The organism is Embleya sp. NPDC005971, from assembly GCF_040629175.1.
In the GTDB taxonomy this organism is placed as follows: Bacteria; Actinomycetota; Actinomycetes; order Streptomycetales; family Streptomycetaceae; genus Embleya.
On the sequence record NZ_JBEXUX010000005.1, the window covers coordinates 71,081 to 127,121 of the forward strand.

Sequence of the window (56,041 nt, forward strand, 5' to 3'; positions counted from 1 at the left end):
GGCGGGGCTGGGTGGCCTCAAGCGCCGGCCGGGCTGGTTCGCCTCAAGCGCCGGCGGGGCTGGATGGCCTCAAACGCCGGTCGGGCTGATTCGGCTAAGCGTCGGCGAGGTTGGGTGGCCCACGCGTCGGGCCGGCTGGGTTCGCCTCATGTGCCGGCGGGGGCGAGTGGCCCCAAGCGCCGGCCGGGTCGTGAGGTACCGGGGCCGGCCGGGCTTGGGGGTTGCTTCAGGGGTGGGTTGGTGGGGGGAGGAGGGAGGTGAGGTGGGGGGGGGTGTCGATGGTCAGGCCGGCTTCTTTGGCGGCTTCGAGGGTCAGGTCCGGGGGGAAGCCGTGGGTGGTGTAGAGGGTGACGACGGTTTCGGTGGGGAGGTCGGGGTGGCCGGCTTCCAGGCGGCGGCGGATCGCCTTGTCGAGGAGGCGGGTGCCCTTGTGGAGGGTGCGGGCGAAGGATTCTTCCTCCCGGGCGGTCAGGGATTCGATGAGGGACGCGCTTCGGGTGAGTTCCGGCCAGGCGGGGGAGAGCGTCGTGACGATGCTTGCGGTGAGGGGTGGCAGGACGGGGCCCCGGATGCCGAGGCGACGGCCGTGTCGGAGCGCCCTTCGGATCAGTCGACGCAGGACGTATTCGGTGCCCTCCTTGCCCGGACGGATGCCGTCCGCGAGCAGGAACGCGATCGCCCGCGCGTGGTCGGTGAGGACTTCGAAGGACACCCGATCGGGGTTGTCGCGGTCGGTGGGGGAGTAGGCCCGGCCCGCCAGTTCCTCGACCGTCGCCAACGTGGGGCGCAGCAGGTCGGTTTGTACGGTGCTGTCCACGCCCTGGAGCACCGTCGCGAGCCGATCCAGGCCCAGGCCCGTGTCGATGCCGGTGCGTGGTAGGTCGCCGAGTACCGGGAAACCGCCGCCGGGTTCGCTCTCGCCGCGCACGCTGCGCATGAAGACCAGGCTCCACAACTCGACGAAGCGTTCGGGGTCGACCGAGGGTCCCCCGTCGCGCCCGTACTCCGGTCCCCGGTCGTAGGTGACGTCCGAGCACGGACCGCACGGCCCCGGTACGCCCATCGACCAGAAGTTGTCCGCCGCGCCCAGGCGTTGGATCCGCTCCGAGGGCATGCCGACCGAGCGCCAGATGCGCGCCGACTCGTCGTCGTCCTCGTAGACGGTGACCCACAGGCGGTCGGGGGAGAGGCCGAAGTGTTCGGTCAGCACCTCGTACGCGAACCCGATCGCCTCCGACTTGAAGTAGTCGCCGAAGGAGAAGTTGCCGAGCATCTCGAAGAAGGTGGAGTGCCGGCGGGTGTGTCCGATGTTGTCGATGTCCACGGTGCGTACGCACTTTTGCACCGAGGTCGCGCGGGGCACTTCGGGTTCGACGTCGCCCAGGAACCAGGGCTTGAACTGGTTCATCCCCGCGTTGGCCACGAGCAGGCTCGAATCGGGCGGCAGCAGCGAACCGGACGGCACGAGGCGATGTCCGCGCGCGGTGAAGAAGTCGAGGAAGGTGGAACGGATCTGTGGCGAGAGCATGGCGAATCGGCCTTCGCGAGAGCAGCGGGCGGTGGGAGTACACACACGCCGAGCCGGGCCGAGCGGCGCTATCGCGCTCGGTTCGCCGGCCCGACGCCGGTAGCTCGCTGCCCGTTGATCCACATGTTTCGACGATAACCGACACCGGGTTGTCGGCGACGGGATTTTCGGGCCGCGAACCGGTGCCCGGTCGCCCGGATGGCCTACCGTGACGGGCATGAGTGACCTGCCGAGCAGCGAAGCGCCGTACGGCCGGGGGGCGGACCTGCAGCCGGACATGGCCGACCGGCTGCGTTCCTACTGGGGCTTCTCCGCGCAGCGCGAACGCCAGGCGGCGATCGGCCGGGCCGCGCCGCGCAAGCGGCGACACGTCGAGGTGCAGTGCGGCAAGTGCGGCTCGACCAAGGTGAGCACCGACATCGTCGGCGACTACGTCTGCGGTTCGTGCGCCGCGCGCTGGCGTCCGCCGACCGCCGCGGACGGTCCCACGTGTCCCGAGTGCGGCTCGGGCAAGGTGTCCTCGATGCCGTACGGGGACCGCAAGTGTCGGGACTGCGATCACCAGTGGCGCCCCAGCTGACCTGCGGCTTCGTCGCGCTTTCGGCGGGAGGCCCTTGTTTTGTAGGGCTGTTGCGGATACCCACGAAGGCAAAACGATCAACGTGGGAGGCAACACCATGGCAGGACGTCTTCAGGACCACGTCGCGGTGATCACCGGCTCCGGGGCGGGCATCGGGCGCGGGATCGCCCGGCGGTTCGCGGCCGAGGGATGTCGGATCCTGGTCAACGACATCGGGGCCGAGTCGGCGGATCGGGTCGCCGCCGAGATCGCCGAGGTGTTCGGCGTCGACACGCTCGCGGTGGTCGCCGACGTCACGGTCAAGGCGGAGGCGGTCGGCCTGGTCGAGGCCGCGCTGGACCGGTGGGGCCGGTTGGACACGTTGGTGAACAACGCGTGGGGCGGCGGGCGGATCAACCGCCTGGAGAACAAGACCGACGAGATGTTGCAGCACGGTCTGGACATGGCCCTGTGGGCCGGATGGTGGACGATGCGCGCGGCGTTCGAGCCGATGCGGGACGCGGGTGGCGGCAGCGTGATCAACATCGCCAGCCTGAACGGCGTCAACGCGCATCGGTTCACCGCCGAGTACAACGTCGGCAAGGAGGCGCTGCGGGCGCTGACCCGCTCGGCGGCGCGGGAGTGGGCGCCGCATCAGATCCGGGCCAACGTGATCTGTCCCGGGGCCAGGACCGACGCGTTCGCGGCCTACGCCAAGGTGAACCCGGAGGCCGCCGCGCTCGCGGAGTCGGCCAATCCGATGGGCCGGATGGGCGACCCGGAGACCGACATCGGCGGCGCTGCCCTGTTCCTGGCCAGTGACGACTCGCGCTATGTCACGGGGAACACGCTCTTCGTCGGCGGCGGCACGCACATCAACGGTTCGACCTGGGCGCCGACGCCGGAGGAGGACCGGGTCGGGTAGCGAGATGGTGGATATTGTCCGGATATCGAGGCTTGAGTGGGCGAATTACCGTGATGCGCACCACTCTTGCGAGTAATCGTCAAACTGACGAGTAATCGTGTTATGCTGACGACATGGACACCGCAACCACGGCATTGCTCACGGATCACTACGAGCTGACGATGCTCGAAGCCGCACTTCGCAGCGGCGCGGCGCATCGCCGTTCGGTGTTCGAGGTCTTCGCCCGCCGACTGCCGGACGGTCGGCGCTACGGCGTGACCGCCGGCACCGGGCGGCTGCTCGACGCCATCGAGAACTTCCGCTTCGACGAGGAGACGCTGCGCTTCCTCGGCGAGGCCGGGGTGGTCGGTCCGGCGACGCTGGACTGGCTGGCGGGCTACCGGTTCACCGGCAACATCTGGGGCTACGCCGAGGGCGAGTGCTGGTTCCCGGGTTCGCCGCTGGTGGTGGTCGAGGGCAGCTTCGCCGAGGCGGTGGTGCTGGAGACGTTGATCCTGTCGATCCTCAACCACGACGCCGCCGTCGCCGCCGCCGCATCCCGGATGACGTCGGCCGCGGCCGGGCGTCCGTGCATCGAGATGGGCTCGCGCCGCACCCACGAGGAGGCGGCGGTGGCCGCCGCGCGGGCCGCGTACATCTGCGGTTTCGCGAGCACCTCGAACCTGCGTGCCGGGCAGCGGTACGGGATCCCGACTCGGGGCACCAGCGCGCACGCGTTCACGCTGCTGCATGACGACGAGCGCGAGGCGTTCGCGGCGCAGGTGGCCGCGCTCGGCGCGGACACCACGCTGCTCGTGGACACCTACGACGTGGCGAGTGCGGTGCGCACGGCGGTGGAGGTGGCCGGGCACGAACTCGGCGCGGTTCGGCTCGACTCGGGTGATCTGCTGTTGCTCGCGCACCGGGTACGGGCGCAGCTCGACGAGCTCGGGGCGGTCAAGACCCGGATCGTGGTCACCAGCGACCTCGACGAGTACGCGATCGCCTCGCTGCGGGCGGCTCCCGTGGACGCCTACGGGGTAGGCACCCAATTGGTCACCGGCTCGGGGCAGCCGACCGCGTCGCTGGTGTACAAACTGGTCGCGCGGGCGATGAGCGATGCGCCGGACGCGCCGCTGGTGCCGGTGGCCAAGAAGTCGCCGGGCAAGCCGAGCCACGGCGGTCGCAAGAGCGCGGTGCGGCGGTACGACGCGGACGGGGTGGCCGAGGCCGAGGTGCTGCGGCCCTTTCGCGCCGATGCGGAAGCCGTGCCGGGCGAGCGGGAATTGCTGGTCCCGCTGGTCGTGGACGGAGAGATCGTCGGGCGCGAGCCGCTGTCGGCGGCGCGCACGCGACACGCGCGTTCGCGTGAGGAACTGCCGCTTTCGGCTACACAGCTCTCGCGCGGGGAACCGGTACTTCCGACGATCTACGAGTAGGCGCGGAACGGGCTCGTCGGACTCGACGGGGCCGGGCCGGTCACGAGGAGGCACGAAGCGATGACCCGGGCATTGATCGTGGTCGACGTACAGAACGACTTCTGTGAGGGCGGCAGCCTCGCGGTCGAGGGCGGGGCGGCGGTCGCCGAGGCGATCCGGCACCACGTCGCGGCCAATGCGGCCGAGCAGCCGCCGGATCCGGTGCACACGGAGACGCCGGCGTATGCGCACATCGTGGCGACGCGGGATCACCATGTGGATCCCGGGGCGCACTTTTCGGCGACGCCGGATTATGCGGGGACCTGGCCGGTGCACTGTGTGGCCGGGACCGAGGGGGCGCGGTTCCATCCGGCGTTCGCGCCGGTGGTCGAGTCGGGGCGGGTCGAGGAGGTCTTCTCCAAGGGGGCGTACGCGGCCGCCTACAGCGGGTTCGAGGGGGCGGCCGGGGACGGGACGTCGTTGGCGGACTGGTTGCGGGCGCGGGGGGTTACGCAGGTGGACGTGGTGGGGATTGCCACGGATCACTGCGTGCGGGCGACTGCGTTGGATGCGGTGCGGGAGGGGTTTTCGACGCGGGTGTTGGTGGGGTTGACGGCGGGGGTGGGGCGGGAGAGTACGGCCGTCGCGCTTGCCGAGCTTCGGGGGGCGGGGGCGGAGGTCGTGGGGGAGCGGGTCTTGCCCTGAGGGCGGTGGGGGTTCGGCTTGTTCGCCTCAAGCGCCGGCGGGGCTGCTTGGCCTCATGTGCCGGCCGGGCTGGTTGCCCTCATGCGCCGGGCAGGCTGGGTTCGCCTCACCCGGTCGGGAGCCGGACCCCGGCCCGCCCGACGTGTTCGGGCGATCGCCGAACTCGACCAGGATCACGAACACCCGCGCCTGGGCGGGCGGACGGATCTCCGCCGCGCCCGTCTCGCCCGCCGGCACGGTGCGCGCCGTGAGCCCGGGGTCCTCGGTGATCGCCTGCACCGCCGCGTCGCGCCGCTGCCCGCGCCGCTCGGTGAACGGATGCGCAAGATCGTCGTCGCGTTCGACGAAGGGGCCGGAGTCCGCGGTGCGCCCCGCCGGGGGATCGGCCGCCGGGCCCGGCGCGGCAGGCGCGGTGGCCGGCAGGAGCAGTGCGCACAGCGTGGCGACGACGGCAGGGGCGAGGTGCCTCGGGTTCACCTGCGTTCTCCGGGTCTCGGACATTCCTGAGCCGAAGATCACCGCTCCGACCGGTCGCGGGAGGGTGCCCGCAGCCCGGACCGATAAATCCCGATCGCAATCGAATGGTTACATTGCGCGGCCCGCGCAGTAGCGTGAGAGACGGGGGGCGTGCACATAGGGGTGCAGGGGAGGTGGTGCGTCGTGGCAAGAGGAGATTTCTTCCGTCTCGGCTACGGCGTATTCGTCACGATCGTCTTGACGGTCTCACTATTGGCGGCCTGGGAGCCGCGCACCGTGGCGGGAGCTGCCGTCGCCATGGGCATCGGGGTCGCGCTGGGCACGACGACGGCAGTGCTCGGCATTCGCGCACGGCATCACCCGTCCCGGGTCACGACCCGCGGATGACGGTGGTCCGGGCGGCCTTGTCGTGCAGACACTGGTGCCACGGCTGATCCCAGAATTGCCACAACACGTTGACCAGCCAGAAGAGCGTGCCCAGGCAGGGCACGGCCAGGGGCAACGTGTACACGCCGGCGCGGGTCCATGCGATCGACCCAGCGATGGGCCCGCCGTCGGCCACCCGAACCACCCGGATGCGCACCACTCGTTTGCCGAGCGTGCGGCCGAACCGGTCGAGCTGGAAGCCCTCGTAGACGAAATAGACCAACGAGAAGATCAGGCCCGAGGCGAACTGCGAGCCGAAGGTCACGTCGTCGTAGTCGTAGTCGGTGACCGGCCACGAGATCAGCCCCGCGATCACGCCGACGATGATGCTGTCGACGATCCGCGCGAGCAGTCGCCGCGCCGGACCGCCGAGGGTGGGGCCCGCGCCGTGACCGCCGCCGCCGGCGCCGTAGGAGGGGTCCTGGCCGTAGGGACCGCCCGGCCCGTACGAGCCGCCCTGACCGTAGGGATACTGCCCGGTGGGGTCCTGGCCGTACGGCGGTTGCCCGGACGGGTCCTGGCCGTACGGGGGTTGCTGCTGCCCGGTCGGGTCCTGGCCGTAGGGCGGCTGCCCGCCGGGCGGTTGCTGCTGCCCGTAGGGCGGTTGTCCGTAAGGCGGCTGTCCGTACGGCGGTTGGCCGGGCGGGGGTTGTCGGCCGGGCGGAGGTGGTGGTCCGGACGGGTTGCGACCCGAGGGGTCGTCGCCGTACGGGTCGGGCGGTGGAGGCGGCGCACTACCTGTCATGAAGCCGAGTAAAGCGGACAAAAGCTGACGTAAGTGTGACGTCTCGGGCCAATTCGGGCGTGTCGCGCCTGGATGGGTCAGTGGTGGGGGCGGGGCGAGCCGACCCGGACCGATCCCTTGCGGACCGACTCGTTCCGGACCGGCCCGCTCAGTCCCGCGCCACGAACGTGCGTGCCGCCTTGTCGTGCAGACCCTGACGCCACGGCCGGTCGAACAGCCCCCACAGGGCGCCGAACAGGCCGATCACCAACACGCCCGGGACGTAGAGCACCGCCCACCGCCGCACCGACTGCCACAACGACGGCGTGTCGTGGCTGTCCAGGTCGGCGACGCGCAGGCCGAACAGCGTCTTGCCGAGCGAGCGGCCCCACTTCCAGGTGGGCAGCGCCTCGTACAGCAGTGCGGCCACGAGCACGGTGCCGAGCACCGCGGCGAGCGCCGTGCCGGTCGTGCCGTCGATCAGCCAGACGGTGGTGTCGCGGCCCTCGTAGCGGGCCCGGTCGATCTTGTCCCGGATGTGGTCGACCGCGTCCGGGACGAGCGGGATGCCGACCGCGACACCGGCCGCGAGCGGCACCAGCGCGTCGGCGATCCGGGCGAGCAGGCGCCGACCCGGGTTCGCCGGGCGCCGCTCGTTGCTGCCGAAGATGTCGGCCTGGACCGGTCGCCACGGCCCCGGCTCCTCGGCGGCGCGCTGCGGCGGCACCTCGGCGCCCGGCGTCGCGCCGCGCCTCGGGCCGGTGGGGGCGGTGGGACCGGTCGGGCCGGAGCGCGCCGCACCGGCGTCGGCCGGGCCGGCGGATTCGGGTGTGCCGGTCGGCGGTGCGTACATGCCCGTCGAGGACATGTCGTACAACCCGCCGGCCCGCGCGGACAGCACCTCGCCCCGGATCACCCGACCGCCCTGTTCGAGCGCCTCGGGGCCGCCCGATTGCGCGGCCTGGTCCGGTTGTTCGGCGGCGGACCGGCCGGGTTCCTCGGCCGGCCGACTGCTGTCCGGCACCCAGGCACCGCCGTCCCAGTAACGGATGTGGCCGGTGATCTCCGGATCCGGGTACCAACCCGGTGCGGGTGCAGAGGACATGGGCGGGATTTTGCCGTACGGGAGGGGTGACGGGTACGCCCCGGGTCACATCCGGGCCCGATCGCTCTCGTCGAGCCGGTTCGCCCGGGCCCAGCCCGGATGGCAGCATGGGACCCATGAGTGTCGCTCCCATCGAGGTCGAGAAGCACAAGCCCGACGAGGACGTCCGGGCGGAGACCCCTTGGGTGTGCATCGTCTGGAACGACCCGATCAACTTGATGTCGTACGTGACCTACGTCTTCCAGTCCTACTTCGGCTATCCGAAGAAGAAGGCCGAGAAGCTGATGCACGACGTGCACAACAAGGGGCGGGCCGTGGTTTCGTCGGGGACGCGCGAGGAGATGGAGCGCGACACCACCGCGATGCACGGCTTCGGCCTGTGGGCCACCATCCAGCACGACAAGTGACACCCGGGCGGTTCGCCCGTTCGGCCCGCCGACCACTTCGGTTCCCGCCCCACCTTCTCCGGGAGTTGCACAGCCTGTGAACGGCCTCTTCATGCGCGGACGCTCGGGTCGACCCGAGATCGTCCTGGAGGACATGCACGTGCGGGTGCTGGCCGATCTGTGCGGTCAACTGGTGGAGATGGTCTCGCCCGACGACGACGCGACCGATCCGCTGGCCGCCGAGCTGGGCCTGACCGGGCTCGGCTCGTCCGAGGTGCCGGTCACCCCGGACGACCCCGCGCTGGCCCGCCTGCTGCCGGACGCGTATGCCGAGGACGCCGAGGCGGCGGCCGAGTTCCGTCGCTACACCGAGACCGACCTGCGGCTGCGCAAGCGGGACAACGCGCGGATCGTGCTGGCCGACCTGGCCGAGTTGGTCGACCTGACCGAACCGGCGGACGCCGAGGAGCTGCGCACCCAGGGCGGCGAACACCGCGTGGTGCTCGACGCGGCCGGCGTTCAGGCCTGGCTGGGCACGCTCAACGACCTGCGGCTGGTGATCGGCACCCGGCTCGAAGTCACCGAGGATATGGAGGAGTTCGAAGCCAAGCTGGCCGACGACGATCCGCGGCGCTGGTTGTTCGCGGTCTTCCACTGGCTGGGCGGCCTGCAGGACTCGTTGCTCGGGGCGCTGTAGCGACCGGTGGGTCGAGGGCACGCCGCGCGGCGTGCCCATGGCAAAGGCGCGTTCCTTGTACATGGCGTATCCGTTGAAAAAGGGACACGCCGGATCGATCGGCATCCGGGTTTCCGCCCCGGTTCGTTGGTAATACGGCCTCCGTACCGACGAACGGGAGCGATCATGATGGACACCGAGGCCGGATCGAGCGCGAACGCGGCCGAACCGAGTGTCGACGCCGAAGGGTACGAACGGGGACTCAACAGCCGTCAGATCCAGATGATCGCGATCGGCGGCGCGATCGGTACCGGCCTCTTCCTGGGCGCGGGCGGTGCGATCGAGAAGGCCGGGCCGTCGTTGATCGCGGCCTACGCGGTGGCCGGCGTAGTGATCTTCTTCGTGATGCGCGCGCTGGGTGAACTGCTGATGTATCGCCCCGTGGCGGGCAGTTTCGCCGAGTACGCCCGGGAGTTCTTCGGGCCGTTCGCCGGCTTCGTGACCGGCTGGACGTACTGGGTGATGTGGGTGGTCACCGGGATGGCCGAGATCACCGCGGCGGGCGTCTACGTGCAGTACTGGTGGCCCTCGGTGCCGCAGTGGGTCACCGCGCTGGTGGTGCTGTCGGTGCTGTTCGCCGCCAACCTGATCTCGGTCAAGCTGTTCGGCGAGTTCGAGTTCTGGTTCTCGATGATCAAGGTGACCGCGATCATCGGGATGATCCTGGTCGGCATCGGGGTGCTGATCTTCGGCTTCGGCGAGGCCGGCGACCAGGCGTCGGTCACCCACCTGTGGTCGGACGGCGGGTTCGCGCCCAACGGCGTCGGCGAGACGTTGCTGGTGCTCCAGATCGTGATGTTCGCCTTCCTGGGTGTCGAACTGGTCGGGGTCACCGCCGGCGAGGCGCAGGATCCGGAGAAGGTGCTGCCGCGCGCGATCAACACCATCCCGTTCCGGATCGGGCTGTTCTACATCGGCGCCCTGCTGATCATCCTCTCGCTGGCGCCGTGGACCGATTTCCACGCCCAGGAGAGCCCGTTCGTGCTGGTCTTCGACCGGGTGGGCATCCCGGCCGCGGCCGCGATCATCAACTTCGTGGTGCTCACCGCCGCGCTGTCCTCGTGCAACTCGGGCCTGTACTCGACCGGCCGGATGTTGCGCACGCTCGCGGTCGAGGGACAGGCGCCGCCGGGGGTGAGCGGGCTGAGCGCGCATCGGGTGCCCGCGGCGGCGATCACCGTGTCGGCGATCGTGATGGGTCTGGGCGTACTGATCAACGCGCTGGTGCCGGACAAGGCGTTCATGTACATCACCTCGGTGGCCACCGTGGGCGCGCTGTGGACGTGGGGCATGATCGTCGCCTGCCAGATGCGCTACCGGCGGGCGGTGGACCGGGGCCGGCTGGCCGGGCACGGGTTCCGGATGCCGGGTGCGCCGTACACGGGCTGGGCGGTGCTGACCTTCCTGGTGATGGTGGTGGTCCTGCTCGGGTTCTCCGCGGACACCAGGATCGCGTTGTACGTGGTGCCGATCTGGGTGGCGTTCCTGGTGGCGGCGTACATCCCGGCGCGGCACGCGAAGCCGATGAAGGTCTGATCGGCGGGTCGGCGGCGGGCGGTGGGCCTCGCGCGGGGTCGGGAGGTGCTCAGTACGCTCGGGGCATGCTCACCATCACCGCAGATCTGCGCGATCGGATCGTCGCCCACGCCCGTGCCGACCACCCCGACGAGGCGTGCGGCGTCGTCGCCGGGCCCGAGGGCACCGACCGCCCCGAGCGGTTCATCCCGATGCTCAACGCCGCGCGGTCGCCCACGTTCTACGAGTTCGACTCGGCCGACCTGTTCAAGCTCTACCGGGAGATGGACGATCGCGACGAGGAGCCGGTGATCGTCTACCACTCGCACACCGCGACCGAGGCGTATCCGTCGCGTACCGACGTGTCGTACGCGTCCGAGCCCAACGCGCACTACGTGCTGGTGTCGACGCGGGACGAGGAGACGTACGAGTTCCGGTCGTACCGGATCGTCGACGGGGTGATCACCGAGGAGGAGGTCAGTGTGGTGGACACCTATTGATGCCTGTCGATGCAGGGGTGATCGATGTCGGATTGTTGCCGGTTGATTCCCTTGCCGGACCCGCTGCGTCTCACCTGTCGATATGGGGTGTTCCGCCATGCGAGATCACATCGGAGCGGGCCGGGGGAATGGCTAGCATGACCATATGCGTTATGCGGGCGTGAATACGACGGAAGCGGTGCCGGGCGGTGCCCCGGGCGCGTTTCTCGTCGCACGCCTGCACGTCGATCTGTGCCGACTCTCCAGCGCCCTCTGTCGCGCTGCGCGCGTGGGCTGATCCGCTTCCCGGATCGGCTCACCAGGCACCCCAGGCAGCAGGCAAGTCCCGCAGCACCGGCGCATGCGAACGACCCCCGCCCCGCGGTCTCCATCGGCCCCGTCGGAGCGTTTGGGGTGCGGCCCGCGTCCGGACTGCGTTCTCTCCGTTCGAGTCAACACCAGAGGAGCGCATCCATGGCCATCGAGGTCCGCATCCCGACCATCCTCCGCACCTACACCGACGGCGCCAAGGCCGTACCCGGGTCCGGCGCCACGCTCGCCGACCTGCTGGTCGACCTGGAGGCCCGGCACCCGGGCGTGCGTGCTCGCCTGGTGGAGGAGAACGGCGAACTGCGCCGCTTCGTCAACGTCTACCTCAACGACGAGGACGTGCGGTTCACCGGCGGGCTCACCACCAAGCTGGGCGACGGCGACACGGTCACCATTCTTCCGGCGGTCGCCGGCGGCTCGATCTGATGCGCTACGAATCGTTGCTCGACTCGGTGGGCCGCACCCCGTTGGTCGGCCTGCCGAGTCTGTCGCCGTCGCCGACCGTGCGGGTGTGGGCCAAGCTGGAGGACCGCAACCCGACCGGTTCGATCAAGGACCGTCCGGCGCTGCACATGATCGAGGCGGCCGAGCGGGACGGGCTGCTCACCCCCGGCTGCACGATCCTGGAGCCGACCTCGGGCAACACCGGCATCGCGCTGGCGATGGCGGCCAAGCTCAAGGGTTACCGGATCGTCTGCGTGATGCCGGAGAACACCTCCGAGGAACGCCGCGAGTTGTTGCGCATGTGGGGCGCCCGGATCATCGGGTCGCCGGCGGCGGGCGGCTCCAACACGGCGGTACGGGTGGCCAAGGAGCTCGCGGCCGAGAATCCCGACTGGGTGATGTTGTATCAGTACGGCAATCCGGCCAATCCGGACGCGCACTACGCCACGACCGGGCCCGAGTTGCTGGAGGATCTGCCGACGATCACCCACTTCGTGGCCGGGCTGGGCACCACCGGCACGTTGATGGGCGTCGGTCGTTACCTGCGGGAGAAGGTTCCGGGCGTGACGATCGTCGCGGCCGAGCCGCGCTACGACGACGTGGTGTACGGCCTGCGCAACCTCGACGAGGGCTTCGTGCCGGAGTTGTACGACGCCGAGGTGTTGACCACGCGCTACTCGGTGGGTTCCGCCGACGCGGTTCGGCGTACCCGGGAACTGCTGGAGAAGGAAGGCATCTTCGCGGGCATCTCGACCGGCGCGGTGCTGCACGCGGCGCTCGGGATCGCGCGGAAGGCGGTCAAGGCGGGCGAGGACGCGGACATCGCGTTCGTGATCGCGGACGCAGGGTGGAAGTACCTGTCCACCGGGATCTATACGGCCGAGAGCACCGAGGCCGCGGTCGAGGGGTTGCAGGGTCAGTTGTGGGCGTGAGGTTTGCGTGGGTCGGCGTCGGGGGTTGAGCGCGGGCTTGGTCGAGTCGGCCCTCGGCGGCTTCGGCCGGCTTTCGGGGCCGAGGTCGGTTTTGTGTGCGTCGGCCTTCGGGTCCGAGTTTCGAGTGGGTTCCCTCCCGCGCTGATTGCCGGGTTTTCGTCGCCCCCGAGTGCCTTTTCGGCACCGGGGGCGATCGGCTTTTCGGCCGCGGAAGGCGCCGCGCCCGGTTGTCAGCCGCCTTGTGTCGGGGCGTGCAGCAGGGCGCGGGCCAGGACGCGGAGGGCGGCTGCGAGGCGTTCGGCTTCGCCCTGTTCGAGCAGGAGCAGGGTCGACCGGCTCTGTAGGCCGGCCAGCAGGATGTGTGCCTGCAACTCGGCGTCCAGGTCCGGGCGCTCGGCGGCGAGCAGGTCGGCGATGTGTCCGTGCCAGAAGCCGTACACCGGGTGCGCGGTGCGCGGGTCCTCGTCCGACTTGGCGGCGACGGTCGTGTCGGCGTGGCCGAGCGCGGCCAACAGCCCCTTGTTGCGGGCGATCACGTCGACGACGGCGTCGAGGAAGGCGACCAGTCGTTCGGCCGCCGGTGCGCCCGGGCCCAGCGGCGGCGGCCCGGTGGAGACGGCCTCGGTCAGGGCGAGTGCGCGCTCCGCCATCAGCGCGTGCATCAGGCCCATCCGGCTGCCGAAGCGGTGGAACACCGTGCCCTTGCCGACGCCCGCCGCTGTGGCGACCTGCTCCATCGAGATCTGCTCGGGGCGGTATCGGGCCAGGAGTTCCTCGGTGGCCAGCAGGATCGCGCGCCGATTGCGGGCCGCGTCGGCGCGTTCGGGGCGGTCTTGCGTCATCGCGTTCCTCGTCGGTCGGGGTGGGTTGCCGTGGGGTCGGCGTGGGGTCGAAGGGGTCGGTGGGAGTTGCCGGGGTCGATGGACAACTGGACTGGCGGTCCAGTACGTTCGGATTAAGTTGACCGATGGTCCAGTTTGGCGTCGGTCGGGTTCACCCATGATCCCAGTGCCCAGGAGGATCGGATGCGACGAGTCCGCTATCACGAGTACGGCGGCCCGGAGGTACTGACCGTGGAGGAGGTCGACCGCCCCGAACCCGGGCCGGGGCAGGTGCTCGTCCGGGTCGAGGTGATCGGTGCCAACTTCGTGGACACCAGGTTTCGGCTCGGGCCGGCCGCGGGGCCGTTGTTCCAGAGGCCGTTGCCGGGTGTGCTCACGGGGGACGTGGTGGGTGTGATCGAGGGCGTCGGCCCGGATGTGACGCGGTGGCAGGTCGGCCGCCGGGTCGCCGGCCTGGCGGAGGACGCGTTCGCCGACTTCGTGGTCGCGGACGCCGAGTGGCTCGTCGAGGTGCCCGAGGGGCTCGACGCCGGTGCGGCGAGCGCGTTGCCGATGGCGGGGCCGGTTGCGCTGCGGGCGTTGCGTACCGGGCGGGTCGCGGCCGGCGAGACGGTGTTGGTGCATGCCGCGGCCGGCGGGATCGGGCATGTGGTGGTGCAACTGGCCGGACTGTTGGGGGCCGGTACGGTCGTCGCCACGGTCGGGTCGGCGGACAAGTTCGCCTTTGTCGAGGAGTACGGCGCCGACTTCGTCGTCGATTACGCCGACCTCGATTGGCCGGCGCGGGTGCGCGAGGTGGCGCCGGGTGGGGTCGATGTCGTGCTCGACTCGGTGGGCGGCGCGATTCTGCGGCAGAGCTTCGACCTGTTGGCTCCGTTCGGTCGGATCGCGGTGTACGGCGCGGCGAGTGGCGAGTTGCCGGCGATTTCGGTCACGGACCTGTTCGCGTTGCGGTCGGTGGCCGGGTTCTCGCTGCTCGCCTGGCAGGCGGCGAATCCGGCGGCGGCGCGGCGGGAGACGGCCGAGGTGGCCGACCACCTGGCCTCGGGTCGGTTGCGGGTCGCGGTGCATGCGCGGCTGCCGCTGACCGAGGCGGCCGAGGCGCATCGGGTGCTGGAGGGGCGGGGGCAGTCGGGGCGGGTGCTGTTGGTGCCGTAGTCGGGGTGGGTCGGGGTGTGCTCGTGGCCTGTTCGCGGTGTGTTCGTGGTGCTTTCGCGGTGTGGGCCTTGACCTCAAGTGCGGTTGAATTCCTAGCGTGTTGGCTCCTGTACGACTACGTCGCCGGGGCCGGCGTGGGTGCCGGTCGCGGCATCTCGGGAGGGGCCGCGATCATGACCACCACCACCTTTGCCTCCGATGGCAGCGATGCGCGTACGGCGGTGACCGTGCTCGGGTTGGGGGAGATGGGCTCGGCGTTGGCGGGTGCGTTCGTCGCCGGGGGCCGATCGACCATGGTGTGGAACCGGACGCCGGGGCGGGACGAGGCTTTGGTCGCGCTGGGGGCGCGGTCGGCGGGCGATGTTCGGGAGGCGGTCGCGGCGGGGTCGCTGGTGATCGTCAACGTGAAGGGCAACGACGCGGCTCGGGAGATCTTGGCGGCGGCCGGGGACGCGCTCGTGGGTCGCGCGGTGGTCAATCTGACGGACGGGACGTCGGGGGAGGCCAGGGCGATGGCGGAGTGGGCGGCGGGGCGGGGCGCGGCCTATCTGCACGGGCAGATCATGACGATCGCGCCGGCCGTCGGGGATCCGGACGCGGTGGTGTTCTACGGCGGGTCCGGGGAGGTCTTCGCCCGGTATGGCGCGGAGCTGGCGCTCATCGGCGGGCGGGGGAGCTTGCTCGGCGAGGACGCGGGGATTCCGGGCCTGTACGGGATGGCCGTGCACGGCACGATGTGGGGCACACTCAACGGTTTTCTGCACGCGGCGGCGTTGTTGTCCGCCGAGGGCATCGAGGTGGGACATTTCCTGGAGCAGGCCGGCCCCTCGGTGTCGGCGCTGTTCTCGATCCTGCCGTCGATCGCGGCCGAGGTCGACCGAGGCGAGTACGCGGCCGACTTCGGCGCGCTCAAGCACCACCTGCCGTCGTTGGCGGACCTGGTCGGGGAGAGCAGGGCGCGTGGGATCGACGTCGAATTCCCGGAGTACACAAGGGCGTTGGTGGCCGGTGCGGTCGAGCGTGGGCACGGCGACGACAGCTACTCCCGGTTGGTGGAGCACTTCGGGAAGCGGTGAATCCCCGGGGCGGTTCCGGGGACGGGCCAGGAGACGCCGGTGGGCGAGTCGTGCCGGACGGACTGGGTGCCGTCGGCGTCGACGGTGAGCCGGAACCGGTCGAGGCCGGGGCGGCCTGCCGAAGCCCACCAGGCGTGCGCGGCCGATATCTGGTCCCACAGTCGGCGCGGGCCGAACTGCCGTACGGCGAGGTGGGTGAGCCGCGTTCCGTCGTAGTCGACGCAGGCCCATGAGGTGCCTGCTTCGTCGGCCGCCCAGAACCGGGTGTGTACGGAATCGGCGGGGGGTTGTGGCTCCCAGAGGTGCCACACGCCGGGTACGGCGACGCCGATCGCGAAGTCGGCGTCGCCGGTCACCTCCCACGGAGAGACCGCGGTGCGGCCGAGGTCCGGAACGTGCTCGGGGCGGACGACGGTGTCCAGGTCGTCGATCCGGTCGGCGCGATGGGCGCGCATCCGCATGAAGGCGCCGCCCGGGGCGAAGCGACCTGTGGCGGAGCCGTCTTGACGTGTCGTCAGGATCGCCGAACCGGCTGCGGTCCAGGACGTGGCCCAGGGCGTGACGATCCGGCCGCCGGGTCGGGTGCGGGCGAGCCACGACATCGGCACCCGTTCGACGGCACACGTACAGAGCAACCGGTCGTAGGCGTCACCGGTCGGCCCTGCCGCCGCGCCGTCGGCGGTGACCACCTCGGGGGCGGCCGGTCCGAGCGCGGCCAGTCGCCGGCGGGCCCGGGTGGCGAGGGCGGCGTCGACCTCGACGGTGACGACACGATCGGCGCCGACCCGATGCGCGAGCAGCGCGGCGCTCCACCCCGACCCGGTACCCACCTCCAGGATCCGCTGCCCGTCGTGGACGTCGAGGTCGAGCACATCCTTGCCACCACGCTCGGTTGCGACGCGGCCGAGGACGGCCAGTCGGGGCCGCCATCGGCGTCGCCCTCGGCGCCGTCGTTGACCTGCACGATCACCGACACGTCCTGATAGGCGAGTTCGAACCACGCCTCGGGAGCCATCCGCCGATCGACCCGCACCGGCGCGCGCCCACCGGCCCGCCGCACCCAGACCACATCCGGCAGGAAGCGATGCCTGGGCACGGCTCGAAGGGCATCCCGCCATGGCCCCAGGGACCCGACACGCGCCTCGACCAGGCGAAGCAACTCCTCGCCGGCCCGGGCCTTTTCCCGCTTGCCGACGCTCACGGGCGCCCCTCTTCCACGGTTGGTCGTCGTTACTTCTGCGGCGGCGGATCCGGCGGCAGCTCCGGCGGAATCGGCCGATCCCGCTGCGAGTCGTCGACCTGTTTGGGCTTGAGGCCGTGAGTCTGGACGGCCTCGGCGAAGCGCTCGGTGGCGATGGCGCCGGGGGTGCTCGTCAGCGGGCGAGTTGGGCCGACCCGGCGTTGCCCTGGCACCGGGCAGCTTCCCTGGCCCACCCGACCGCGACGTCGACTCGGTCCACCGCTTCGGCGCGTCAGCGCCAACGACTTGATCGTCGACCAGTGATCGACGAGCGGCAGCGAGGAGAGCGGCGGAGCCGCTGCCGGTCCGAAGGGCCGATGTCCCGTGACGTCGGTCACCCCCGTGCCCGTTGTGCACCGGGACGTACCCCTCTACTGCGTACTCTCGGGGAGTGGCATTCGCATCCAACGACGCGCCGATCGGAATCTTCGACTCCAGCTTCGGTGGTCTCACCGTGGCCAGGGCCGTGCTCGACCAACTTCCGAACGAATCGATCCGCTATCTCGGCGATACCGCGCGGCAGCCCTACGGGCCGAGGCCGATCGCGGAGGTGCGCCGCTATGCGCTGGAGTGCCTGGATCGGCTCGTGGACGAGGGCGTCAAGGTCCTTGTCATAGCGTGCAACAGCGCGTCCGCCGCGATGTTGCGGGACGCGCGCGAGCGGTACGCCGTTCCGGTGGTCGAAGTGATCAAGCCCGCCACCCGGCGGGCCGCGGCGGCCACCCGCAACGGGCGGGTCGGGGTGATCTCGACGCAGGCGACCAAGACCTCGATGGCCTACGAGGACGCGTTCGCCGCAGCGCCGCACATTCGGCTCACCACGCAGGCGTGCCCGCGCTTCGTCGAGTTCGTCGAGCGGGGTGTGACCGGGGGCGACGAACTGCTCAAGGTCGCCCGCGGCTACCTCGACCCGGTGGTGTCCGAGGGCGTGGACACGTTGATCCTCGGCTGTACGCACTACCCGTTGCTCACCGGCGTCATCTCCTACGTCATGGGCGAGCAGGTCACGCTCATCTCCAGCGCGGAGGAGACCGCCAAGGACGTCTATCGCGCACTCGTGGCCGGCGGCCTGATGCGCGACGTCGGCCGGCCCGCACCCGACCACCGATTCCTCACCACGGGCGATCCCGCCCAGTTCCGCGACGTAGGTCGCCGGTTCCTCGGCCCCGAACTCGCGCACGTCGACGCGCTCGGAGCCCTCACGTGAAACTCACCGTCGTCGGCTGCTCCGGCAGCTTCCCCGGGCCGGACAGCCCCTGCTCGTGTTACCTCCTGGAGGCCGACGGGGTCCGGATCCTGATCGATCTCGGCAACGGCGCCCTGGGCGCCCTGCAACGGCACGCCACGCTCGCCTCGGTCGACGCGGTGCTGCTCAGCCACCTGCACGCCGACCACTGCCTCGACCTCGCCTGCTACTTCGTGGCCCGCAAGTACTGTCCGGCCGGGGAACTGCCCCGGCTGCCGGTGTACGGCCCGGTCGACACGCACGAGCGGATCGCGCGCGCCTACGACGTCGAGGGTGCGATCGACAACGGGCGGATGGCCGACGTGTTCGACTTCCGCACCGTGGTCACCGGCACCTTCGAGGTCGGCCCGTTCCGGATCACCGCGGACCGCATGCCGCACCCGGTCGAGTCGTACGCCTACCGGATCGAGGTCGGCGGCCGATCGCTCGTCTACTCCGGCGACACCGGGGTCAGCGACGACCTGGTGCGGATCTCGCGCGGCGCCGACCTGCTGCTGTGCGAGGCGTCCTTCGAGTACGGCCGGGAAGACCTGCCGCATGTGCACCTGAACGGCCGACAGGCCGGTGAGCATGCCGAACGGGCAGGCGTGGGAAGGCTGTTGCTCACCCATATCCCGCCGTGGACGAGCCGCGGGCGCAACCTCGACGATGCCCGCAAGACCTTCAGCGGCGCCGTCGAGCTGGCTCTGCCGGACGCCACGCACACGGTCTGAGGCACGCCGGGCGTCCGGTCCGAAAGCGTGCGCGGCACCGCTTAGGCTGGGTCCATGTCACGAGTAGACGGCCGTACCCCCGACCAGCTCCGACCGGTCACGTTCCAGCGCAAGTGGCTCGACCACGCCGAGGGCTCGGTCCTCGTCGAGTTCGGCCGTACGCGTGTCCTGGTCGCCGCGAGCGTCACCGAAGGTGTGCCGCGCTGGCGCAAGGGCAGCGGGGAGGGCTGGGTCACCGCCGAGTACTCGATGTTGCCGCGCGCCACCCACACGCGTGGCGACCGCGAGTCGGTCAAGGGCCGGATCGGCGGGCGCACGCACGAGATCTCGCGGTTGATCGGTCGTTCGCTGCGTGCGGTGATCGACACCAAGGCGCTCGGCGAGACCACGATCCACCTCGACTGCGACGTGCTCCAGGCCGACGGCGGCACCCGGACCGCGGCGATCACCGGCGCCTATGTCGCGCTCGCCGACGCGGTGACCTGGGCGCGCGAGCACAAGCTCACCCGCAAGGGCGCCAACCCGCTGATCGGTTCGGTGGCGGCGGTCAGCGTCGGCATCATCGACGGCGTGCCGATGCTCGATCTCCCGTACGAGGAGGACGTCCGCGCCGAGACCGACATGAACATCGTCTGCACCGGCGACGGACGCTTCGTCGAGGTGCAGGGCACCGCGGAGAAGGAGCCGTTCGACCGCGCGCTGCTGAACAACCTGCTTGACCTCGGTACGCACGGCTGCGAGGAACTGACGGTGCTTCAGCAGCTCGCTCTGGAGTCCTGAGAGCGCTGCGTCCCCCAGGCGCGCTTTCCCGGCATACCGCCGCAAGTGGTGGTCACGTGCCGGTTGCGAGTGTCACGTACGCGCAACCGGCACGCATCGGGTGTGCCACCGACGGCCCGTCGCGTGGTCGGACGCGAGTACGGTCGGGGCACCTGGTCATCCCGATCAGCAGCAGCCACGACCGGGCCGATCAGCCCGTCCCTGACGAGGAGCTCCATGTTCCGCGCCACGTACCGTTCCCGCCGGGTCCTGCGCACCACGATCGCGGCCACCGTCATGGCGGGCGCGTTGTTCGCCACCGCCGCGTGCGAGCAGGCGCAGCAGGCCATCTCGTGTGCCGAACTGGCCACCAACCTCACCAACGACATCTCCACGCTAGGCAACGTGCTGAACGACCCGGACGCCGCCCGCAAGGCGCTCGACAACCTGCAGAAGACCTTGGACGACAAGACCAAGGACTTGGACTCGAACGACGCGAAGAACGCCGCGAACGGCCTCGGCGACGTGATCACCCAGCTCAGCACCCGGCTCGCCAACGGCGGCAACCTGAGCGCGAGCGACGTGCAGCCGCTGATCAACGGTGCGAAGAACCTGACCACGATCTGTGTGAAGTAGCGGACCCGGGCGGCGGTCGGTGTCGATCCGCCGCCGGGAATCCGGCCACACCCGGCGAGGCTAGGCTGGCCGCATGAGCCGTCTCGTACTCGCCACGCGCAACGCCAACAAGGTCGTCGAGCTTCAGCAGATCCTCAAGGATGCCGGGCTCGATGTGGAACTCGTCGGCATGGACGCCTATCCGGAGGTCCCCGACGTGCCCGAGACGGGCCTCACCTTCGCGGCCAACGCCCTGCTCAAGGCGCATGCCATCGCGCAGGCCACCGGACTTGCGGCGATCGCCGACGACTCCGGCCTGTGCGTGGCCGCGCTCAACGGCATGCCCGGCATCTTCTCCGCGCGGTGGGCCGGCACGCACGGCGACGACGCGGCCAACCTGCGGCTGCTGCTCGCGCAGTTGTCCGACATCGGCGACGAGCACCGCGCCGCGTGGTTCGCCTGCGCGGCGGCGCTGGCCCTGCCGGACGGCACCGAGCGGGTGGTCGAGGGCCGGTTCGAGGGCACGCTGACCCGCGAGCCGCGTGGCACCGGCGGTTTCGGCTACGACCCGATCCTCCGGGTCGCCGACGACACCCGGACCGCGGCCGAGCTCAGCCCCGCCGAGAAGAACGCGATCAGCCACCGGGGCAAGGCGTTTCGGGCTCTGGCGCCGATCGTCTCCGAACTGGTGGGCTGACCCGGCCCGGTCGCTCGCCGCCCGCGTTCAGCGGCGGTCCGGCCGGCGTGCCGCGCCGATCCCCATCGCCACCGCGAGCAGTACCACCGCCACGGCCGCGACCGCGAACCACGGCGGTCCGGCCGGTTCGCCCTGGCGGCGGATCGCGCCCATGAAGTCCAGTCCGGTGATGTTGTTCAGGATGCCCCACCACAGCGGCAGATAGAGCGCCTGGAAGAGCCGGTGGGTGCGACCGGCCAGTCCGGTGCACAGGGCGAAGGACGGGATCAGCAGCGCGCCGGCGGCCCACGCGGCCAGTCCCGGGGTGTCTCCCGCGACCACCATCCGGACGGCCGGGGCGAGTCCGATCAGCACGGTCAGCAGCAGGCCGGCCGTCCACTCGGCGAACAGCCGTCGACGCGGCGTCGGATAGGCGCCGAGCAGGCCGGCCAGGTCGTGTTCGGTGCGCTGGGTGCCCAGCCGCGACCACACCATGAGCGGCCAGATCCACAACGCGGGCAGCACCGCCGAGGTCACCACGTTCCCGGTCGCGGCCAGGCCGAACGCGGACAACGACGCGGCCACCACCCACCAACGTCGGGACACGCCTTGGACCAGGATGCGCAGCTCGCCCGCGAGCAGACGCGGGAAGGTGAAGCCGACGCGGGCCGGAGTGCGCGGCAGCGCGGGCGGTGTGTCCGGGCGAACCGGCTGGGTCGACGGCTCGTCCCCGACGGCGGCGCGCGTGCCGGCCCGGGCCGGGTCGAAACGGGCGAACCACAGCGCGGGCAGCACCGCGACGGCGACCGCGAGGAGCACCAGGGCCAGCCGTTGGAGCAGGAAGACGCCGCCGGGAGTGAAGCCGGCCCAGTCGAAGGTGCGCAGCGGCTCGTCCCGCCAGGTCAGCCCGAGACTGAACTCCTGACCGGCCAATTCGCCGTTCTGCGCGACGAGTTCGTCACGCATCGAGGCGACTGCGGCATGCACGCCGAGGCCGCCCAGGGGCGCCGACCCGGACTGCCCGCCCAGTGCCGCGGTGAGCGAGACGAAGAACCACACGGCGGTGCCCAGGGTGCCACGCAGCCGGGGAATCGTCTCGAACAGCAGCGCCATCGCGGCCGTGACCACCACCATCGGCAGCGTGATGGTGGCGAACGGCAGGAGCAGCGCGACCGGTTCGATCCGCCGATCCTCACCACGCAGCAACTGCATGCCGGCCGCGGTCAGCGCGAGCACGCCCACCATCGAGGCGAGCACCAGCACGTTGCCGAGGAACTTGGCCGCGAGGTAGGCCCACGTACGCAGTGGTGTCGCCGCCAGCAACCGGCCGACCCGGGTGCGCTCGTCCCGGCCGATCGCGTCGCGCACCACGTGGAAGCCGCCCAGGGTCAACCACAGCGCGCCCGCCAGCGCGGTGGCTGTGCCCACGTACGCGCTGTCGTACCGGCCCCGGTAGTCGCCGATGTTCATCACGGTCCAGTGCGCGTCGGGGCCGGGGATGGCCACATAGGCGAGCGCGACCGCCGCGGCCAGGGTGACCAGGTAGGCCGGACGGCGGACCCGATCGCGGAAGTCGGCACCGGCCAGGCGCACCACGATGCCCGCGGTCACGGCCGCACCGCCTGGGCGCTGTCGGCGAGCAGGCCGGAGACGATCGCGAGGTAGGCGTCCTCCAGGTCGGGCACGACCGGGACGGCGGAATCGGCTGGTTGCCGCGGCGCGAGTACGCGCAGCCGTACGCCCGCCGCGGTGCGCACCATCCGGCTCACCACCCAGCGGCCCCGGGCGGCCGACACCTGGTCCTGAGGCACCGTCATCTCCCAGACCACGTCGCGTACTTCGTGCAGCAACTGCTCCGGGCTCGCGCGACGGAGCAGGGTTCCGGCGGCGAGCACCGCGATGTCGGAGGCGACCGACTCGACGTCCGAGACGATGTGCGTGGACAACAGCACCACCCGGTCCACCGCGAGTTCGGCCAGCAGGTGGCGGAAGCGGACCCGCTCCTCGGGGTCCAGGCCGGCGGTCGGCTCGTCCACGACCAGCACGCGCGGGTCGGCCAGCAGCGCCTGGGCGATGCCCACTCGGCGCAGCATGCCCCCGGAGAATTTGCCCAGCGGGCGTTTGCCGACGTCGGCGAGGTTGACCGCTTCGAGCAGCTCCTCGATCCGGGCCCGGGCGGAGCGCGCGCTCAGGCCCTTCGCGGCGGCGAGGTAGCCCAGGAACTCGCGGGCGCCCAGGTTCGGATAGACCCCGAAGTCCTGCGGGAGGTAGCCCAGCGAACGGCGCAACGCGTCCGGGTCGGCGAGCACGTCGACGTCGTCGAAGCGGATGCGCCCGGAGGTGGGCCGGGTCACCGTGGCGATGATGCGCATCAGCGAGGACTTGCCCGCGCCGTTGGGACCCAACAGCCCGAGCAGGCCCGGTTCCAGGCGCAGTGTGACGCCGGCGACGGCGCGTTTGCCGCCGGGGTATTCCTTGGTGACGTCGATCAGTTCGAGCATGTCGGTCGACCCTCCGCGATGACGCGCCGGGACGGGTCGCCCGACGCCGCGCCGCGTGATGTGGCGGCACCGGACCAGCCTGGGCGTTCGCGAGAGCGGGGACATCTGCCGTTCGGCAGATATCCGGTGGGGTCGGGGCGCTCGTGCGCCGGTGCTATCGCGGGTTCGGCAGCAGCCCGACCACGCGCCAGCCGCCCTGGTGGGGACCGGCCGACAAGGTGCCGCCCAGTGCTTCCAGGCGGGTTCGGAGGGCGGCCAACCCGGTGCCGCCGCCGTCCCGTTCGGTCGATGCGGGACGGGCGCCGCCGCCGAGGTCGGTCACCGATATCTCGACCCCTGGGCCGCGGGCGGGGCCGACCGCGACCGTGACGCCGGCCGTGTCCGGGGCGTGCCGGCGCACGTTGGTGAGTGCCTCCAGGACGACGAAGTAGGCCGCCTCGTCCAGTGGTCCGGGCGGTACGGCGGCCAGGTCCGGGGCCAGGTCGAGTTCGGCGCGCACCCGGCCCGAGCCGGTGAAGCGCTCGACCAGGAGCGGGAGATCGGCGATTCCGTACACCCGGGTCGGCGGCTCGGGCAACTGAGTCGCGTCGCCCTCCCCCGCGCTCTCGCGCAGGGTCCGTACCGTGCGGTCCATCGAGTCCAGGGCGCGCAGTCCGGCCTGTTCGATCCGGGCGAGCAACGCGTGGGTGTGCTCGGTGTCCGGCCCGGTCGGCTCGTCGAGCTGCCCCGCCTGGGCCTCCAAGACGATGCCGGTGACCTCGTGTGCGACGAAGTCGTGCAGGTCGCGGGCCACTTCCAGGCGCTGGAGCCGGCGGGCGAGGGCGACCGCGCGGGTGCGGCGGTCGTCGAGCGAGCGCAGGTAGAGGCCGACGCCGGCGGTGGCCGCCGCGGGCAGCAGCGCCACCGCGCACATCGCCACCGACGCCTCCCAGGTCGCCTCCGGGGCGCGCAACGTGAAGCGCAGCGGAAGCACCGCGACGGCCAGGCCGAGCGCCGAACCCAGCCGTGCGGCGGTGCGGGCCGGCAGCCGGCGGACCACCCGCTCGACCGTCAGCCACAGGCCGACGAATTCGAACGGCAGCCAAAAGCCCGCGAGTTGATGCGGGCCCGGATAGCAGAGGTCGAGCAGCAACGAGGTCGCCACGACCATCCACGCGGCGCCCGCCAGGGTCACCCGCCCGATCGGCCAGCGGGGCAGCGCGACACCGACGGCGAGTGCGGCCGGCAGCGCGGCGAGGATCCCCACGGGCGGGGCGAGCAAAAGCGGCAGCAGGACCAGGGCCACGGCCGCGACGGCCCAGCCGATCCGGCGACGTTGCCGAACGGGGGTCATCGCGGCCCGGCCGGGGCGTAGCCCATCTCCCAGGCGTGCATCGCGATGCCGACCCGGTTGCGCACGCCCAGTTTGCGTCCGATGGCGGCCACGTGCGTCTTGACCGTGCCGGGCGAGATGAACAGCTCGCTCGCGATGTCGGCGTTGGTCTTGCCCTCCGCGACCTGGCCGGCGATCTCCACCTCGCGCTCGGTCAGCGCCTCGATCGGCGCGGGCCGGCCGCGTGCCGGCCTCGGTCGGGTGACGTGTTCGAGCAGGCGCACGGTGATCGAGGGACTGATCAGGGTGTCGCCGACCACCGCCGCCCGGATCGCCTCGACCAGCAGGGTCGGGCCGGCCCGCTTGAGCAGGAAGCCCGACGCGCCGTCGTGCAACGCCGGGTAGACGTACTCGTCCAGGTCGAACGTGGTCACCACGACCACCTTGACCGGCACCTCGGCGTGCGGCCCGGCCAGGAGTCGGGTCAGTTCGAGCCCGTCCATCCGGGGCATCCGGATGTCCACCAGCGCCACATCCGGCCGCAATCGCCGTGCCGCCTCCAGCGCGGCCACACCGTCGCCGGCCTCGCCGACCACCTCGATGTCGGCCTGCCGCTCCAGAATGCGCCGCATCCCTCGCCGCACCATTTCCTGGTCGTCCGCCAGCAATACCGAGATCGTCACAACCCTCGATTCTGCCGGCGCCCTTCGGTGCCGCGTCCTGCCAGGGCCGGGTGTTGCGCCGCGCGCCCGGTCGCTGCCGGGAATCGGCAATGTTGGTAGCGTTTCGGTCTCGGGAATTCGGCAACGGGGTGGGGCTTCGGGGGGACCGGACGTGGAGAGCGACGACGGGATGCCGGTCGAGTTCGCGGACGGCTGGCCGGAGGTGCTCGGGGAGGTCTCCGAGACCGGGCGGCTGTTGCGGCGGGCGGAGTTGCAGGCGTTGGCGGAGTCGGGCGAGCGGGCGGCGGAGGCCGGGTACGATTGGCGCCCCCTGGTCGGGCTGTACCTGGGCGAGACCCGGCGGGCGTGGGCCACGTTGCCGGGCATCGGGCGCGCGGCGAGTGTGAGCGACGCGGCTCGGAGCGGGGACGCGGTGCTGGCCGCGCTCGATGCGGCGATCGCCGCCCTCGGCGCGGGGCACGAGCGCGCCCGGCGGCTCGCGGTGCGCCAGGAGGAGGCCGCGCGCCGCGAGTTCATCGACGATCTGCTCTACGGCCGCAGCGACCCGGGACGGTTGGCCGAGCGCGCCGAGCGGTTCGGGCTGCGCCTGGCCCGGGCGCACACGGTCGCGGTGGCCGTGGGCCCGAGCGACTACGACGAGGTGCATCCGCTGGCCCGCCGGGTCGAGCGCGAGTTGATCGGCCGGTTCGGCGAGCGCGACGTGTTGTTGACCACCAAGGACGGCCGGCTCGTGTGCATCGCGGCGGCGAACGAGCAGTCGGTACTGACGGCGTTCGCCAAGCACGCGACCCGGACCGACGCCGGCCACGAGGGCGCGCACCGGGTCGCGACGGGCCGACCGCACGCCGGGGCGAGCGGCGTGGTGTTGTCCTACGAGGAGGCGTTGGGCGCGCTCGACCTGGCCGTGCGGCTGGAGTTGCCCGGCACCGTGCTGGACGCGGGCGATCTGCTGGTCTTCCCGGTGCTGATGCGCGACCGGGCGGCGATGGCGGACCTGGTCCGCACCGCGCTGGGTCCGCTTGTGCACGCGCGCGGCGGCGCGGGCCCGCTGTTGGAGACGATCACCGCGTGTGCGGCGGCCGGTTACGTCAATGCCGAGGCCGCCCGCCGGTTGCGGATCAGCGTACGCACGCTGTCCTACCGGCTGGAGCGCATTCGCACGCTGACCGGATACGACCCGGGCGACGCGCTCCAGCGCTACACCCTGGAGACGGCCGCCCTGGGTGCCCGGCTCTTGGGCTGGCCCGGTACCCCGCTTTAATCGCGCTTTCCCTCGGGCCCGGTACCGGACGCCAAACAGGTGTCAACACTGCCGGCTTCCGGCAATGCGCCGGCCGGGCGGCCGGTGCCACGATGTCGGCGCACAGCGAGCCGAGGGGGTGGAACGGTGGGGGATTTCGTGCGGGCGGCACTGGCGTTTCCCGCCGTCCTGTTCAGCTTCGCGCTCGTCGTGGTGGCGGCCTACTGGCTGCTGGTGCTGCTCGGCGGTGTCGTCGTGGGTCATGGCGGCCACGGGGACCATGGGGGTGCACATCATGGGGGGCCCTGGGCCCACGGGGGCCATGATGCTCACGGTGGTCATCCGGGTCATGGGGACCACGACCCTCGCGACACCGCCGGCGTGCCGATCACCGTGACCCTTTCGTTCGCGATCGTGGTGACCTGGTTCGTCTGTCTGGTCGGCACCGCGCTGACCGACCGATGGTGGCTGCGCGCCGCGGCGCTCCCCGCGGCGCTCGGTCTCGGCCTGCTCGCCGCACGCCTGGTGCGAGCCCTGGGCCGGCGCTTCCTGCCGGCCGAACGGCCCTCTGTTCGCGCCGACTTCGTCGGCCGTACCTGTCGGGTCCGGACCGGCCGGGTGGGCCCCGACTTCGGCCAGGCCGAGGTCCGCGCCGAGGACGGCTCGACCGCGATCCTCCAGGTGCGCACCGACGAGAGCGGGCTGGTCTCCGGCAGCACCGCGTTGATCTTCGACTACGACGTGGCGGGCGAGTTCTTCCGGGTCACCCGCTTCGACAGTGCGCTGGACCCGGATCGCACGGTGCGCTGATCGGGTCGGGCCGCGCCCGCCCCTCGTGCTCGTCCCCACCCCGCTCGCGGCGCCGTGCGTCGCGGCCGCGGGATCGCCTGCGCCGAAACCGCCTTCCTGCCAACCAACGTCCCGTTCGACCAAGGGATTTCACTGATGGATGCCATCACCGTGGGCATCGGTGTGCTCGTCGCCGTCGTCCTGCTCGTCCTGTTCGTCGTGCTGCTCGCCGTGGCCCGGCTGTACCGCAAGGTGTCGCAGGGCCAGGCCCTGATCATCTCCAAGGCGGACACGGTCGACGTCACCTTCACCGGTGCCGTGGTGCTGCCCGTGCTGCACCGGGCCGAGACCATGGACATCTCGGTGAAGACCATCGAGATCCGCCGGACCGGCCGCGAGGGCCTGATCTGTCGGGACAACATCCGTGCCGACATCCACATCTACTTCTTCGTCCGGGTCAACAAGACCGTCGAGGACGTGATCAAGGTCGCCCAGGCGATCGGCGCGGACCGGGCCAGCGATCGGGCCGCGATCCAGGACTTCTTCGCCGCCAAGTTTGCCGAGGCGCTCAAGACGGTCGGCAAGCAACTCGACTTCGTCGACCTGTACACCAAGCGCGAGGAGTTCCGGGACCGCATCCTCGCGGTGATCGGCACCGACCTCAACGGCTACCACCTCGACGACGCCGCGATCGATTTCCTCGAACAGACCCCGATGAGCCAGCTCGACGGTGCGAACATCCTGGACGCCCAGGGCATTCGCAAGATCACCGAGCTGACCGCGATCGAACACGTGCGCACCAACGAGTACCAGCGCACCGAGGAGAAGGAGATGACCCGGCAGAACGTCGAGGCCCGGGAGACCGTGCTCGAACTGGAGCGCCGGCAGGCCGACGCGGAGATCAAGCAGCGCCGGGAGATCGAGATCAGCCGGGCCCGCGAGGAGGCCGAGACCGCCCGGGTGCAGGCCGAGGAGCGGCTGCGCGCGCAGAGCGCCCACATGAAGACGGAGGAGGCGCTCGGGATCCAGAACGAGAACCGCGAGCGTGAGGTGGCCGTCGCGCAGAAGAACCGCGAGCGGGTGATCGCGGTGGAGAACGAGCGGATCGAGAAGGACCGGCTCCTGGAGGTGATCGCCCGGGAGCGGGAGACCCAACTGCGTCGGATCGCCGGCGACAAGGAGGTCGAGGGGGAGAAGCGCGAGATCGCCGAGGTGATCCGGGAGCGGATCGCGGTCGAGCGCACCGTCGCCGCGCAGGAGGAGGAGATCAAGAAGCTCCGGCTGGTCGAGGAGGCCGAGCGCGAGCGCCAGGCGTTGATCATCCAGGCCGAGGCCCAGGCGCAGGAGCGACTGGTCAAGGACATCAAGGCGGCCGAGGCCGCCCAGCAGGCGGCCGGACACCGGGCGGCCGAGCAGCTCACCCTGGCCGAGGCCCGGCGCAAGGCCGCCGAGCTGGACACCCAGGCGGCGATCCGCGGCGCCGAGGGCAAGCGGGCCGAGGCGGCGGCGGTCGGCCTGGCCGAGGCCGAGGTGCAGGAGCGGATGGCCGAGGCGGTGGCCAAGCTGGGCCACGCCGAGGCGGAGGTGACCCGGCAGAAGGCGCTCGCGAGCGCCGAGGGCCTGCGCGAGCGGCTCAAGGGCGAGGCGGAGGGCCTGACCGAGAAGGCTGCCGCGATGGCCGCGCTGGACGAGTCCAGCCGCGAGCACGAGGAATACCGGCTGCGGTTGGAGGCGGAGAAGGAGATCCGGCTGGCCGGCCTGGAGGTGAACCGGCAGATCGCCGAGGCCCAGGCCACGGTGCTGGCGACCGGCCTGGAGAACGCCAAGATCGACATCGTCGGCGGCGACAGCATGTTCTTCGACCGCATCATGGGGGCGATGGCCGCCGGGAAGAGTGTGGACGCGTTCGTGGACCGCTCCGACACGGTACGCACGATGGCCGGCGCCTGGCTGGACCCGAACGGCTCCACCTTCGCCGCCGACCTCGGTGCGATGGTCGGCGGCCTGGGCGCGAGCGGCGTGCGCGACCTCACCCTGGCCGGCGCGCTCGGCGCGCTGATCGCCGGCGGCGGCCCGCAGACCGCCGTGCTCAAGGGCCTGCTCGAATCGGTGCGGGCCGGCGGCCTCGGCGACACCCGACTCGCCGACCTGGTGGTCCCGGCGCAGCTCAACGGCGCCGGCAAGTAGTCACCGGCGTCCCGAACCGCCCGTACAACAAGGGAGTTGACCCGAACGTGAGCAGCCCAGCCCCGGCCCGGGGCGGTTCCGAGTCCGAGGCCGAGTCCGGGACTTACGAGGTCCTGCGCGACCGGTTGCTGAGCGCGGCCCGCGACCTGGGCGCGCGGGCCGGGGCGCTGAACGAGCGCCGGGTGCACACCTACGGCGGCGGCACGCTCGACCTGGCCGACACCCACCGGGTGCACACGCAACGCCCCGCCTGGGCCCGGGACGTCGTCCAGGTCGGCGGGCTGCTCCTGGTCGGCCTCCGGGGCGGCGGCGTGCCGGGCGAACCGGTCTGCCCCGACGACGTGTTCGCGCTGCACCGGCGCACGCCCGAGGGCTTCGCCCCGGCGCCGGCGGACGCGGTGCCCGGTCTGCTCGACGACGCCCGCTTCCGGCAGGACTTCACCGAACTCTTCCGCTACTTCCGCGATACCGAACTGCTGCACCTGCGCGACACCGGCACGCACCTGCTCGCGGTCTTTCGGGTCGGCGAACGGCTCACCGACATCCGGGTGTTGCGCTGGCGGCTCGGCCCGGACGGCAGCCCGACCTATCTGGACGCGCAGGGCGAGCGCGAGTACGCCCTCCCGCCGGCACACGACTTCGCCTGGACCGCGAGCACCCGCGCCGACCACGTGCCGGGCCGGCATCCGCACATCGCGATCGCACAGACGTTGTACGTGTCCACCCTCGACGGCCGGCTCACCGTCAAGGTGGTGGACGACACCGCGACCGCCGAGGGCGTCTACGCCGAACCGGTCGAGGATCCGCTCCAGTCGCTGGCCGACGCGGACGTCGAACACGCCCGGGTCGGGCCGCTGTTGCTGGTCCGGGTGCGCCCGTACCACGAGGACGCGTGGCGGCATCTGGTGCACAACACCCGCACCGGCGAGGTGCTGCGCCTGGACGGCATCGGGGCGGCCTGTCGGCGACTTCCCGACGAGCAGGGCATCGTCTTCCCCGGCGGCTACTACCTGAGCACCGGCACCGCGCGCACGTTCGACATCGACACCGTCGGCCTGGAGTTCGAGTCGACGGTGCGCTCGCCCAACGGCGAGGACGTGCTCTACGTGTTCCGGGCCCGCGCCCAGGGTCGCACCGTGCTGCTCTCCTACAACGTGATCCGCGAGGAGGCCGCAGCGCCGATCGTCGGACACGGCCGGGCGTTCTTCGCGGACGGCACGATGGCGGTGCTGCGCGCGGCGGGCGAGGAACCCGGCCGGGTGCACCCGATCCAGGTGTGGCGCACGCCGTACACCTCGGACGCGTACGCGGCGGCGCGGCCCGCCGGGACCGGCCCGCTGGCCCGGATCGGCAACCCCGAACTGGTGCGCGGCATCGCCGACTGCCTCTCGATCGCCGCGATGGCCGAGGAGATGGCGCCCACCACGGCGGTCTTCGCCGCGATCGCCGCGGCCGCGGCCCGGGTCGAGGACACCCACCACTGGCTCGCCGATCCCGAACTCGAGCGACTCGACGAACCGTTGGCCGCCGTCCGGGGCACCGCGGCCGATGTGGTCGAGGAGTTCCGCCGGGTCCTGGACCTGCGCCGGATTGCCGCCGAGGCGGTCGAGGAGGCCGCCGCGAACACCGTCACGCTGACCCGGCGGGTGCGCGGCGAACACCCGGACAGCGCCGCGGCGTGCGTCCGACAGCTCACCGAGCTGCGGCGGGCCCAGGGCCGGTTGGCCACCCTGCGGGAGATCCGCTACGTGGACACCGCGGCCCTGGACGGCCTCGACGCGAGCGTGGTCGAGGAACTGGCCGAGGCCGGCCGGCGTGCGGTCGCCTTCCTCGCCACCGCCGACGCGTTCGCCGACACCCACCTGACCGTGGACCGCCTGGCCGCCGAAGCCGCCGAGTCGGACACCGTCGCCGGATCGGCCGCGCTGACCGAGCGGATCGACGAACAGGCCGAGGGCCTGCGCATCGTCACCGAGGTGGTCGGCACGCTGGAGGGCACCGACGCCACCGTGCGCACCACGATCCTGACCCGGATCGGCGAGGTGCTCGGCGGGGTCAACCGGGCCCGCGCCACCCTCTCGACCCGCCGGCGCGAGCTGGTCGCGGCCGAACAACGCGCCGAATTCGCCGCCGAGATCACCCTCCTGGAACAGACCGTGGTCGGCGCGCTGTCCGCCGCCGTCGATCCCGAGGAGTGCGACGAACAACTCGGCAGGCTGCTCGCCCGGATCGAGAACCTGGAGGCCCGATTCGGCGATCTCGACGAGCACCAGGCCCGGATCGACCACGAACGCGAGCGCGTCCACGACGCGTTCTCCGCCCGCAAGCAGGCCCGGCTGGACGAGCGCGCCCGACACAGCGCCCGACTGGTCGACTCGGCGCGGCGGATCCTGACCACGATCGCTCGCCGGGTCGCCGACCTGGCGAGCACCGACGAGATCAACACCTGGTTCGCCTCCGACGCGCTGGTCGCCAAGGTGCGCTCGACCGCGGCGGAACTGCACCGACTCGGCGACCCGGTGCGGGCCGGCGAATTGGAGGGCCGGCTCAAGGCCGCTCGGCAGGAGGCCGCCCGGGCCCTGCGCGACCGTGCCGAACTCTACGACGCGGCGGGAACCGTACGGCTGGGCCGGCATCGGTTCGCGGTGCACGGGCGGCCGATGGAGTTGACCCTGCTCCCGGACGGGGACGGCCTGGCCTTCGCGATCACCGGCACCGACTACCGCGCGCCGCTGCGCGAGCCGCTGCCGGCCGCGCACCGGGCCTTTCGGGACCAGCCGTTGGGCTCGGAGTCGCCGCAGGTCTACCGGGCCGAGTACCTCGCCGCGGTGGTGCTGGCCGAGAGCCGATTCCCGGCCTCGGCCACCCCCTCGGCCGAGGAACTGCTCGCCGAGGTGCGCCGGATCGCGCTGCCCCGGCACGGCGAGGGCTACGACCGAGGCGTGCACGACCACGACGCGGCGGCGCTGCTGGCGGCCGTACTGCGGTTGCGTGCCGGCGCCGGACTGCTGCGCTTCACGCCGCAGGTGCGGGCCGCGGCCCAGCTCTTCTGGGCCTACGGCGCCGGTCCGGACGCCCGGGCGCCGTGGACGATCCGGGCCCAATCGTTGGCCCGGGCCCGGGAGACCTTCGGCCCGGTGCCGGCCGCGCACGATCTGGCCGCCGAACTCGGCGAACAGGCGGTCGAGTTCCTGACCGGCGCGCTCGGCGCGCCGACCGTGGCCGGCGAGGCGGTCGGCGGCTACCTGGTCGAGGAACTCGCGGCCGGCGGACCACGTTTCGTCACCGGAGCCGCGGCCCGGACGCTGCTCGCCGACTTCCGCACCGCGCTCGGCGGCGACGGCTCACCCGCCGCCAAGGACTTCGCCGAGGACCTGCGCGCCCTCGGCGACGACCTCGCCGCCCGCCACCAACTGGTCACCGCGTGGCTCGGCGCCTACGCCGAACGACTCGACGCCGGCCCGCCCGTCGACCTGCCCGAGGCGATCGCGATCGAGGTGTGCGGCAAGACGCTGGACCGACACCCCGTGGACGCGCCCCTGGCGACCACCGTGACCGGTCTGCTCGGCAGCCACCCGCGCCTGACCGGCGCCGGCACGCTGGACCTGCGGCTGGACGAATTCCTGCTGCGCACCGACGAGTTCCGCCTGGTCCGGGTGCCCGCGTATCGGGCCTACGAGCGCACCCGGGCGAGCCTGCTCGCCGCCGAGCGCGAGCGACTGCGGCCGGACGCGCACACCCCCCGGGTGTTGCCGACCTTCGTGCGCAACCGGCTGATCGACGAGGTCTATCTGCCACTGATCGGCGACAACCTGGCCAGGCAACTGGGCGCGGCCGGCGACGCCCGGCGCACCGACAACCAGGGTCTGTTGCTGCTGCTGTCCCCGCCCGGATACGGCAAGACCACGCTCCTGGAATACGTCGCGGCCCGCCTGGGCCTGGCGTTCGTCCGGATCGACGGCCCGGCCCTGGGGTCGCGCACCACGTCCCTGGACCCGGCCGCCGCACCGGACGCCGCCGCGCGGCGCGAGATCGAGAAGATCGGCTTCGCGCTGGAGTTGGGCAACAACGTGCTGCTGCACCTGGACGACATCCAGCACGTATCGCCCGAACTGCTCCAGAAATTCGTCTCGTTGTGTGACGCGCAACGCCGGATCGAGGGCGTGCGAGCGGGCGAGGCGCGCAGCTACGACCTGCGCGGCAAGCGGTTCGCGGTGTGCATGGCGGGCAACCCGTACACCGAGTCCGGGGCCCGCTTCCGGATCCCGGACATGCTCGCCAACCGGGCCGACGTGTGGAACCTCGGCGACGTGCTGGGCGGCCGGGAGGAGCTGTTCGCCCTGAGCCACATCGAGAACGCGCTGACCGCGAACCCGATCCTGGCTCCGCTCGTCGGTCGCGAGCGCGGCGACCTGGAACTGCTGGTCCGGCTCGCCCGCGGCGACGCCGCCCGCCCGGAGCGCCTCGCCCACCCGTACGATCCGACCGAACTGGAGCGCATCGTTGCGGTGTTGCGCCGACTGCTGCACGTGTGCGAGACGGTCCTCGCGGTCAACCGGGCCTACATCGCCTCGGCGGCACAGTCCGAATCCTCGCGCACCGAACCGCCGTTCCGCCTCCAGGGCTCCTATCGGGACACCAACAGGCTGGCCGAGCGGCTCCTGCCGGTGCTGGACGACGCCGAGGTCGAGACGCTGTTGGACGACCACTACGCCGCGGAGGCGCAGACGTTGACCGGCGACGCGGAGGCGAACCTGCTCAAGCTGGCCGAACTGCGCGGCCGGTCGACGTCGGCCCAGGAACTGCGCTGGGCGCAGGTGAAGCGGGCCTACCTGGCGGGTCGGGGCTGAGCCGCGTCGTCTTCTCGGACCGGCTCCGGGATCCAGGCCGCGGTGAGCACGCCGTGTTGCGTCCAGCCCAGCGTGCGGTACAGCGCCAGCCCGTCCGGGCTGGCCACCAGGACCCCGGTCCGGGCGCCCCGCGCGGCGGCGGCGTCGCCGAGGGCGGTCATCACCACGCTGCCCAGGCCCCGACGGCGGTGCGCCGCATCCGTCCCGATTTGGTCCGCCACCGCGGTCTCCCCGGTCACCGCGATCCGACCGTGGGCGGCGACGGCACCGTCGGCGGCCCGCAGCCGGACCTGGACCACCCCGCCCGTCGGCTCGATCTCGATCGTGTAGCCGCTCGGCACGTCCACCGTCGCCCGCCGCAGCGGTCCGGTCATCGGATACTCCGGCTCGCCCACGGTCCACGCGGACGTCAGCTCGGCCCGCACCCGCTCGACCGGGGCGAGGACCTTGATCCAGGTCCCGGGAGCGGTCCGGGTCCGGGCGAGTTCGGCCACCCGATCGAGATCGAAGAGTACGTACCGCACCCGATGACCCGGCAGGCCCACCTGTAGCCGGAAGCCGCCCGCCACCTCGACCGGCGGCGGCACCTCGCGGGCGGGCGCCCAACCGGTGACCCAGGCCCGCACCAGTTCGGCGGCGGGGAACGGAAGGTGCTCGCGGACGGTGGTGGTCACGGCTTCCCCAGACGGATCGACGACTCGACCCGGAAAGCTTATTGCAAGGTATTCGCAATAAGGCTCGGGGTGCTTCGTCACACAACGGTAAGCAGCGGATTTCCCCGTGCGGGCTGGCGCGAAGCCACGATGGGGGGCAGCCCTGGCGAGCCGTTCGCCAGGGTTGTTCTCGGACGTGAGGTGGCGTTGTGCGGCGTTCTGGTCGGTCCGGTGCCGCGTTGGTCGGTGTGGTCTCGGCGGCGGTGGCGCTCGGGGTGGCCGAGGCGGTCGCGGCCTTCGTGCGACCGGAGGCCACCCCGTTCGTGACGATCAGCGGCGCGGTCACCGACCGGGCGCCGCAGGGGCCGCGCGAGTGGGCGATCCGCACCTTCGGGACCGGCGACAAGGCGTTTCTGCTGACCGTGATCGCCGTGCTGCTCGTGGTGTTCGCCGCCGGACTGGGTGTGCTCGCCGCCCGCCGGCTCCGCTACGGGATCGCCGGGGTGCTCGCGCTCGGCGCCTTCGCCGCGTGGACCGCCGCCGACCGACCCTCGTTCGAAGCCGCCGACCTGGCGCCGGTGTCGGTCGGCACGCTCTTCGGGGTGCTGACGCTGGTCGTGCTGACCCGGCCGGACCTGATCGACCGCCGCCCGCTCGCCCGCCCGCTGCCGGGCGCGCCCGAGGACGGCGTGAGCGAGCCGGCCCCGGACACCACACGCCGCACGGTGCTCGTGGCCGGCGCCGCCGCGCTCGCCGCGTTGACCGGGTTCGGCGGCCGGATGCTGCAACACGCCCGGTTCAACGCGGAGAAGTCCCGGGCCGCGGTCGCCGCGAACCTGCCCACACCGCTCAGCCCCGCCGCCCCGGCCGGCCCCGGCCTGCTCGAACCCGGCCTGACCCCGTACCTGACCTCGAACGCCGACTTCTACCGGATCGACACCGCCTTCACCGTGCCGCAACTGCGCGCCGAGGACTGGGAGCTGCGCATCCACGGCCTGGTCGACCGGGAAATCCGGCTCGACTACCGGCAGTTGCTGGAGCGCGTCGCGATCGAGCGGGACATCACGCTGGCCTGCGTGTCCAACGAGGTCGGCGAGGACCTGATCGGCAACGCCCGTTGGCTGGGCACCCCGCTGGCCGACCTGCTGCGCGAGGCGGGCATCCGGCCCGGCGCCGATCAGTTGGTCTCCCGCTCGTCGGACGGGATGACCATCGGCACCCCGCTGCGCGAGGTGCTGGACGGGCGCGACGCGATGTTGGCGTACGCGATGAACGGCGAGCCGCTGCCGATCAAACACGGCTTCCCGGTGCGGATGGTGGTGCCGGGGTTGTACGGCTACGTCTCCGCGTGCAAGTGGCTCGTGGACCTGGAGGTGACCCGGTTCGACACGTTCAGCGCCTACTGGGTCAGGCTCGGCTGGGCCCGGCAGGCCCCGATCAAGACCCAGTCGCGACTGGACACCCCCAGGGACGGGAGCAGCGTCGAGGCCGGCCCGATCCCGGTCGCGGGCGTCGCCTGGGCCCAGCACCGAGGCATCGCTGCGGTCGAGATCCAGGTCGACGACGGCCCGTGGCAGCCCGCCGAACTCGCGCCGCAGACCACCACCGACACCTGGCGGCAGTACCGCCTGCGCTGGGACGCCACGCCGGGCCGGCACACCCTGCGCGTCCGAGCCACCGACGGCACCGGCGCGGTACAGACCGCCAAGACCGCGGACGTGCTGCCCGACGGCGCCACCGGGCAGCACCACGTCGAGGTCACGGTGCGCTGAATCGCCGACCGGCGAGCCGGGCCCGGCGCCGGGCTCACTCCTCGATGAGCCCCCACGCCTTCGCGATCAACTCGTACGACCGGATCCGGGCATCGTGCCCGTAGACGTTGCTGATCACCATCAACTCGTCCACCTGCGTGCGCTCGCGCAACTCCCGCATACCGGCTCGCACCTCGGCCAGGTCACCGCTGATGTGTTGGCGTCGGTAGTTCGCCACGAACTCCCGCTCGGCCGGCGTCCACGGATAGGACTCGGCCTCCTCCGGCGAGGGCATCCGGCCCGGATTGCCGCTGCGCAGCCGCAACATCGACAACGCCTGGGACTGCGCGAGCCGCTCCGCCTGCTCGTGGGTGTCGGCCGCGATCACCCCGGCCGCGATCATCGAGTACGGCTCCTTGAGCGACTCGGACGGCTGGAACGACTCGCGGTACAACCGCAGCGCGGGCACCGTGTGCTGCCCGCTGAAGTGGTGCGCGAAGGCGAACGGCAGGCCCAGGACCCCGGCCAGTTGGGCGCTGTAGCCGCTGGATCCGAGCAGCCACACCGGCGCCTCGCCGGCCGCGAACTCGCCGCCCGCCTCGATCCCCGACGCGGGACCGGGCACCGCGTGCATTCGCGAGTAGGGGTGATCCGGGGCGAACGACCCGGTGACGAAGCCGATCAGCTCGCCGAGCGCCTGCGGGAACTCGTCGACCGACTCGGCGCCACCGCCGCGGCGCAGGGCGCGCATGGTGACCTGGTCGGTGCCCGGGGCCCGGCCGATGCCGATGTCGATCCGCCCGGGGTGCAGCGCCTGGAGCGTGCCGAACTGCTCGGCGACCACCAGCGGCGCGTGGTTGGGCAACATCACGCCGCCCGAGCCCAGCCGCAGGGTGGAGGTGTGCGCGGCCAGGTGGGCGAGCAGCACCGGCGGCGAGGAGCTGGCGATGCCGGGCATGTTGTGGTGCTCGGCCACCCAGAACCGATGGAAGCCCCATTGCTCGGCCCGCCGGGCCAGCTCGGTGCTCGTGCGCAGTGCCTCGGTCGCCGAATACCCGGTCCCCACCGGGGCCACGTCCAGTACCGACAGCTTCACAGCGTCCACTCCGCGTCCCTCTTCCTCGCCGTTTCTCGCCCGCCCGATTGCGCACCCGTGCACCCGTGCCGCCGAGGGTGGGGTGGCCGCGATCGCTCTGAGGTGCAACCGCAGGGCGGCGCGCGCTGTTCCGGGCGGCGGGCGTGCAGGGGGTCACACCCGGTGGGGGAGCACATCCGCCGCGGGGCCGGGCGGGCCCGGCCGGTTCGCCCGACGCCCGCTCACGCGCCGGCGGCTCGCCACACCGCGCCCGAGCCGGCCGGCACCAGGCCCAGCCCCTGCAGGCCCTTGTTCTGCTCGCCCAGCCCGAGCGCCGAGCCGTTGCGGGCCAGCAGGACCACACCGGAGCCGTCGGCCTGCGGCTTCCACAACTGGTTGTCGCCGCGTCCGCAGTCGTCCTGGTACGCCCGCGAGTCCCGGCCGCCCGACACCTCCAGGCACTTGCGCGAGAGCGCCGACTCCAGCCGGACGAAGCCGCCGCCCGCGTCGCGCACCACCCACTGCTGGTTCGCCTTGCCCGCTCCGGCCGGATACGCGATCACCGCGGCCCGGTCCCGGTCGCTGGCCCCGCTCACGTCCATCGCCCGGCCGTCCCCGAGGGTCAGCACGTAGCGGGCGCCCACGGTCAGCGGCGACTTGGGCGGCGCGGTCCTGGACGGTGACGGGGACGTCGAGGTGGGCGCGGCGGTGGTCGGCGGCGTACTGACCTGTGCACCGACCACGGTGGTGGGGGACGGGCTGCTCGCACCGGGCGACGTCGCCGCGGCGGCGGACTTGCCACCACCGCCACCGCCACCACCGAACACCCCGACCAGGCCGCCGCCCAGGAAACCCACCAGCGCGACCGCGCACAGCGCCGCCATCCAGATCCGACGTCGCGGCATCTGTCCCTCTCCTCTTGGCCGGCTCTTCGTGCGGATCGGGTCATCCTGGCAGAAGAGTTCACCCGCAGGAGTGAGCCGGCTCACCCGATTCGGTCCATCCCGGCGGCCCGATCCACCGCGCGCATACGAAGCCGCCGGGTGGTGAAGGGCTCACCACCCGGCGTTCGACGGCTGTTCTGGGATCTCTCGGCGGACGGTCCGCGGTCAGAGGTAGAGGCCGGTGGCCTCGCCGGAAACCTCGATGCGTTCGGCGGCGACCGCGTGCAGATCGCGCTCGCGGAGCAGGACGTACGGAACACCGCGCACCTCGACCTCGGCGCGCTCCTCGGGGTCGTACAGGACACGATCGCCCGGTTCGACGGTGCGGACGTTCTGGCCGACCGCGACCACCTCCGCCCACGCCAGCCGCTTGCCGACCTGCGCGGTCGCGGGAATGAGGATGCCACCGCCGGAACGACGCTCGCCCTCCGCCGCGTCCTGGCGGACCAGCACGCGGTCGTGCAGCATGCGGATGGGCAGTTTCTCGCCGAGATCGTGGGCGTTTTTGCTCGAAGACTGGGACCTGTCGGAACTCACGCTTCGACAAGCTACCCGTCCGACGCGGAACGTGCGTCACCGGGAGGTGTGATGTCCCGATCCGATTCCGCCTCGGCCGGGCCCGGCGAGGTCGGCCCGGCGTCGGTGCGGGACCTCAGCGCTTCTTGCCGGCCTTGCCGTTCTTGTCGCCCTTGCCGCGGCTCTTGACCAGTACGACCAGCAGGAGCAGCCCCGCCACCCCGCCCACCAGCGGCACGATCCGCTCGGTGCGCGGTGCGCCCGTGTCGCTGTCGATGAACTGCGCCCGGACCTTGTCCTTCGCGCGCGCCGCGACGTTGGCCGGCTTCACCCGATCGACGATCTCGTCCAGCGTCACCGCCAGATTGGCCCGGGCGGCCTCGATGTCCCGCTCGATCTGCTGCGGCGAGCGCCGGTCCGGCTGGTCGCCGGTCGACGGCTTGTCGACGGCCTCCCCGGCCTTGTGCCCGGCGTTCGAACCGTCGGCCTTGTGCGCACCGTTCACCGACTCCACCCGACTCCGCTCAGCGTGTGCCGTCACCGGACGGCCCAACGCCGCCCGGCCTTGCCGCTCCAACTCCGCCGGAGACAGTTCCCGCCCGTGGTCGCTCACAACCCGTCCTCTCCGGCCCCTGCGCTCGTGTGTTCCCCAAGTCTGTCAGGTGCAGCCCCGCACCCGTGTCAACCGGGTGGCGTGGCGCGGGCGGGCGGGGTCGAGCCGGTCAGGCCGGGACCGACGACGGGTCGAAACCGTACGGCAGTTCCAGCCGGTGGGCGGCCATCAGGTCGCGATCCAGGAGCAGCTCGCGGGTGGTCCCGTCGGCGACCACGACGCCGCCGGCCAGCACCAGCGCGCGCGGACACAGCTCCAACGCGTAGGGCAGGTCGTGGGTCACCATCAACACGGTGACGTCGAGCGAACGCAGTACCTCGGCCAACTCGCGCCGGCTCGCCGGGTCCAGGTTCGAGGAGGGCTCGTCCAGGACCAGGATCTCCGGCTCCATCGCGAGCACCGTGGCCACCGCGACCCGGCGGCGCTGGCCGTAGCTGAGGTGGTGCGGCGGGCGATCGGCGAAGCCGGCCATGCCCACCCGGGCCAGGGCGTGTTGTACGCGTTCCTCCAGCGCGGCGCCGCGCAGGCCCAGGTTGGCCGGGCCGAACGCGACGTCCTCGCGGACCGTGGGCATGAACAGTTGGTCGTCCGGGTCCTGGAAGACGATGCCGACCCGGCGACGGATCTCGCGCAGGTGCTCCTTGGCCACCGGCAGCCCGGCCACCTCGACGGTGCCGGCGCCCGCGGTCAGGATGCCGTTGAGGTGCAGCACCAGGGTGGTCTTGCCGGCGCCGTTGGGGCCGAGCAGGGCGACCCGTTCGCCCCGGGCGATGGTCAGGTCGACGCCGTACAGCGCCTGATGGCCGTCGGGGTAGGCGTAGGCGAGGCCGCGGACGGCCAGCGAGGGGGCGGCGGTCGGTTCGCTCACGTGAGGTACTCCGTTCATAGGGTCCGCGCACCCGCCCAGACCACGAGCGCCGCCGCCGGCAGCGCCGCAGCGGCGGCCCAGTGCGCACCGCTCGCCCGAGTGTCCAGGATTACCGGCATGGTCCCGGTGTAGCCCCGGCTGAGCATGGCCAGGTGCACCCGCTCGCCGCGTTCGTAGGAGCGGATGAACAGCGCGCCGGCGGACTTGGCCACCGCCGGGGTCTGCCGCAGGTCGCGCGCGACGAAGCCGCGGGACTCGCGGGCGATCCGCATCCGGCCCATCTCGGCGGTGATCACCGCGCCGTAACGCAGCATGAACGACATGATCTGGACCAGCAGCGGCGGCATCCGCAACTTCTGCAGGCCCAGCAGCAGGTCGCGCAGTTCGGTGGTGGCCGCGAGCAGGACTCCGGCGATCACGCCCAGGGTGCCCTTGGCCATGATGTTCCAGGCGCCGAGCAGGCCGTCCCGGCTGACCGACAGGCCCAGCACCTCGACGCTCGGCCCGTTCGCCACGAACGGCAACAGCAGCGCGAAGCCCACGAACGGCAGCTCGACGAGCATGCGCCGCAGCAGGAAGCCGGCCGGCACCCGGGCGAGCGCGGCGACGGCGGCGAGCAGCACGGCATACCCGCCGAACGCCCAGTAGACCTCGCGCGGTGTGGACACGGTGACCAGCACGAAGGCGACCAGCGAGAGCAGTTTGCAGTGCGGGGGCAGTCGATGGAGCGGCGAGTCGCCGGGTCGGTACAGCCGATGGCCGTGTCCTGCGGACATGATCAGGCGCCGTCGCCCGCGCCGGAGTCGGCGGTGCGGGCACCCGCCGGGTCGGTGCCGGTGGAACGCTTGCGGACCAGCCGGAAGACGCCGGTGCCGACGAGCAGGGTGGCACCCACGCCGATCACGCCGGCCAGACCGCCGGAGAGCCGCTCGTTGTGCACGCCCTTGACGGTGTAGTCGGCCAGCGGGCCGTCCTTCATCTGGTGTTCCTGCTCCTTGGCGTCGATGCCCTTGTCCGCGGACACCTTCTCCAGGCCGTCCGGGCTTTGGCTCGCGTAATAGCTCACGAAACCGGCCAGCACGAGGGCGAGCAACGCGCCCGCGATCAGCAGGGTGCGAGTACGGACGCGGGTCATCGGGATCCCCCTGCCGAGCGCAGTTCGAGCGGGCGCGCGAGGCCGCGAGCGCCGTGGACGAGGTCGGGCCGGACCGCGAGCACGCTGGAGACGGTGGCCGCGGTGATGATCGCCTCGCCGATGCCGATCAGCACGTGCACGCCGATCATCGCGCCGGCCACCTTGCCGATCGACACGTCGGTGGTCCCGCCGATCGCGTAGAAAACGGTGAACACGCAGGCCGCCGCGGGCACCGAGACGAGCGCGCCGACGAACGCGGCGATCGGCACCGACGAGTGCCGGGCCGGCAGCAGGCCCAGCACGAGGCGGAACAGCCCGTAGCCGACCACGACGGTCACGATGCCCATGATGGTGATGTTCAGGCCCAGCGCCGTCAGGCCGCCGTCGGCGAAGAACAGACCCTGCATCAGCAGCACCACCGCCACGCACAACACGCCGGTGTACGGGCCGACCAGGATCGCGGCCAGGGTGCCGCCCAGCAGATGGCCACTGGTGCCGCCGGCCACGGGGAAGTTGAGCATCTGGACCGCGAAGACGAAGGCCGCGACCAGGCCGGCCAGCGGCGCGGTGCGCTCGTCCAGCTCCCGGCGCGCGCCGCGCAGGCCGACGGCGATCCCGGCGACGGCGACGACTCCGGCCCCCGCGGATACCGGGCCGTCGATGAACCCGTTGGGTATGTGCATGTGACGCCTCCCGAAATGCCGGATTCGGCTGTGGGATTTTATGGCTTGTGGCCGCAACTGCAAAAGGCTCGCAATTGGGTGATCGAGGCAACAACGGCGCACGGGGGGCGTTCTTTGCCCGGCTTTGACGAACGACGCCCCTGCGGAACGCGCGACCGCGCCGCGGCGCTCGGGAGCCGAATCGGTCGGACGGCAGCGCTAGCGTGGCGGCATACGTTGCCGAGCGATCCGAGGAGTTCTTCGTGAGCGACCGCCTCCAGGCGGGCGACACCGCCCCCGCCTTCACCCTGTCCGACGCCGACGGCAAGGACGTCTCGCTGTCCGACTACGCGGGCCGCAAGGTCATCGTGTACTTCTACCCGGCCGCACTGACCCCGGGCTGCACCAAGCAGGCGTGCGACTTCACCGACAACCTGGAGCTGCTCGCCGGCGCGGGCTACGACGTGGTCGGCATCTCGCCGGACAAGCCGGAGAAGCTCGGCAAGTTCCGGGAGAAGGAGAAGCTCACGGTGACGCTGGTCGCCGACCCGGACAAGAGCACGCTGGAGGCGTACGGCGCGTTCGGCGAGAAGACCATGTACGGCAAGACCGTCAAGGGCGTGATCCGCTCCACGTTCGTCGTCGACGAGAGCGGCCGGATCGAGCGGGCGCTCTACAACGTGCGCGCGACCGGTCACGTCGCCAAGCTGATCAAGGACCTCAAGCTCGACGCGGCCTGAGCTCGCTCGGACGCTCCGCTCGGAGCTCCGTAGAACGGCCCCGATTCGCCTGATCTTCGGGTGATTCGGGGCTTTTTGCGCGTAATCCTGTGTCGTGCCCCGTCTTGCGCGGCGGTCTGCCCCAACCTGGAGCGCGGGGCGACCGCAGGACGAGGGAGACAGGTGCGCGAGGAAGACATCACGGTCGTCGACACCAAGACGGTGGACACCGCGGTCCGGGCGACCATGCTCGGCAACGCCATGGAGTGGTACGACTTCGGCATCTACGCCTACATGGCGGTCACGATCGGGAAGGTGTTCTTTCCGTCCGGGAACGACACCGCGCAGACGTTGTCCTCGTTCGCGACGTTCGCCGCCGCGTTCCTGGTCCGACCGCTCGGCGGCTTCTTCTTCGGGCCGCTCGGCGACCGGATCGGGCGCAAGAAGGTGCTCGCGATCACCATGCTGATGATGGCGAGCGGCACATTGTGCATCGGGCTGATTCCGGGCTACGACACGATCGGCTTCCTGGCGCCGGTGTTGCTGATCCTGTTCCGGATGCTCCAGGGCTTCTCGGCCGGTGGCGAGTACGGCGGCGCGAGCACCTTCATCGCCGAGTACGCGCCGGACAAGCGGCGCGGGTTCTACGGCAGCTTCCTGGAGTTCGGCACGCTGATCGGCTACATCCTGGCGGCGAGCCTGGTCACCCTGTTGACCGCGGTGCTCAGCGAGCACGAGATGCGGTCGTGGGGTTGGCGCATCCCGTTCCTGGTGGCCGGTCCGATCGGGGTGATCGGGCTGTATCTGCGGTTGCGGCTGGAGGAGTCGCCGGCGTTCGCGAAGGTGCTGGAACGGTCGGCGGCGGGCGAGGGCGACGATGCCGGGAGCGGGTCGGAGACCCTGAGCGAGTTCAAGCGCATCTTCCTCGGCCAGCGGCGCGCGATGATCATCTGCATCGCGCTGGTCGCGGCGTACAACATCAACGACTACATGCTGTTGTCGTACATGCCGACCTATCTCTCCGACACCCTCGGCTACGACGAGACGCACGGTCTGTTGCAGATCGTCGTGGTGATGGTCGTGCTGCTCGCGGTGATCCACCCGCTGGGCGCGCTGACCGACCGGATCGGCCGTAGGCCGGTGATCATCGCCGGCTGCGTCGGCTTCATCGTGCTGCCGCTGCCGTGCTTCGTACTGCTCCAGACCGGCCGGCTGGTGCCGATTTTCATCGGCCTGCTGATCCTGGGCCTGGTCCTGGTCTGCTTCCTGGCCACCATGTCCGCCGCGTTGCCCGCCCTGTTCCCGACCGAGATCCGCTCCGGAGCGTTGTCCGTCTCGTTCAACATCTCGGTTTCGCTGTTCGGCGGCACCACCCCGTTCGTGAGCGAGGCGCTGGTCAGCGGGACGGGCAACGACTACATGCCGGCCTTCTACATGATGCTCGCGGCCGTCGTGGGCCTGGTCGCCGCGATCTCGATGACCGAGACCGCGCGCAAGCCGCTGATGGGCTCGCCCCCGGCGGTGGAAACGATCGAGGAGGCCCGCGAACTGGTGGCGGCGCAGCGACCGTAGGCGGCACGGCGGGGCCGGTCAGGCGGGGTGCACGGCTTCGGTGGTGCGCTCGGCTTCGGTGGTGTGCACGATCTCGCCGCCGACCGCGACGATCTCGCAGACCGTGCCCAAGATGTCGGCCGGGGCGATGGTCATGACGTCCCGGGAGAGCACGACGAAGTCGGCGAGCTTGCCGACGGTCAGCGAACCGCGCTCGTGCTCAAGGAAGTTGGCGTACGCCGAGCCCATCGTGTAGCCGCGCACCGCGGTCTCGACGTCGAGCGTCTCGGTCGGGATCCAGGACGGGCCGCCGGCCAGCGGCGCCCGGGTGAGCGCGGTGTACACGCCGACCATCGGGTCCATCTCGGCCACGTTCCAGTCGCTGGACAGCGCCAACACCGCGCCCGCCGCGTGCAGGCTCCGCATCGGCCACGCCTTGTGCCAGCGCTCCTCGCCGACGTTCTCCGCCCAGTCCCGACCCGGTCCGGCGATCTCCGGCGCGCAGTGCCTCGGCTGCATGCAGGCGACCACACCCAACTCGGCGAAGCGCGACACGTCCGCCGGGTCCAGGCATTCCACGTGCACGACCTGGTGCCGCGCGTCGCGTGCGCCGTTGACCGTACGGGCGTGCTCGACCGCGTCCAGGACGGTACGGATGCCCCGGTCGCCGGTGGCGTGCACGAAGCACTGGAAGCCGCGGCCGTCCAGCTCGGCCAGCAGGTCGGCGAACTCCTCGGCCGGGTAGAACGTCTCGCCCCGGTGGTGCGCACACCCGCGGTACGGCTCCAGGAGCGCGGCGGTGCGCGGCTCGACCACGTCGTCGATGTACAGCTTGAGCGGCCCCACCCGCAGCCGGTCGTCGGCGTACGTGCGGGCGGCCTCGGCGAACTCGTCCAGGTCGGCCGCGGTGGTGCCGCGCGGGTGGAACAGCGCCGCGACGACGCGCGAGCGCAGCCGGCCCTCGTGTCGGGCACGGGTGTACAGGGCCAGGTCGTCGAGCGAGTTCTGCGGCTCGACCACGGTGGTGATGCCGAACCGGATCGCGTCGTCCAGGCTCTTGGCCAGCCGGCCGTACTGCCGGTCGGCCGAGGCCCAGGGCAGACCCAGCTCGCGCAGCGCCCGGTGCCCGTCACGGGAGAGCCCGCGGACCGCGAAGTCCTTGACGAAGCCGGTCGGCTCGCCCGTCTCCGGGTCCTTGTCCACCCGGCCGAACGGCAGGATGTCGCTGTCCCGGGTGATCCCGAGCCGCTTGATCGCCGCGCTGTTGAGCCACGCGGTGTGCACGTCGTAGCTGAGCACGAAGGCCGGCACCGCGCCCGTGACCGGGTCCAGGTCGCTCGCCCGCGGCATCCGGCCGTCCGGGATCGCCGAGTAGTCGAACGCCTCGGCCTCGATCCACTCGGCGTCCGGGTTGGCCGCCAGCCAGGTGCCGATCCGCTCGTGGATGCCGGCCAGCGTGCGCACGCCCGCCAATTGCACGCACGCGTCGTCCGAGCCCAGCCGCACGTGGTTGTGCGCGTCGACGAAGCCGGGCAACACCCGCCGCCCGGCGCCGTCGAGTACGACGGTGTCCGGACCGATCCAGGCCGCGGCGTCGGCGTCCGCCCCCACCCAGGCGATCCGGCCCGCGCGCACCGCGAGTGCCTCGGCCTCGGGCAGGTCGGGGTCCACGGTGTGCAGGCGGGCGTTGCGCAGGACCAGATCGGCGGTGTGGGACACGGTGACTCCAGGGGGGTGGCGCGGAAACGTGGTGCGGGGTGGTTGGTTTCGGGGTCGGTCAGCGCTCGGCGAATTGCGGTTCGCGGCGGGCGAGCAGCCAGTACAGGCCGCCGGAGACGACCGCGCCCAGCAGGGTGAAGTCGCCGTCGAAGGTCTCCACCAGTGCGCCGGTCCACAGCGCGGACTCGGCGGTCAGGCAGGCGAAGACGATGCCGGCGGCGAGCGCGATCATCCCGGCGGGGTGGAAACCGCCGCGATACCGGTAGGCGCCGCCGCGCAGGTCGTGCAGGCCGTCGGCGTCGTAGCGGCAGCGGCGCATCAGCGTGTCCGCGATGAACACCCCGCCCCACGGCGCGAACACCACCACGAGCACGGACAGGAAGCTGGTCAGGTTGTCGGTGAAGTTGCCGTTGAACAGCGCCCACAACGAGCCGACCAGGATGCACGCGGTGCTGACCAGGATGCCCTTGGAGCGCGACCACGGGATGCCGAGCACCTGGAGGTTCAGGCTGGAGGAGTACAGGGTCAGGATCGAGTTGGTGATCGAGCCGCCCACCACGAGCAGCAGGAACAGCGCCTCGAACCAGTTCGGCACCAGGTCGGCGACACCGGCCACCGGGTCGGTCATGTCCGCCTGGGTGGCGGCGGCCACGCCGACCACGCCGAGCAGCACCGAGGAGAGCATCCCGCCGGCCGCGCCCCACAGGGTGATCGAGCGCAGCGAGGTGTCCCGGGGCAGATAACGGGTGTAGTCCGAGGGCATCGGCAGGTAGGAGATCGGGCCGGCGACCAGGACGAGCACGGCGAGCGAGATCGCGTGGAAGCTGTTCGAGGTCTCCGGCGCGGCTCCGGTCTCCAGGCCCGGGACCACGAACAGGATCAGCAGGCCGAAGCCGATGCCCAGCACGTAGGCCATCCAGCGTTCGGCGGCCTGCACGGTGGCGTGCCCCCACATCGCCACGGCGAAGGTGAGCGAGAGGGTGATCGCGAGCGCGACCACCCGGGCGAGGTCGCCGCCGGCCCAGCCGAGCTTGGCGAACAGCCCTTCGAGCGCGAAGGTGCCGACCACGGTGTTGAGGATGGTGTATCCGATGCCGACCACCCAGTTCAGCAGGCCGGCCGGGAAGTTGCCGTGTACGCCGAACGCGGCGCGCGAGATCACCAGCGTCGCGGTGCCGGTGCGGACCCCGGCCAGGCCGAGCGCACCGACCGCGAAGAAGGACAGACCGGTGACCACCACCACGGCGATGGCGGCCCAGAAGGAGAGGCCGAACATCACCGCGAGGGTGCCGTTGATGACGAACGTGAACGACAGGTTCGAGCCGAACCAGAGCCAGAAGACGTCCTTGGCGCTGCCGTGTCGTTCGTCGTCCGGGATCGGGTCGATCCCGCGGGTCTCCACCTGGAAGAGCTCGTCGGAGGCGACCCCCCGGCCGACGCCGGGCGGGTCGGCGGCGGGGGTGGTGCGCGGGGCGGCGGATGCGTCGCCGCTTGCCGCGCCGCTCGTGGAGTCCGTGCGGGGCAGGGTCACCGGACCTCCTCCTCATGGTGTGCGGTGTGGCCTTCGTGGGCGTTCGGGCCGAACCGGAAGCTTGAATGGCATTCAAGAACTTTGAACGCCACTCAAGGTGCGCTGCGAGCAAGGAAGGTGTCAAGAGTTCGTGGCGAACCCGACCAGAATTTGACCGTCGTTCAAGGTCGGCGTGGCCGGCGGGATAGGGTCGAGCCCTTGCGCGAGCGGGTCGTGGGTCGGCCGCGCGATCGAAAGGCGGGTGTCGGTGGTGGCCACGCGGCGGAGCGACGGTCGGATCGCCCAGGATCGGATGCTCGAGGAGGCCATAACGGCGATCGCCGAGCACGGCCTGGCCAAGCTGACCATGTCCGGTCTCGCGGAGCGCCTGGGCACCAGCGGCGGGCACATCCTGTACTACTTCGGCAGCAAGGATCGGTTGTTGCTGGCCGCGCTGCGCTGGAGTGAGGAGCGGTTGGGCGAGGAGCGGGCCCGGCTGCTCGCGCGCCGGGTCGCGGCCGATCGCAAGCTCGACCTGTTCCTGGGCCTGTACCTGCCGGTCGGCCCGCGCGATCCGCGCTGGATGTTGTGGCTGGAGCTGTGGGCCAGGACGGCCGGCAACGTGGAACTGCGGGTCGCGCAGGACGAGATCGACCTCGGCTGGCACGCCGACCTGGTCACCGTCCTGACCCGGGGTGCGGAGCGTCAGGTATTGCTGATCGACGATCCGGACGCGGTCGCCTCGGAGTTGCTCGCGCTGTTGGAGGGGCTGAGTACGCGCACGGTGCTCGGACTGGGCGGGACGACTCGGGAGAGCGCGTTGGCGCTGGCGCGGCGGGCGACCGGGCGGCTGATCCGCTGAGGGACGGGCGTCGCGGGCCACCGCGGGGGCGGCTCGGGAACGGCTTCGAGGTCGACTCGACGTCGGCTCGGGCTCGGCCGGATGGTTGGTCGTGGGGGGATATATGCCGGCCGGTCGATCCGGTGGGCACTAGCATGAGGCGTGGTCGACCTCGGGGCGTTGTCGCGCAGGTCGGTCGCGCGGCCGTGGCGCAATTGGTTGACGCAGCAGGTTTAGGTCCTGCCGTCCGAGAGGATATGAGGGTTCGAGTCCCTTCGGCCGCACAAGTGGTGGTTTTCCGGTGATTGTCGGCCGGTCTTGTGCTGGCGGGTTCGACCCCGCGCACGCTAGCTTGCGGCATGTCGTCCCTGGGGAGGCGCCATGCACTGCGAGTACTGTCCGAAGGTTTCCGGCGGCCGGGTGCAGACACCGCCCGCCGAGATGATCGTGCCGAAGATCGCCGGTGACTGGGTGGGGTGGGTGCGGGCCGCCGAGGGGCGGGTCGAGACGCTCGGGCGGGCGGTGCCGGCCAAGCCCGACGCGGACTGTGTGATGAGCTTCGGCCGGCGGATTTTCGAGGGCTCGCCCAAGCGCGGGCTGCACGCCGAGATGGATTGCCTCCAGCAGGCCCGGATGCACGGACTGCCTTTGGAATCGGGCGAGTTCACGGATACCGCGATGGAGGTCGGCGGGGGCTGCTGTCTGCTCTGCGCCACCGGGCTGGCCGCGGTGGGCATCCGGCGGGTGCCGGCCGTGGACCCCGATCCGAACGTGTGCGTGAGCTGGCACGCGCCGGCGTTCCTGTTCGAGGATCCGCTGTTGTGCGTGGGGCTGATGGGTGAGCGGGCGGCGCATCTGTGGCTGCGGCACCTGACGCCGCCGGTGCGTCGACAGTTGCGCGGGTCGTTGACGGGCGCGATGACGCGGCTGCTGGCGGGGCGCTGGGAGTGAGGTGATCCGGACCGGCAGCGGCCGTGTGGTGGCCGCTGCCGGTGGCCGGCTCCGCCCTCGATCAGACCGAGTGCTCGGTGCGGTCGCCGGACCACTCGGTGTGGAAGGAACCCTCGCGGTCCACCCGGCGGTAGGTGTGCGCACCGAAGTAGTCCCGCTGCCCCTGGATCAGCGCGGCCGGCAGGCGGGGCGAGCGCAGGCCGTCGTAGTAGGACAGCGCGGCGGCGAAGCCCGGGGTGGGGATGCCCAGTTCGGCGGCGGTGACGACCACCCGACGCCAGGCGTCCTGGGCGCCGGCGATCGCGTTTCGGAAGTAGTCGGCGGTCAGCAGCGAGTCGGGCTTGCGGTCGGCCTCGTACGCCTCCCGGATGCGATTCAGGAAGCGGGCCCGGATGATGCAGCCGCCACGCCAGATCTCGGCGACCTTACCGGGATCGATCGACCAGTCGTATTCGGCACTGCCTGCCTCGATCTGATGGATGCCCTGCGCGTACGCCACGATCTTGGACGCGTACAGCGCCTGCTCGACATCGTCGGCGAAGCGGTCGGCCGCGTCCGCGTCGAGCGTGGTGCGGGTCGGACCGGGCAACTCCCGGGCCGCCGCGCGCAGGTCGGCGTGTCCGGACAACGACCGGGCGAACACCGCCTCGGCGATACCGCTGACCGGAACACCGAGGTCCAGCGCGGTCTGCACGGTCCATCGGCCGGTGCCCTTCTGCTCGGCCCGGTCCTGGACCACGTCGACGAACGCCCGGCCGGTGGCCGCGTCGGTGTGCGCGAGTACCTCGGCGGTGATCTCGATCAGGTAGGACTCCAGTCGGCCGGAGTTCCAGGTCCGGAACACCTCGGCGATCCGGGCGGGTTGCCACCCCAGCGCGCGATCGAGCAGGTCGTACGCCTCGGCGATCAGCTGCATGTCGGCGTACTCGATGCCGTTGTGCACCATCTTGACGAAGTGACCGGCGCCGTCCGGGCCCATGTGCGCGCAACACGGCACACCGTCGACCTTCGCGGCGATGTCCTCCAGGATCGGGCCGAGCGCGGCATACGACTCGGGGGAGCCGCCCGGCATGATGCTCGGGCCGAGCAGCGCGCCCTCCTCGCCGCCGGAGATCCCGGAGCCGACGAAGTGGATCCCGCGCTCGCGCAGCGCGGCCTCGCGCCGGCGGGTGTCGGCGAAGTGCGCGTTGCCGCCGTCGACGATCATGTCGCCGGGTTCGAGCAGCGCGGCGAACTCGTCGATCACCGCGTCGGTGGGCGCACCGGCCTTGACCATGATCACCAGCCGCCGAGGCGGCTCCAGTAGTGCGACGAACTCCTCGGCGGTGTCGGCGGGCAGGAAGGTGCCCTCGTCGCCGAACTCGTCGACCAACGCCCGGGTCTTGGCCGAGGTCCGGTTGTGCACGGCGACGGTGTGCCCGTGCCGCGCGAAGTTGCGGGCCAGGTTGCGCCCCATCACAGCCAGGCCGGTCACACCGATACGGGCTCGCTCCGCCATGTTGGTCAACTCCTGCTGTTCGTGCGGGTGGATCACCTTGATCACTGCGACAACATCGTCCGCGTCCGCGGTTAATCCCCACCGGCAACACGCCGGCCGGCTCGACCGCGTGGCTGCACGTGGCGCATCACGATCAGCGGAGCGGTCGCGGCGGGTGGCCCCGCGGCCGGCCCCCCGAATCCCGAGGCGGTCGGGGGCATCTCGCGGGTGCCGACCGGCCTTTGCGGCCGGCAGCATCGCGGGATGCGTCGGAATGCGAACGTCGTGCTCTCCGTGGTGGCCGCCGCCTACGGGTTGTCCTCGATGGGCGACCAGATGGCCATGGTCGTGTTGACCCTGCGATTACACGATCAAGGACGGTCCGGGGTGGTGATCTCGGCGTTGGTGATCGCGAGCGTGTTGCCGATCGTCGTGGTCGGGCCGTTGGCGGGTCCGTTGTCGGATCGGGCGGAGAGTGGTCGGCTGGTGGTGACGGTGACCGGGCTCCAGGCGGCGGTGGCGCTCGGGTTGGCGCTCACCACGGACGTCGTGGCCACCATCGTGCTGCTGGCACTGCTGGGCGCCGGTTTGGCGGTGGTCTCGCCGACGCTTCAGCTCCTGGTACCCGAGATCGTGGGCGACGCGGACACGACCCGAGGGTTCGCGCGCCTGGAGACGTTTCGCTCGGTCGGCAACGTGGCGGGGCCGGCCCTGGCCGGGGTGCTGGTCGCCGTGGTCGGTGATCGGGCCGTTCTGCTGGGCAACGCGGGGTCCTTCGCGGTGGTGGCCGCGGTGTTCGTCGTCCTGCGGATCCGCCGCGAGCCGGCCGCCGGCGACGCTCGACTCGGGTGGCTCGGCCAGGTGCGCCAGGGGGTCGGCGTGCTCGGCGGCGACCGGTTGTTGCGGGTGGCGATCCCGGCGCTGGCGACCGCGATCGTGTTCACCGCGATGCTGAACGTGGCGCGGGTCTTCTTCATCCGGGACGATCTGGGCGCCTCGGACGCGGGCTACGGGTGGCTGGTCACCGGCCACACCGTCGGCATGCTCCTCGCCGCCGCGTTCCTGGCCGCGCGCATCCCGTTGGCCTGGCAACCCCGGGTCCTGGCCGGGGCCGGGGCGATGATGGGCGGGGCCCTGTTCGTCAGCGCGACCGTACCGATCCTCGCCGTCTCCTTCGTCGCCTTCGTCCTGACGGGCGTGGCCAACACCCTCCAGAACCTGGCCATCCGCAACCTGATCCACGCCCGCGTTCCACGGGAAACCCGAGGCCGCGCGTTCGCCTCCTCCAGCGCGGCCCTCAACGCCGCGAACCTGACCGGCACGGCCCTGGGCGGCCCGACGGCAACCTCCCTCGGCGGCGCGGGCGCCCTGCAACTGGCGGGCGCCGGCACCCTGTTGGCCTCCCTGGCCGCCGCCCCGGTCCTGTTCCGCCGGCAACCGGCAAAGCCCACCACCCAACCGACCCCACCCGTGCCAAGGCCCGCCGGCGACTGACCCCGGATCCTCAGTCGAGCGTGTACTCGACGGACAACTCGCGACCGACACCGAGAACGTCCGTCGCATACTCGGTCGGGACGCCATGCGGAGAAATCCGGTTGTCCGAGGGTTGTGCGCACCGGTACCCATGTGGCCATGAAGTCATCGATTCGCCGTACCCGGCACGCGTTGCCGCGAGGTGAGGCCGAGGTCTGGGCGCCGGTCGCCGCGCGGTACGGGATACCGCCGTACGGCTGCAAGTACCTGTACACCGCCGGCGTGCTGCGCGAATACATCGCGTCGGCGGGCTTGTTGGTGACGCAGGGGCAGTACCTCGCCGCCGCGTCGCTGTCGCTCGACGGGGCCGAACTCGTCGGGCGATGCGTCTCGGAGCGCACCGAACAGGGCGTCACGCAGCGGTTGCGCAATGGGCTGAACCATCTGGAGAACCTGGAGACGGTCGCGGAGGGTGAGTCCGTTCCCGAGTCCGACGCCCTGGTCAAGCTGCGCGGTTTCACGGCCCACCCCAGCCTCGAACCGCCTGCGGGGTCGGAACTGCAGTTCTCCCACCGGACGTTCGAGTACCTTCTCGACCGCTTGGCGCTGGCCGTCGACCGCCTGTGGACGGACGCCGATGCGAGCGTCGTGCGCAAGTTCTCCGGCGCGAAGATCGCCCCGATGCGCACGGACGGGGAAAGCCGGTACGTCGAAAGTCTGCTCGCGCATCTCGACACGGGGGGCACGCCGGGCACGCGGATCCCATACGAGGAGAGTTGGCGGGTGCACTCCGCGACGGGGGTCGGTCGCTGACGCTGCGGATCGCCGGGAGCGGCCGCAGCGCCGGCGGGGCCCGTCAGCGATGCTCGGGGCGCGCTGCGGCCCGAGCCGACCGGATCGCACCCGCGCGGATTCGTTTCGGGCCCAGTTCCGGGAGCAGGGCGGTGACGTGTTCGGCTGCCAGGGGTGCCAGGAGTGTGTGGGCCGTGTGTTCCGGGTCGGGGGTCGTCGCGTCCAGCAGGATCGTCACGTGGCGGTGCCAGAAGCGGTACGCGCCGATGCGGTAGCGGGCGCCGGGGGAGGCGGTTTCCGACATGCGGATCAGGTCCAGGTGTTCCAGTAGGTAGTCGAGGTAGGCGTCGACGAACGCGGGGAGGCGTTCCGCCGCCGGGGCTCCCGGGCCCAGGGGTGGCGGGCCGTGCAGGATCGCCTCCTGCAAGACCCGCTCCCGGGCGTCCAGGAGCGCCGCGGCCAGGCCGGACTTGTCGCCGAAGCGGCGGAACAGCGTGCCCTTGCCGACTCCGGCCGCCGTTGCCACCTGGTCCATCGATACCGCTGCGACGCCGTGTTCGGCGAAGAGCCGTGCGGCGGCTTCCAGGACTGCGGCTCGGTTGCGGGCGGCGTCGGCGCGTTCCTTGGGGGGTGGGGTGCGGAGGAGGTCCAGGGGGATTGCAGAAGCGGACTGCGGTCCGTTAGCGTCTCTTGGCACAAGCGGACTATAGTCCGATTCTCTGTGAGGTGGAGGCACCGCCATGACCGCACTCATCACCCGGGACGAACTGCGCGCCGAGATCGCCGCCGGCACCGTGACCGTCGTCGACGCGCTCGGTGGGGAGTACTGGGCCAAGCAGCACCTGCCCGGCGCGCTCGCCCTGGTCCGGGACGAGGTCGACACCCTCGCCCCGACCCTCCTGCCCGACCGCGACGCGGCGATCGTCACGTACTGCTCGAACACCGCCTGCCCGAACAGCGGCCAAGTCGCCGACCGGCTGACGCGTCTGGGCTACACCAACATCCGCAAGTACGCCGAGGGCATCGAGGACTGGACCGCCGCGGGCCTCCCGACCGAATCGGCCTGATTCGGGCGGGGCGCGAAGAGGGAGGGCCGAGGCGAATCACCTCGGCCCTCCCTCGGTTCGATCCGACGTCGGCCTACTGCGGGGCGTCCGTCAGGTCGGTGATTCGGCCGCCGGCGAGGGGGACTTGGTACCAGACGTCGATGGTGGAGTCGCCGAAGTGTTCGGTGACGATCACCGTGGCGCTGCCTGCGCCGCTGCCTTCGTAGCGGACGTCGCGGCTCTGGGGGGTGTTCTGGGCGCGGAAGACGGGGTCGGCCCCGTGCTCCTCGGCCCACTGGTCCAGGCGGGCGTTGAGGTCGGGGGTGAGGAATTCGTTGCGGACCTCGGTCGGGTTCATGTTCGGGTTGGTGCCGTTGACGGCCGAGAGGTATTGGTCGTAGAAGGCGGTCACCTTCTCCACGACGCCGATCTGTCGGGTCTGGGTCACGCCGGGCGGGGAGCCCTCCGCGGCGAGTGCCGGAGCGGCGGCGCCGGCGGTGAGGAGGAGTCCGGCGGCCAGGGTGATGGCGGCCGTGCGGCGAATGTTGGTGGTCATGTCGACCTCCGCTTGCTTGGGGATGTGCCCTTGCATTGGTGGAGACGGCCAACCGATAGGGTGGGTTGCGATATTTTGCCCTACTTTGCCATTCGGGAATCGATTCGTTTTCTTCAGGTGCCGTCGGGTGTCCCGGCCAGCGCTTCCTCGGCGTCGTCCAGTACGGACTGCGGCAACCGGGTGTAGGAGAGCAACCGGCCGCCCGAATCGCGGATTCGGGTCGCCACCTCGCGGGCCCAGATGTTCTCCACGAACAGCACCACCACGAGCGAGTCGGGCGGCATGACCTGCCCGATCTGGTCGGCGTCCTCGTCCCCGGCCAGCCCCAACATCTCGCGCGCGGCCAACTCCGCCGCCATGTCGCGCAGCCCCTCGAACTCGCTGACCTCGTGGCTGCTCACCTCGCCCGCGATGTCCTTGACCACGATCATCGCGTCGATCAACCGCACGTCGCCGCGCTCCTCGACCGACTCGAACGCTTCCAGTACGGACGAGGTCAGCCGCTGGCCCGGAAAGCCCAACACGATGGCGTCGACAGGTCCCAACTCGGCCATGCTTCCTCGTCTCGGGGAGGGGGAGGGGAGGGAGGGGAAGGAATGTGCAGGGGATGTGCGGGGGCGGAGTGGGCGATCCG

Annotated in this window: 57 protein-coding genes, 1 tRNA gene and 1 pseudogene; 33 read left to right on the plus strand and 26 right to left on the minus strand. The window is 71.5% G+C overall.

The window, feature by feature from the left end:
* Positions 1–226: 226 nt before the first annotated feature.
* On the minus strand, positions 227–1,528 hold the full coding sequence (alaS, locus tag ABZ374_RS07035; RefSeq protein WP_360307330.1) for an alanine--tRNA ligase: 1,302 nt from the start codon (positions 1,526–1,528) through the stop codon (positions 227–229).
* 217 nt (positions 1,529–1,745) lie between these two features.
* Here alaS and ABZ374_RS07040 point away from each other — a divergent pair, with 217 nt between their 5' ends.
* The 4 genes from ABZ374_RS07040 to ABZ374_RS07055 all read left to right on the plus strand — a co-directional run bounded on the left by ABZ374_RS07040 (position 1,746) and on the right by ABZ374_RS07055 (position 5,114).
* Positions 1,746–2,108 (plus strand): hypothetical protein, encoded by a 363-nt coding sequence (locus tag ABZ374_RS07040; protein WP_360307333.1) that lies wholly within the window; start codon positions 1,746–1,748, stop codon positions 2,106–2,108.
* A 97-nt stretch (positions 2,109–2,205) separates the two neighbouring features.
* Positions 2,206–3,012, plus strand: coding sequence for an SDR family oxidoreductase (locus ABZ374_RS07045; protein ID WP_360307335.1), 807 nt, complete (start codon positions 2,206–2,208; stop codon positions 3,010–3,012).
* 113 nt (positions 3,013–3,125) lie between these two features.
* On the plus strand, positions 3,126–4,430 hold the full coding sequence (locus ABZ374_RS07050; RefSeq protein WP_360307337.1) for a nicotinate phosphoribosyltransferase: 1,305 nt from the start codon (positions 3,126–3,128) through the stop codon (positions 4,428–4,430).
* A gap of 60 nt (positions 4,431–4,490) precedes the next feature.
* On the plus strand, positions 4,491–5,114 hold the full coding sequence (locus ABZ374_RS07055) for an isochorismatase family protein (protein ID WP_360307340.1): 624 nt from the start codon (positions 4,491–4,493) through the stop codon (positions 5,112–5,114).
* Between the two features lie 27 nt (positions 5,115–5,141).
* Here ABZ374_RS07055 and ABZ374_RS07060 read toward each other — a convergent pair whose 3' ends face one another.
* Entirely contained in the window at positions 5,142–5,591 is a 450-nt protein-coding gene (locus ABZ374_RS07060; protein ID WP_360307342.1) for a hypothetical protein, read from the minus strand.
* Positions 5,592–5,774: 183 nt separating this feature from the next.
* Between ABZ374_RS07060 and ABZ374_RS07065 the strand changes: the two genes are divergently transcribed.
* The gene (locus tag ABZ374_RS07065) at positions 5,775–5,978 is read left to right on the plus strand and encodes a hypothetical protein (protein ID WP_158696122.1); all 204 of its coding nucleotides are present in this window, start codon (positions 5,775–5,777) and stop codon (positions 5,976–5,978) included.
* On the opposite strand, the gene ABZ374_RS07070 is transcribed toward ABZ374_RS07065, so the two are convergent.
* Positions 5,962–6,762 (minus strand): RDD family protein, encoded by an 801-nt coding sequence (locus tag ABZ374_RS07070; protein ID WP_360307345.1) that lies wholly within the window; start codon positions 6,760–6,762, stop codon positions 5,962–5,964. The genes ABZ374_RS07065 and ABZ374_RS07070 overlap by 17 nt on opposite strands.
* 148 nt (positions 6,763–6,910) lie before the next feature.
* Positions 6,911–7,846 carry an RDD family protein gene (locus ABZ374_RS07075; protein WP_360307348.1) on the minus strand — a complete coding sequence of 312 codons (936 nt, stop codon included), beginning with the start codon at positions 7,844–7,846 and terminating at the stop codon, positions 6,911–6,913.
* Between the two features lie 107 nt (positions 7,847–7,953).
* Between ABZ374_RS07075 and clpS the strand changes: the two genes are divergently transcribed.
* The 7 genes from clpS to ABZ374_RS07110 all read left to right on the plus strand — a co-directional run bounded on the left by clpS (position 7,954) and on the right by ABZ374_RS07110 (position 12,668).
* Positions 7,954–8,253, plus strand: coding sequence for an ATP-dependent Clp protease adapter ClpS (gene clpS / locus ABZ374_RS07080; RefSeq protein WP_040877269.1), 300 nt, complete (start codon positions 7,954–7,956; stop codon positions 8,251–8,253).
* Positions 8,254–8,329: 76 nt separating this feature from the next.
* A complete protein-coding gene (locus ABZ374_RS07085; RefSeq protein WP_360307351.1) occupies positions 8,330–8,929 on the plus strand; it encodes a DUF2017 domain-containing protein in 600 nt (199 codons plus the stop codon).
* Between the two features lie 165 nt (positions 8,930–9,094).
* Positions 9,095–10,504 carry an amino acid permease gene (locus ABZ374_RS07090; RefSeq protein ID WP_360307354.1) on the plus strand — a complete coding sequence of 470 codons (1,410 nt, stop codon included), beginning with the start codon at positions 9,095–9,097 and terminating at the stop codon, positions 10,502–10,504.
* A gap of 65 nt (positions 10,505–10,569) precedes the next feature.
* Positions 10,570–10,983, plus strand: coding sequence for a M67 family metallopeptidase (locus ABZ374_RS07095; protein WP_360307357.1), 414 nt, complete (start codon positions 10,570–10,572; stop codon positions 10,981–10,983).
* 178 nt (positions 10,984–11,161) lie between these two features.
* On the plus strand, positions 11,162–11,260 hold the full coding sequence (locus ABZ374_RS07100) for a putative leader peptide (RefSeq protein WP_360307782.1): 99 nt from the start codon (positions 11,162–11,164) through the stop codon (positions 11,258–11,260).
* Between the two features lie 176 nt (positions 11,261–11,436).
* Positions 11,437–11,718, plus strand: a complete 282-nt coding sequence (locus tag ABZ374_RS07105) for a MoaD family protein (RefSeq protein ID WP_360307360.1) — start codon at positions 11,437–11,439, stop codon at positions 11,716–11,718.
* Positions 11,718–12,668, plus strand: coding sequence for a cysteine synthase (locus ABZ374_RS07110; protein ID WP_360307363.1), 951 nt, complete (start codon positions 11,718–11,720; stop codon positions 12,666–12,668). Before ABZ374_RS07105 ends, ABZ374_RS07110 begins: the two co-directional genes overlap by 1 nt.
* A 230-nt stretch (positions 12,669–12,898) precedes the next feature.
* On the opposite strand, the gene ABZ374_RS07115 is transcribed toward ABZ374_RS07110, so the two are convergent.
* Positions 12,899–13,510, minus strand: a complete 612-nt coding sequence (locus ABZ374_RS07115; RefSeq protein WP_360307366.1) for a TetR/AcrR family transcriptional regulator — start codon at positions 13,508–13,510, stop codon at positions 12,899–12,901.
* Between the two features lie 183 nt (positions 13,511–13,693).
* Here ABZ374_RS07115 and ABZ374_RS07120 point away from each other — a divergent pair, with 183 nt between their 5' ends.
* A complete protein-coding gene (locus tag ABZ374_RS07120; RefSeq protein ID WP_360307369.1) occupies positions 13,694–14,668 on the plus strand; it encodes a zinc-binding dehydrogenase in 975 nt (324 codons plus the stop codon).
* A 173-nt stretch (positions 14,669–14,841) separates the two neighbouring features.
* Positions 14,842–15,744 carry an NAD(P)-binding domain-containing protein gene (locus tag ABZ374_RS07125; protein ID WP_360307372.1) on the plus strand — a complete coding sequence of 301 codons (903 nt, stop codon included), beginning with the start codon at positions 14,842–14,844 and terminating at the stop codon, positions 15,742–15,744.
* On the opposite strand, the gene ABZ374_RS07130 is transcribed toward ABZ374_RS07125, so the two are convergent.
* Positions 15,708–16,616 (minus strand): methyltransferase domain-containing protein, encoded by a 909-nt coding sequence (locus tag ABZ374_RS07130; protein WP_360307375.1) that lies wholly within the window; start codon positions 16,614–16,616, stop codon positions 15,708–15,710. The two genes, ABZ374_RS07125 and ABZ374_RS07130, sit on opposite strands and share 37 nt — an antisense overlap.
* On the opposite strand from ABZ374_RS07130, the gene ABZ374_RS07135 reads away from it, so the two are divergent.
* Positions 16,596–16,727, plus strand: coding sequence for a hypothetical protein (locus ABZ374_RS07135; protein WP_360307378.1), 132 nt, complete (start codon positions 16,596–16,598; stop codon positions 16,725–16,727). The genes ABZ374_RS07130 and ABZ374_RS07135 overlap by 21 nt on opposite strands.
* A 247-nt stretch (positions 16,728–16,974) precedes the next feature.
* On the opposite strand, the gene ABZ374_RS07140 is transcribed toward ABZ374_RS07135, so the two are convergent.
* Positions 16,975–17,157: a hypothetical protein gene (locus tag ABZ374_RS07140; protein ID WP_360307381.1), complete on the minus strand. Its 183-nt coding sequence runs from the start codon at positions 17,155–17,157 to the stop codon at positions 16,975–16,977.
* Positions 17,158–17,375: 218 nt separating this feature from the next.
* Here ABZ374_RS07140 and murI point away from each other — a divergent pair, with 218 nt between their 5' ends.
* From murI to rdgB, 5 genes are all read left to right on the plus strand, one after another.
* Positions 17,376–18,191: a glutamate racemase gene (gene murI / locus ABZ374_RS07145; RefSeq protein ID WP_360307384.1), complete on the plus strand. Its 816-nt coding sequence runs from the start codon at positions 17,376–17,378 to the stop codon at positions 18,189–18,191.
* Entirely contained in the window at positions 18,188–18,943 is a 756-nt protein-coding gene (locus ABZ374_RS07150; protein ID WP_360307387.1) for an MBL fold metallo-hydrolase, read from the plus strand. Before murI ends, ABZ374_RS07150 begins: the two co-directional genes overlap by 4 nt.
* 54 nt (positions 18,944–18,997) lie before the next feature.
* Positions 18,998–19,723, plus strand: coding sequence for a ribonuclease PH (gene rph / locus ABZ374_RS07155; protein ID WP_360307390.1), 726 nt, complete (start codon positions 18,998–19,000; stop codon positions 19,721–19,723).
* 216 nt (positions 19,724–19,939) lie between these two features.
* A complete protein-coding gene (locus ABZ374_RS07160) occupies positions 19,940–20,338 on the plus strand; it encodes a hypothetical protein (RefSeq protein WP_360307393.1) in 399 nt (132 codons plus the stop codon).
* A 73-nt stretch (positions 20,339–20,411) separates the two neighbouring features.
* A complete protein-coding gene (rdgB, locus tag ABZ374_RS07165) occupies positions 20,412–21,014 on the plus strand; it encodes an RdgB/HAM1 family non-canonical purine NTP pyrophosphatase (protein ID WP_360307396.1) in 603 nt (200 codons plus the stop codon).
* Positions 21,015–21,041: 27 nt separating this feature from the next.
* On the opposite strand, the gene ABZ374_RS07170 is transcribed toward rdgB, so the two are convergent.
* The 4 genes from ABZ374_RS07170 to ABZ374_RS07185 all read right to left on the minus strand — a co-directional run bounded on the left by ABZ374_RS07170 (position 21,042) and on the right by ABZ374_RS07185 (position 25,489).
* Entirely contained in the window at positions 21,042–22,604 is a 1,563-nt protein-coding gene (locus ABZ374_RS07170) for a hypothetical protein (RefSeq protein WP_360307399.1), read from the minus strand.
* The gene (locus tag ABZ374_RS07175) at positions 22,601–23,494 is read right to left on the minus strand and encodes an ATP-binding cassette domain-containing protein (protein WP_360307402.1); all 894 of its coding nucleotides are present in this window, start codon (positions 23,492–23,494) and stop codon (positions 22,601–22,603) included. Before ABZ374_RS07175 ends, ABZ374_RS07170 begins: the two co-directional genes overlap by 4 nt.
* A 154-nt stretch (positions 23,495–23,648) precedes the next feature.
* Positions 23,649–24,827 carry a histidine kinase gene (locus tag ABZ374_RS07180; RefSeq protein WP_360307405.1) on the minus strand — a complete coding sequence of 393 codons (1,179 nt, stop codon included), beginning with the start codon at positions 24,825–24,827 and terminating at the stop codon, positions 23,649–23,651.
* Entirely contained in the window at positions 24,824–25,489 is a 666-nt protein-coding gene (locus tag ABZ374_RS07185; RefSeq protein ID WP_360307408.1) for a response regulator transcription factor, read from the minus strand. Before ABZ374_RS07185 ends, ABZ374_RS07180 begins: the two co-directional genes overlap by 4 nt.
* A 169-nt stretch (positions 25,490–25,658) precedes the next feature.
* On the opposite strand from ABZ374_RS07185, the gene ABZ374_RS07190 reads away from it, so the two are divergent.
* The 4 genes from ABZ374_RS07190 (at position 25,659) to ABZ374_RS07205 (ending at position 34,555) form a co-directional block, all read left to right on the plus strand.
* Entirely contained in the window at positions 25,659–26,750 is a 1,092-nt protein-coding gene (locus ABZ374_RS07190; protein WP_360307785.1) for a helix-turn-helix domain-containing protein, read from the plus strand.
* Between the two features lie 126 nt (positions 26,751–26,876).
* Positions 26,877–27,539 carry a hypothetical protein gene (locus ABZ374_RS07195; protein ID WP_360307411.1) on the plus strand — a complete coding sequence of 221 codons (663 nt, stop codon included), beginning with the start codon at positions 26,877–26,879 and terminating at the stop codon, positions 27,537–27,539.
* Between the two features lie 135 nt (positions 27,540–27,674).
* The gene (locus ABZ374_RS07200) at positions 27,675–29,705 is read left to right on the plus strand and encodes a flotillin family protein (RefSeq protein ID WP_360307414.1); all 2,031 of its coding nucleotides are present in this window, start codon (positions 27,675–27,677) and stop codon (positions 29,703–29,705) included.
* Between the two features lie 47 nt (positions 29,706–29,752).
* Complete coding sequence (locus tag ABZ374_RS07205; RefSeq protein ID WP_360307417.1) at positions 29,753–34,555, plus strand: DNA repair ATPase; 4,803 nt, start codon at positions 29,753–29,755, stop codon at positions 34,553–34,555.
* Here ABZ374_RS07205 and ABZ374_RS07210 read toward each other — a convergent pair.
* Positions 34,534–35,229, minus strand: a complete 696-nt coding sequence (locus tag ABZ374_RS07210) for a GNAT family N-acetyltransferase (protein ID WP_360307420.1) — start codon at positions 35,227–35,229, stop codon at positions 34,534–34,536. The two genes, ABZ374_RS07205 and ABZ374_RS07210, sit on opposite strands and share 22 nt — an antisense overlap.
* 188 nt (positions 35,230–35,417) lie before the next feature.
* Between ABZ374_RS07210 and ABZ374_RS07215 the strand changes: the two genes are divergently transcribed.
* On the plus strand, positions 35,418–36,980 hold the full coding sequence (locus ABZ374_RS07215) for a molybdopterin-dependent oxidoreductase (protein WP_360307422.1): 1,563 nt from the start codon (positions 35,418–35,420) through the stop codon (positions 36,978–36,980).
* Between the two features lie 34 nt (positions 36,981–37,014).
* On the opposite strand, the gene ABZ374_RS07220 is transcribed toward ABZ374_RS07215, so the two are convergent.
* The 7 genes and pseudogenes from ABZ374_RS07220 to ABZ374_RS07250 all read right to left on the minus strand — a co-directional run bounded on the left by ABZ374_RS07220 (position 37,015) and on the right by ABZ374_RS07250 (position 42,793).
* Positions 37,015–38,064: an LLM class flavin-dependent oxidoreductase gene (locus ABZ374_RS07220; RefSeq protein WP_360307425.1), complete on the minus strand. Its 1,050-nt coding sequence runs from the start codon at positions 38,062–38,064 to the stop codon at positions 37,015–37,017.
* 212 nt (positions 38,065–38,276) lie between these two features.
* Entirely contained in the window at positions 38,277–38,939 is a 663-nt protein-coding gene (locus ABZ374_RS07225; protein ID WP_360307428.1) for an RICIN domain-containing protein, read from the minus strand.
* Between the two features lie 204 nt (positions 38,940–39,143).
* Positions 39,144–39,446, minus strand: coding sequence for a co-chaperone GroES (locus ABZ374_RS07230; protein WP_052173837.1), 303 nt, complete (start codon positions 39,444–39,446; stop codon positions 39,144–39,146).
* Positions 39,447–39,630: 184 nt separating this feature from the next.
* On the minus strand, positions 39,631–40,107 hold the full coding sequence (locus ABZ374_RS07235; RefSeq protein WP_360307431.1) for a DUF3618 domain-containing protein: 477 nt from the start codon (positions 40,105–40,107) through the stop codon (positions 39,631–39,633).
* A gap of 109 nt (positions 40,108–40,216) precedes the next feature.
* Positions 40,217–40,993: an ABC transporter ATP-binding protein gene (locus tag ABZ374_RS07240; RefSeq protein ID WP_360307434.1), complete on the minus strand. Its 777-nt coding sequence runs from the start codon at positions 40,991–40,993 to the stop codon at positions 40,217–40,219.
* Positions 40,990–41,751 carry a cobalt ECF transporter T component CbiQ gene (cbiQ, locus tag ABZ374_RS07245; RefSeq protein ID WP_360307437.1) on the minus strand — a complete coding sequence of 254 codons (762 nt, stop codon included), beginning with the start codon at positions 41,749–41,751 and terminating at the stop codon, positions 40,990–40,992. Before cbiQ ends, ABZ374_RS07240 begins: the two co-directional genes overlap by 4 nt.
* A gap of 2 nt (positions 41,752–41,753) precedes the next feature.
* A pseudogene (locus ABZ374_RS07250) lies at positions 41,754–42,793 on the minus strand (energy-coupling factor ABC transporter permease).
* Between the two features lie 242 nt (positions 42,794–43,035).
* Here ABZ374_RS07250 and bcp point away from each other — a divergent pair.
* The gene (gene bcp / locus ABZ374_RS07255) at positions 43,036–43,512 is read left to right on the plus strand and encodes a thioredoxin-dependent thiol peroxidase (RefSeq protein WP_360307440.1); all 477 of its coding nucleotides are present in this window, start codon (positions 43,036–43,038) and stop codon (positions 43,510–43,512) included.
* A gap of 162 nt (positions 43,513–43,674) precedes the next feature.
* Positions 43,675–45,063 carry a glycine betaine/L-proline transporter ProP gene (gene proP / locus ABZ374_RS07260; protein ID WP_360307443.1) on the plus strand — a complete coding sequence of 463 codons (1,389 nt, stop codon included), beginning with the start codon at positions 43,675–43,677 and terminating at the stop codon, positions 45,061–45,063.
* An 18-nt stretch (positions 45,064–45,081) separates the two neighbouring features.
* Here the strand turns inward: proP and ABZ374_RS07265 are convergent, their stop codons facing one another.
* From ABZ374_RS07265 to ABZ374_RS07275, 3 genes are all read right to left on the minus strand, one after another.
* Positions 45,082–46,761: an amidohydrolase gene (locus tag ABZ374_RS07265; protein WP_360307446.1), complete on the minus strand. Its 1,680-nt coding sequence runs from the start codon at positions 46,759–46,761 to the stop codon at positions 45,082–45,084.
* 58 nt (positions 46,762–46,819) lie between these two features.
* Entirely contained in the window at positions 46,820–48,163 is a 1,344-nt protein-coding gene (locus ABZ374_RS07270) for a cytosine permease (protein WP_360307788.1), read from the minus strand.
* Positions 48,164–48,412: 249 nt separating this feature from the next.
* Positions 48,413–48,550 (minus strand): hypothetical protein, encoded by a 138-nt coding sequence (locus tag ABZ374_RS07275; RefSeq protein ID WP_360307449.1) that lies wholly within the window; start codon positions 48,548–48,550, stop codon positions 48,413–48,415.
* 34 nt (positions 48,551–48,584) lie between these two features.
* On the opposite strand from ABZ374_RS07275, the gene ABZ374_RS07280 reads away from it, so the two are divergent.
* The 3 genes from ABZ374_RS07280 to ABZ374_RS07290 all read left to right on the plus strand — a co-directional run bounded on the left by ABZ374_RS07280 (position 48,585) and on the right by ABZ374_RS07290 (position 50,063).
* The gene (locus ABZ374_RS07280; RefSeq protein ID WP_360307451.1) at positions 48,585–49,133 is read left to right on the plus strand and encodes a TetR/AcrR family transcriptional regulator; all 549 of its coding nucleotides are present in this window, start codon (positions 48,585–48,587) and stop codon (positions 49,131–49,133) included.
* Between the two features lie 179 nt (positions 49,134–49,312).
* Positions 49,313–49,396: transfer RNA gene (locus ABZ374_RS07285), tRNA-Leu, on the plus strand.
* A gap of 97 nt (positions 49,397–49,493) precedes the next feature.
* A complete protein-coding gene (locus tag ABZ374_RS07290; protein WP_360307454.1) occupies positions 49,494–50,063 on the plus strand; it encodes a hypothetical protein in 570 nt (189 codons plus the stop codon).
* Between the two features lie 61 nt (positions 50,064–50,124).
* On the opposite strand, the gene gndA is transcribed toward ABZ374_RS07290, so the two are convergent.
* Positions 50,125–51,561, minus strand: a complete 1,437-nt coding sequence (gene gndA, locus ABZ374_RS07295; protein WP_360307791.1) for an NADP-dependent phosphogluconate dehydrogenase — start codon at positions 51,559–51,561, stop codon at positions 50,125–50,127.
* A gap of 243 nt (positions 51,562–51,804) precedes the next feature.
* Here gndA and ABZ374_RS07300 point away from each other — a divergent pair, with 243 nt between their 5' ends.
* Positions 51,805–53,034, plus strand: coding sequence for an MFS transporter (locus tag ABZ374_RS07300; RefSeq protein WP_360307457.1), 1,230 nt, complete (start codon positions 51,805–51,807; stop codon positions 53,032–53,034).
* Positions 53,035–53,172: 138 nt separating this feature from the next.
* The gene (locus ABZ374_RS07305) at positions 53,173–53,826 is read left to right on the plus strand and encodes a hypothetical protein (protein ID WP_360307460.1); all 654 of its coding nucleotides are present in this window, start codon (positions 53,173–53,175) and stop codon (positions 53,824–53,826) included.
* Positions 53,827–53,869: 43 nt separating this feature from the next.
* Here the strand turns inward: ABZ374_RS07305 and ABZ374_RS07310 are convergent, their stop codons facing one another.
* Positions 53,870–54,502 carry a helix-turn-helix domain-containing protein gene (locus tag ABZ374_RS07310; RefSeq protein ID WP_360307463.1) on the minus strand — a complete coding sequence of 211 codons (633 nt, stop codon included), beginning with the start codon at positions 54,500–54,502 and terminating at the stop codon, positions 53,870–53,872.
* A 43-nt stretch (positions 54,503–54,545) separates the two neighbouring features.
* Between ABZ374_RS07310 and ABZ374_RS07315 the strand changes: the two genes are divergently transcribed.
* Positions 54,546–54,872, plus strand: coding sequence for a rhodanese-like domain-containing protein (locus ABZ374_RS07315; protein WP_360307466.1), 327 nt, complete (start codon positions 54,546–54,548; stop codon positions 54,870–54,872).
* 73 nt (positions 54,873–54,945) lie between these two features.
* Here ABZ374_RS07315 and ABZ374_RS07320 read toward each other — a convergent pair whose 3' ends face one another.
* Positions 54,946–55,407 carry a hypothetical protein gene (locus tag ABZ374_RS07320; protein ID WP_360307469.1) on the minus strand — a complete coding sequence of 154 codons (462 nt, stop codon included), beginning with the start codon at positions 55,405–55,407 and terminating at the stop codon, positions 54,946–54,948.
* Positions 55,408–55,520: 113 nt separating this feature from the next.
* Positions 55,521–55,961, minus strand: a complete 441-nt coding sequence (locus tag ABZ374_RS07325; protein ID WP_360307471.1) for a DUF6325 family protein — start codon at positions 55,959–55,961, stop codon at positions 55,521–55,523.
* Positions 55,962–56,041: the final 80 nt, after the last annotated feature.

Coding starts and splice junctions, on each gene's coding strand:
- alaS (WP_360307330.1), bottom strand. CDS start 1,528: ATGCTCTCGCCACAGATCCGTTCCACCTTCCTCGACTTCTTCACCGCG.
- ABZ374_RS07040 (WP_360307333.1), top strand. CDS start 1,746: ATGAGTGACCTGCCGAGCAGCGAAGCGCCGTACGGCCGGGGGGCGGAC.
- ABZ374_RS07045 (WP_360307335.1), top strand. CDS start 2,206: ATGGCAGGACGTCTTCAGGACCACGTCGCGGTGATCACCGGCTCCGGG.
- ABZ374_RS07050 (WP_360307337.1), top strand. CDS start 3,126: ATGGACACCGCAACCACGGCATTGCTCACGGATCACTACGAGCTGACG.
- ABZ374_RS07055 (WP_360307340.1), top strand. CDS start 4,491: ATGACCCGGGCATTGATCGTGGTCGACGTACAGAACGACTTCTGTGAG.
- ABZ374_RS07070 (WP_360307345.1), bottom strand. CDS start 6,762: ATGACAGGTAGTGCGCCGCCTCCACCGCCCGACCCGTACGGCGACGAC.
- ABZ374_RS07075 (WP_360307348.1), bottom strand. CDS start 7,846: ATGTCCTCTGCACCCGCACCGGGTTGGTACCCGGATCCGGAGATCACC.
- clpS (WP_040877269.1), top strand. CDS start 7,954: ATGGGACCCATGAGTGTCGCTCCCATCGAGGTCGAGAAGCACAAGCCC.
- ABZ374_RS07090 (WP_360307354.1), top strand. CDS start 9,095: ATGATGGACACCGAGGCCGGATCGAGCGCGAACGCGGCCGAACCGAGT.
- ABZ374_RS07095 (WP_360307357.1), top strand. CDS start 10,570: ATGCTCACCATCACCGCAGATCTGCGCGATCGGATCGTCGCCCACGCC.
- ABZ374_RS07105 (WP_360307360.1), top strand. CDS start 11,437: ATGGCCATCGAGGTCCGCATCCCGACCATCCTCCGCACCTACACCGAC.
- ABZ374_RS07110 (WP_360307363.1), top strand. CDS start 11,718: ATGCGCTACGAATCGTTGCTCGACTCGGTGGGCCGCACCCCGTTGGTC.
- ABZ374_RS07115 (WP_360307366.1), bottom strand. CDS start 13,510: ATGACGCAAGACCGCCCCGAACGCGCCGACGCGGCCCGCAATCGGCGC.
- ABZ374_RS07120 (WP_360307369.1), top strand. CDS start 13,694: ATGCGACGAGTCCGCTATCACGAGTACGGCGGCCCGGAGGTACTGACC.
- ABZ374_RS07125 (WP_360307372.1), top strand. CDS start 14,842: ATGACCACCACCACCTTTGCCTCCGATGGCAGCGATGCGCGTACGGCG.
- rph (WP_360307390.1), top strand. CDS start 18,998: ATGTCACGAGTAGACGGCCGTACCCCCGACCAGCTCCGACCGGTCACG.
- ABZ374_RS07160 (WP_360307393.1), top strand. CDS start 19,940: ATGTTCCGCGCCACGTACCGTTCCCGCCGGGTCCTGCGCACCACGATC.
- rdgB (WP_360307396.1), top strand. CDS start 20,412: ATGAGCCGTCTCGTACTCGCCACGCGCAACGCCAACAAGGTCGTCGAG.
- ABZ374_RS07175 (WP_360307402.1), bottom strand. CDS start 23,494: ATGCTCGAACTGATCGACGTCACCAAGGAATACCCCGGCGGCAAACGC.
- ABZ374_RS07180 (WP_360307405.1), bottom strand. CDS start 24,827: ATGACCCCCGTTCGGCAACGTCGCCGGATCGGCTGGGCCGTCGCGGCC.
- ABZ374_RS07190 (WP_360307785.1), top strand. CDS start 25,659: ATGCCGGTCGAGTTCGCGGACGGCTGGCCGGAGGTGCTCGGGGAGGTC.
- ABZ374_RS07200 (WP_360307414.1), top strand. CDS start 27,675: ATGGATGCCATCACCGTGGGCATCGGTGTGCTCGTCGCCGTCGTCCTG.
- ABZ374_RS07225 (WP_360307428.1), bottom strand. CDS start 38,939: ATGCCGCGACGTCGGATCTGGATGGCGGCGCTGTGCGCGGTCGCGCTG.
- ABZ374_RS07230 (WP_052173837.1), bottom strand. CDS start 39,446: ATGCTGCACGACCGCGTGCTGGTCCGCCAGGACGCGGCGGAGGGCGAG.
- ABZ374_RS07240 (WP_360307434.1), bottom strand. CDS start 40,993: ATGAACGGAGTACCTCACGTGAGCGAACCGACCGCCGCCCCCTCGCTG.
- cbiQ (WP_360307437.1), bottom strand. CDS start 41,751: ATGTCCGCAGGACACGGCCATCGGCTGTACCGACCCGGCGACTCGCCG.
- ABZ374_RS07280 (WP_360307451.1), top strand. CDS start 48,585: ATGCTCGAGGAGGCCATAACGGCGATCGCCGAGCACGGCCTGGCCAAG.
- ABZ374_RS07290 (WP_360307454.1), top strand. CDS start 49,494: ATGCACTGCGAGTACTGTCCGAAGGTTTCCGGCGGCCGGGTGCAGACA.
- gndA (WP_360307791.1), bottom strand. CDS start 51,561: ATGGCGGAGCGAGCCCGTATCGGTGTGACCGGCCTGGCTGTGATGGGG.
- ABZ374_RS07300 (WP_360307457.1), top strand. CDS start 51,805: ATGCGTCGGAATGCGAACGTCGTGCTCTCCGTGGTGGCCGCCGCCTAC.
- ABZ374_RS07305 (WP_360307460.1), top strand. CDS start 53,173: ATGAAGTCATCGATTCGCCGTACCCGGCACGCGTTGCCGCGAGGTGAG.
- ABZ374_RS07315 (WP_360307466.1), top strand. CDS start 54,546: ATGACCGCACTCATCACCCGGGACGAACTGCGCGCCGAGATCGCCGCC.
- ABZ374_RS07320 (WP_360307469.1), bottom strand. CDS start 55,407: ATGACCACCAACATTCGCCGCACGGCCGCCATCACCCTGGCCGCCGGA.
- ABZ374_RS07325 (WP_360307471.1), bottom strand. CDS start 55,961: ATGGCCGAGTTGGGACCTGTCGACGCCATCGTGTTGGGCTTTCCGGGC.